This is a genomic window from uncultured Mucilaginibacter sp., from assembly GCF_937859865.1.
GTDB lineage: Bacteria > Bacteroidota > Bacteroidia > Sphingobacteriales > Sphingobacteriaceae > Mucilaginibacter_A.
In genome coordinates this window covers 5627-50176 of record NZ_CALMAT010000005.1, presented here as the reverse complement: position 1 = coordinate 50176, position 44550 = coordinate 5627, and the positions used below count along the sequence as shown (strand labels likewise).

Below are 44550 nucleotides of genomic sequence, written 5' to 3'. Positions count from 1 at the left end.
ATTAGCCCGTGCCGCCTGATTTGGCTAAAGTCCAGCTAAGAAGCTGTTTAAATTTATAGCATAAAATTTTGCGATGCTTCTTTTATGCCTATAAAATTGGTGCGCCCGGATATCCTACTGTTACAAAAACTACAAAAAGGCAATGATTTTTATGTGCTAAAAGAAGCATTGCCAATAACTTAAACAAAATTTAAACAGCTTCTTAGCCAGTTTAAATTTTAATGCAAGAAATATCTAATGCTTCTTTTACCCTGTAAAATTGGTGTTTGCATCAATTTAAATAAACCAAAATTAAATACTTGCCAATTTTTAGGTGGTAAAAGAAGTATTGAACTGTCATCCTAACTTGATGCAGGATTTCTCAGGACAAAACAACAGGCCAATCATCAGGATGCCGGAACAAGCCCGGCATGATAAAAACATAACGCTTTAATTTTTAGGTGGTAAAAGAAGCATGGAAAATAAATCAAGCAAAATTTAAACAGGCTTAATTAAGAGACGTTAATATTTTCAGTTGAAATTGAAGGGCAAATTGAATTAACCTTACCCCAACAAACGATTGGTAAAACGCACCCTGATCCCCAACTGAAAATTCTTAATAATCTTGAAAATTTCTTTTAAAGTTGCTTCTTCAATGGTGGTTAAATTGCTGATCTGGATGTAATTGTTGGGTTCCGATTTTTGGTGGATGATTTGGTTGGCCTGGTTTTTCAACCGCATGCTCATCAAAAAATAGTAGGATTGCAACAGCTCGTTCAATTCGGTTTCTGTGAAAACGCCTTTTTCGTGCAAGGCTTTTAAACGTTCGCCGGTGTTGACATCAAAAATGCGGTTTTTTAAAGCGTAGATCCGAACCAAATCTACAATCGGTGTCATGGCTTTTTTAATGTCAAAAACTTCCAAATTGTCGCGCGTAATCGTCCGGATATTACGAAAAAAAGTAAGCGGCGGCTCGTATTGCAATGCGTTGTTGGCCATGTGGAAGAATACTTTTTCCATCGGTTTTTTCAGGGCTTCGTCCAAAAACGATTGCAGGTCGTTCATGATTGTGATATCACCGTAAATAAAACGGCAATCAAAAAAAGTAGAAAAATTGATGATCGTTTCCGGAACGGATTCTTCCATCCACTCGGTGTAATTTCGTTTCCAGTGCGATAAAGAATGTGTCCATTTCGGGTTCTTCGCCATAAAACCACCGGTGCAAAAACTAAAACCGATGCTGTTTAAACGCTCGGAAACAATATCGGCAAACATTAAAAAATATTCGCGCACCAGTTCGCGGTGTTCGTTGGCTTTGTCTTCGTAAACGATGGCGTTGTCCTGGTCGGTTTTTAAAGTTTGTTCTTTTCGGCCTTCGCTTCCCAAAGCCATAAAAACAAATTTTGCCGGCGGTTCTCCCAATTCGGATATGACCGATTCGATCACTTTTAGCGCAATCGTATCAGCAATCGTGGTGATTACCTGGTTTACAATTTCTGCGTTTACGCCGCGGTCCAACAATTGCGTTACAAACATGGGCACGCGCTGCCATTTTTGCTTTAACTCCTTAACCGATACGGCAGATTTTACCGACTGGATAAAAACCAGGGGCGATTGCGCCTGGTCGCTCAGCAATTTGTTCCGGCTTAAAAAACCGATGTATTTTCCGTTTTCCTCCGTCAGCAAATAACGCGTTTGGGTACGGAACATCATCAAAATAGCTTCGTAAACAAAAGCATGTGCATTGATAGACAGGATTGGGGCATCCATTACTTCCCCAATCGGCGTTGCGGCATTCACCTGTTTGGCCACTACATTGTCGCGGATGGTGATATCGGTAACATAACCAACAATTTTTTCCTGATCGGTAACAAAAAGACAGCTTACTTTGGCATGCGCCATTTGCGCTGCTGCCAAATAAACCGGCGTATCGGCGGGGCAGGAAACAATGGCGCGTTGCTCAATATCAATGATTTTTTTAGAATAGATTTGATCAGAAGCGAGATGCGTTTCGGCAAAAGCAGCCGGGTTTTTAAAAAAGTTGGCAAATTCTTCGTTCATCATCCTTCGGCCAAAATCAATGGTAAAGAATTGGAAAAAATCATCAAAAGTTTGGCAAAGCGCTTTAAAGGTTTTGCGCGGAAGAAAGTAAACCACCGTTCCTTCTTTTGCAATTACGGTGCGTAAAGAACGGTTTCGGTTGAGCAAGATGGATTGACCGCCAAAGCAAAAACCCTGGCTGTGGTTTTCAACCAGCCGCCGGTTGTGGGTATTATCGTAAAAAAAGGATTCGTACCCGCCGGAAACAATCAAATCCACGCCTTTCATCTTGGTGATTTCCTGCTGGTAAACCACCATTTCTTTATCGTAAGTTACCTTTTGCAGTTGCGGCGCGGTACTGGCCAAAGTTTCGGCAGACAGTAAATTAAAAGGTGCGGTTTTTTGCAAAAATTCAAGTGGTTCCACGGTAGGTAATTAAAATGATGAGTATTAAAACGATCAAAATTACCAAAGCCCAGCCAATAAAATGGTTTAAAGGTGGCTCGTCATGTTTAAGCGATTGCTGTTTTAAAATGTATTCGTCGTCTATTTCGCCCCTTTTTGTCAGTTCAAAAAAGCATTCGGAGGTGGCTTTGGCATCCACCAATGCATTGTGTTGGTGCATTAAAGGTTGGTTAAACAACCACTCGTACAGATCGCCCAAACGCAGGTATTTGCTTTGCGGGTTGCGCGCCAACTGCTTCGTTGCCAGCATGGTACAAAACATTTTGGCATTAACGGCCGGGTTTTCTACGCCCGAACGAAAAAAATCGGCACTGATAACGTGGTAATCCAATTCCATAAAATGGCCAACGAGCAAAGGCTGGTAACTTAAAATATCATTAGCCAGCAACTGCATCACCTGGTAGCGCGGCTGCCCGTGTTGGTTCAAAAACTCGCGCGTAATGCCATGGATGTTGAGGGCAGCAGGCGTGATTTTAAAATCGTCGTCTTTGATGTAATGGTCTTCCTGCTTGATCAAACCGCCTTGCGGGTTATAAACCAGCCACGAAATTTGGACGGAAAACGGCCAGTTATTGACTTTAGAATAAGGTGCGTTCCATTTTTTAGGCAGGCCGGAAGCTTCGGTATCAATAAAAAGCAGGTTATCTGTCACAACAAAAAATCAATCTCATCAGGTAATTCTAATTGGCGTTTTAAAATTACGAGGATTTATCAAAATAGAAAATATACCGGTAAAAACAGTATGTGCGTTTGCGGCCAGACCGGGGCAAAACACAAAAGCAGCTTCGGCAGAAAAAACTTCTGCAAAAAAGCTGCTTTTTGATCGGCTTGAAATTGCTCCTGCCGCTAAAATTTGCAGGATAAAAACAGTATGGGCTTGTTGTTTTATCAGGCCGTTTTTGCGCTGCTTTGTTTAGCTGGCGTTGGCCTGTTTAAGCTCTTCATCAAAAAAAGACAAGTCCTTATCGAAGTACGATTCTTCCGTGTTCAAGTAATAGCTTGTCCTGGTTTCGGTTTTATAAAAATCAATCGGTTGTTCTTGGTACAGTTCGTCTGTAACCGTGTTTGTAACACGGGTTTTTACTAAAAAAACCATAAAACTAAACAAGCTTGAAGCAACGATAAAGGCTGTCATAATCCAGAAATAAGTTAAAAGTAAATAAGCATAAGTGGCAGCAACTACTAAGATGGCAAACAAGTAGAAATAGCTAAATCTTTTCATTGGTTTTGTTGGTTGGTGAAGTGTTATACGTGTACATTTTCAGTTAGTTACGTTGGTTTTTCAAAAAAATTAAGCCTGTTTTCAAATTACTTTACGTTAAAAAACTTACTGTTTTTACCGGCATAAAAACAGTAAATTTGGTATGGATTAACAAGTTTATACCGGATGGATGAAAAGCTTGCTTTTATTGAAACCTGCCTGTTTGTTTCTGAAAAAAAATTAATAATTTCCGTTCCTAAAATCGAGTTACATGAAAACAAAATCTTTACATTTATTGGGCTTGCTGCTTTTTTGCCTGCTAAAAACAGTATGCCTTGCCAGCGACCCGCATTTGCCCGAAAATTATTACTGGAAAAAATTGCCCAATGGTTTGCAGGTTGTGGTGATTGAAAACCGAAAAGTTCCGCTAACCACCATTGAGATTGCCGTAAAAAACGGCGCTTACACGGAAGGACCAGAATACAGCGGGCTTTCGCACTTGTTCGAGCACATGTTTTTTAAGGCGAACAAAGATTATCCGACGCAGGAAAAATTTTTGAAACGTACGCAGGAACTGGGCGCAATCTGGAACGGGACGACTGATGTAGAACGTGTGAATTATTTTTTTACGTTTGATAAAGACAGCCTGAATGCCGGTTTAAGGTTTATGAATGCCGCCATCCGTTTTCCGATTTACCGGGAAGAAGATATGAAAAAGGAACGGCCGGTGGTTGACGGCGAGTTTCAGCGGGCAGAAAGCGATCCGGATTTTCAGTTATGGCACGAATCGCAAAAGTATTTGTGGGGAGACCAGATCACGCGGAAAAACCCAATTGGCATCCACGAAATTATCAACACGGCAACGCCGGCCAAAATGATGATCATCAAGGATAAATATTACGTGCCGAACAACAGTTTGCTGACGATTTGCGGCGATGTAAACCATGATGACGCTTTTAAAATGGCCGAAACTATTTTCGGTAGCTGGACTCCGGCAGCAGAAGACCCGCAGAAAAAGTATCCGATCCCGCCTTTTAAACCATTAAGCAAGCCTGCTTTTTTTGTGAAAGAATCTTCTATCGCCGAAACGCCTTATATGATGTTTTCGTGGCAAGGCCCTTCTGCCGGAACGGATTCTGCCGCTACTTTGGCTGCCGATGTTTTTTCAACGATTGTTGGTTTAAATTCATCCAAACTGCAACAAGCTTTGGTTGATAAAGGGCTGGCTACCAATGCAGGACTGAATTATTCTACGGCGCGCTATACCGGCCCGATAGAAATGGACATCGTGCCAAACCCTACTAAACTAAAAGAATGTTTTGATGAAGTGAACCACCAGATTGCGCTTTTTGCCAGCCCGGATTATTATACCGACCAGCAATTGGAAGATGCGAAAGCGATTTTACTGCGAAATGATATCAGCCGGAAAGAAAAACCATCCAGTTTGCCCGGCCAGTTAAGTTACCATTGGTGCAGCACATCGTTGGATTATGCAACTGATCTGGAAAAAAATTACCAAAAAGTAACGCGTGCCGATATTAAAAAATTCCTGAGCACTTACATTATTAAAAAGCCGGTTGTGGCAGGCATTGTTTTAAACGCGGCATTGAACAAGCAGGCCAATGTTTCTTCCTTTTTTGTTGCACCTAAATAACCTCACACAAAACCTCATGAAAAAAACCCTGATCGTGCTGTTTTTAACCGGTTGGTTATTTAATCTGGCACAAGCCCAAAAACCAGCTTACGAAATGACGGTTGACGGCGTAAAAGTAATTGTACAGCCCAGCGGAAACGATATTGTAGAAGTGCAAACCGTTTTGAAAGGCGGCGTTCAAAACTATGCGGCAGATAAAACCGGGATTGAATCATTGGCCATGTCGGCCTTAACGGAATGCGGCACAAAAAACGATGATAAAAACAGCTTCAAAAACAAGCTGGACAAAGTGAGCGCGCAGGTTTACGGCTACACCAGCAAGGATTACGCCGTGTTTAGGATGAACTGCATCAAAGGCGATTTTAATACCGTTTGGCCGCTTTATGTTGATGCTTTGACCCAGCCGCGGTTTGATGAAAAAGAATTTGCGCGTGTAAAACAGGATGCCATTAATAATTTGAAAGCACAAAACTCTCGGCCGGATGCCGCCATTAATAAATTTGCAGAACAGGTTGCTTTTGCCGGACGCGATTACGCCAAAGACCCAATGGGAACGGTTGAATCTTTGCAAAGTTTCACGGCGGCTGCTACCAAAGCTTATTACCAATCTATTTTAACGCGTAGCCGGATGTTGGTTGTGGTAGTTGCCGATCTGGATAAATCCGAAATTGAAAACAAAGTAAAAGCGATGTTGGACGGCATTAAACCCGGTGCTTCTTTTACCCTTAAAAAATCATCGTTCCGCATTTATAAAAACACCTTTACCGCAACGCCAAAAGAATTGGCGACCAATTATATCGAAGGCATTACCAGTGGGCCGCAGCCCGGAACGCCTGATTTTGACGCTTTCCAGGTTGCTATGCGTATTTTTTACGACAAGCATTTTCTGGACGTGCGCACCAACAACGGTTTATCTTACGCGCCGAGTGCTTATTTTAGCGGCGGCGCTACAGCTTCTGCCCGTTTTGTGGTTTCTACAACGCAACCCGATGCTTATATTAAGGTATTTGACCAATTGGTAGAACGGATTAAAAAAGAAGGTTTTAATGCTGCCGAAGTGAAAGATATGAAAACTACCTTCCTCACCAGCTTTTACTATAAACAGGAAACCAACAGTGCACAGGCTTCATCCATCGCAGCTAACGAAGTTTTGCACGATAACTGGAAACGCTCTTTAACTTTGGCAGATGACGTGAAAAAACTAACGCCGGACGAAGTGAATACGGCTTTCCGCCGTTACGTCGGCAACATCAGTTGGGTTTACCAGGGCGACCCGAAAAAAGTTGACCAGATTTTATACATCAACGGAACCATCAAACGGCCGGACAATCCGGTTAACCATTGATGCTGTTTTTATGGCATAAAAAACGCGTTCCTGATTTTTGGGAGCGCGTTTTTTGTATGGTAAAAGAAGCATCAAGCAGCATCAACAGCATCATAAATGGTAACTTTTTCCCAAAGGTGCTGGCAGTTTTTAACAAATTCCTGGTGTACCGCATGCACCTGGTAACTTTCCTGCTCTTTTAAATTGTTGAAAATCAACAATAAAGAAAAATCATACGAAGTATCAATCACTGGCCGGTTGGTAGTTGCTTTTATGCCGATATGGATCAGGTTTTTAGGTTCGATAGCTGCTAAAGTTTGCAAGCCTTTTAACAAATCTTCCCGGTCGGCATCGCTGATTTTATTTTTTAGCCAGAAGAAAACGTGGTGTGTAAACATGGGTTTGGTTTTTATTATTTAATCATATTGCTTATTTCAACCATCGGTTCACCAGCAGTTAGTATTTGTAACGCTTGTTCTAAAGCAAGTTGCAAAATATTACACATATAGGTGTTAGAGGTATTACCGCAAGTAATCCATATAATTTGAGGAGGAACGCCAAATTGTTCGAGCAAATTTAAAAAATCAACATCTTTACTCATAATGATTGCATTTTCTGCCCTTGCTTTCATAAATATCTCTACGTCATCAGAGTTGAGCAAATTTAAAGACCGAACAGATTTCGCTTCAACACCAGTGAAATTACGGTTTACAAAAGCAGCAATTGCAGGAGAAATTTGTGCATCTATCCAAATCGTCATGAAGTGATTACCGGGTGGTTCGTTTTACTTATAGCATATTTTACAGCAGCTTCCACATCGGCTAATTCTAAATCTGGCAATTCTTCTACAATCTGGTTCTGCGTAAGTCCATTAGCAAGCAAATCCAAAATATCAATTACCCGAATCCTCATGCCACGAATACAAGGTCGTCCGCCGCATTGTTCAGGGTTTATCGTAATTCTTGCTTTCCAGTTTTCCATCAGTTTTTGCTTTTACCAAATATAACGATTGTAATTCAACCTATGCCAACACCTTTTTCCAGCTTACCAAATCGCCAATTATTTTTTCCAGATCATCAGCATTTACCCGTTCCTGCACCATGGTATCGCGATGGCGGATGGTTACGGAATTATCCTCTAAAGTCTGATGATCTACGGTGATACAAAACGGTGTTCCAATCGCATCTTGGCGGCGGTAACGTTTGCCGATCGAATCCTTTTCATCATATTGTAAATTGAAATCCAGTTTCAGCTTGTCCATAATGTCGCGTGCTTTTTCGGGCAAACCATCTTTTTTGGTTAAAGGAAGCACGGTTGCTTTGATCGGTGCCAAAGCAGGAGGAAACTTCAACACCATGCGGCTGTCTTTTTTATCGCCTTCGCTTAAATCCTGTTCTTCGTAAGCGTTGATGAGCGTGAGTAAAAACATGCGGTCTAAACCAATGGAAGTTTCGATCACATAGGGCACGTAGCTTTGTTTCTCTTTGTCGGTTTCCTGCGGATCAAAGAAACGCAGTTTTTTGCCGGAAAATTTTTCATGCTGAGATAAATCAAAATCAGTACGGCTATGGATTCCTTCTACTTCTTTAAACCCAAACGGAAACTCAAATTCAATATCCGTGGCCGCATTGGCGTAATGTGCCAATTTGGTATGGTCGTGAAAACGGTATTTTTCGGGCGAAGTACCCAAAGCCAAATGCCATTTTAAACGTGCTGCTTTCCAATGCGCAAACCATTCCATTTCGGTTCCTGGTTTGATGAAAAACTGCATTTCCATCTGTTCAAATTCGCGCATCCGTAAAATAAACTGACGGGCAATTACTTCGTTGCGGAAAGCTTTTCCAATTTGTGCAATACCAAAAGGAATTTTCATTCTTCCTGATTTCTGCACGTTTAAAAAGTTGACAAAAATCCCTTGAGCAGTTTCTGGTCGTAAATAAACCTGATCAGAACCTTCTGCCATCGCGCCAAATTGTGTGGAAAACATCAAGTTAAATTGCCGGACTTCTGTCCAATTCCGCGTTCCCGAAACCGGATCGGCAATTTCATGTTCTTCAATCAGTTCTTTTAACCGGGAAAAATCTTCAGCTTTTAAAGCGTCGTCCATGGCCAACTGCAACGTTTCTGCTTTGTCGGTTTTGCCTTCTTTATCGTATTTCGCAATCTTATCTTCCAGCAACTGGTCGGCCCGGTAACGCTTTTTAGAATCCTTGTTATCAATCATCGGGTCGTTAAAACCTGCCACGTGTCCGCTGGCTTCCCAAATTTTTGGGTGCATAAAAATAGCAGAATCAATGCCTACAATATTTTCGTTTAACTGCACCATCGCTTTCCACCAATAGGTTTTGATGTTGTTTTTCAATTCGGCACCGTACTGGCCGTAATCATAAACTGCACTCAAACCATCATAAATTTCGCTGGACTGGAACACAAAGCCATACTCTTTGGCATGGGCGATCACGTTTTTGAAAAGCTCGTCGTTGTTTTTGCTCATAACGGGGGCAAAGATGTGAAAGATGTGTGAATATCTAGTAAGTAGTTTGAGCAAATCATGGTAACTTATGAGAAATAAATATGTAAAAAGTGTGTAATTTCGTGAAGCAATATTCAAAGAAGAGAACATGAACGAAAAAGAGCTGTTAAGCAGAATTACCATCAATCCAGAAATCTGTCATGGTAAACCAACGATCCGTAATAGAAGGTACATGGTAGAAGTAATTTTAGATTTGTTATCCTCCGGAATGACTAATCAGGAGATTTTAGAAGATTTTCCAGAATTGCAAGAAGAAGATATTTTAGCTTGCTTGGCTTTTGCAGCGAAATTGCTTCGGGTAAAATTTGTTTCTGCAGTTCTTGCATGAAGTTTCTGATTGATGCACACATTTCGCCATTATTATGTGAAATATTGAAGCAAAAAGGTTATAATACTAAACACGTCGGAGAATTATTGATCGGAACACTTACTCCAGACAATATTATTATAGATTTTGCTGATGAAGAAAGTCGCATAATGATCACTAAAGATTATGACTTTTATTACGCTCATGTAATGTACAAAAAACCTTCGAAACTTTTACTGATAACCACAGGTAATACCAGAAATCGGATTTTATTCGATTTGATTAGAAACAATTTGGCTTTGATAGAATCACTTTTTGAAAGTTATGATTTTCTTGAACTTAGTGCTGACGGAGTTATCATTCGGTGAAGCTGATAGCCGAAAGCTTAAAGCTAATAGCCATTTATGAGCATCCAAGTCCAAAACCTCTCTAAAACCTACGGCACACAAAAAGCTATTGATGCCATTTCTTTCTCCGCAGAACCAGGAAAAGTGCTTGGCTTTCTCGGCCCAAACGGTGCCGGGAAATCGACCACGATGAAAATTTTGACTTGCTTTATCCCGCAAACTTCCGGTACGGCAACGGTCAACGGTTTTGATACGGTAAAAGAAGCATTGCAGGTGCGGCGGCAAATTGGTTACCTGCCCGAGAGTAATGCCTTGTACCAGGATTTGTATGTAAAAGAAGCATTGCATTTTGTGGCTTCCATCCATCAAATCCACGAGCCGGAAAAACGGATCGCCGAAGTGATTGAGCAAACCGGTTTAGGGCCGGAACAGCGAAAAAAGATCGGACAGCTTTCTAAAGGCTACAAACAGCGCGTTGGCCTGGCGCAGGCCATTTTGCACAACCCGCAGGTTTTGATTTTGGATGAACCAACTTCCGGCCTGGACCCAAACCAATTGATCGGCATCCGCAGTTTGATCAAAGATCTGGGCAAAAACAAAACTGTGATTTTATCAACCCATATTATGCAGGAAGTAGAGGCAATTTGCGACCAGGTCATCATCATCAACAAAGGAAAAATTGTGGCCGATGATGCACTTTCCAATTTGTACCAGCAGCACCAAAACCAATCGTTGGAAAAAATCTTCATTAAATTAACCAACTGACAATTAGTATTTAAAGGCGGGAAACAAATTTTAGGCAAACAAAAAAAGCATCCAATCCATTTTGTAAGCCGTACTAAATTTAACCCGGTAAAAACAGCATCGAAAAAGAAGGCACAAAAAAGGTATGCTTTTTGGGTTTGTTTTCCATTTAAAATCCAGTTTATGAAAATGAAAAAATTATTTTTAATGTTCACCATTGTTGCCGTAACAGCTTCTGCCGTTTCAGCGCAACGTACCACAACCAAAAGAAAAAAAGCAGCAATGCCAACAAAATTTAGTGTCGGTTTAGAATTGGGCGCACCAACCGGCGATGCAAAAAACCTGTACAATGTAGGGTTCGGTGGTTCCGGTAAGATCGAAATCCCGGCTACGCCACAATTTGCCATTACCGCAACGGCCGGTTACACCAGTTTTTATTTAAAGGATAATGTAAAAAACGCATTAAATGCCTTTGGTATAAAAGCAAAACCTGCTGGTTATATTCCTCTAAAAGCCGGTGGTAAATATTACGTGAGTCCGGTATTTTATGTTGGAGGTGAGATCGGTGCAGCAATAGGTATACAACAATCAACAGTTGGTTATGGTACTTTAAGCGGGCATGGTACTGCTTTTGCTTATGCACCGGGTATTGGTGTTTCCATTCCGTTGATTGGTAAATCTGCAATTGATGCGGGAATACGTTACGAAGGCTGGTCGCAAAACGGACAGTTAGATCAGCTTGCACTCCGTGTTGCTTACAAATTTTAAGCTTCTTTATTATCAAAAAATAAAGGTTCTGAGTTTAGGTTCAGAACTTTTTTGTTTTATTAAATAATGCAAAGTTGTAAAGCACTATTTTAAGAGCCTGTTTAAATTTTGTTAAACTCATTTTCAATGCTTCTTTTACCACCTAAAAATCATTGTCTTTTTGTGGTTTTTGTTTTGGTAAAATATCTAAGCACACCAAATTTATAGGCATAAAAGAAGCATTGCAAAATTTTATGATTTAAATTTAAACAGGCTCTAAATAACTCTTAACAAAAACTTAACAAAAACTTAACAAAAACTTAATTTTTAATAAACCTTATAAAATTAACTTTTTTCTAAATTTGGATGACTATAAATATTATTCACTAAAATTTAAATTAAAAATGAAAAAATCTACTCTATTATCAATTTTCGTTTGTGTTTGTCTTTTTCTTGTACAATCTTGTAAAAAAGATTTAACTTCAAAAAGCAGTATTTCTGAAAACGCTATTTCTGGTAACTCTGAAGTAAACAAATTACAAATCACCTTTGCAAATATTTTGGCTAAGGCTGTTAAAAACGATGCTCCTTTACGATCATTCTTAAAAGAAGAGAGCTTGAAACAATTTGATAATGACCATGATATTTTATATCAAATGGTAAAAGACAAAAAAATAAATAATTTGGAAACACTTCATGAAAAATTAATTCGTTTTGCCTCATCAAAAGCAGAATTGGAAACAATTGAACAAAAGCTTCCCTTGTTAACAATATTTGTTCCAACGTTAGTTAATTTTTCTCCTGAAAGTTGGAACGCAGATACAGAAGTTCCTGTGGTAGCCGCTACAAACGCTTTGAATAAAGGTTTTTCATTTTATGATAACCAAGGTAAAGAAGTAGCAATTGCGCCAAATGAGATTCCTGCTTTTCCTTTAGTCTTAATAAAGCTGAACGAAAGAGTAGTTGTGGGTTCAAATACAACTTCAACAAGCAAAGCTTCAAGTTCAACAAATTCAAAATCACCTATAGTGTATAACGACGGTAGTTTAGTTTTAAGTTTTGCTGATGAAGCTTTCGATAACATTAATTCAAAAGTAATTACAGATAAAGTAAAACCAAGCAGAGTTACTGATGCAAGTGGTATTGACGCAGTTAATATCAACGCATATAATTCTGGAACAGATTGGCAAAGAGATTATGTGTATTATGGTATAACCCCCAGTCAACCTGTTGGTCAATTCAAAAACAATTATAGTGAATTTATTACATCGATGAAATTTTCGACTAATGCAATATCAAAAATGTCAGATCAAGATGGTGATCCAAGATCAACAGATGGTCAAATGATTGGAAGACCTAGCAGCAATGGTTATTTTTGGACAGAGGGAAATTATGAATTTACAATAACTGTCTTGATAAATTCGAAAAATGGTATCGGAAATGATTTAAGTAAAGTGATAAGTGTTAAGCCTACTGATTTATATGATGTACAAGGTAAATTAAGGCAAGAATTCGCTTACTATTTTTATCAAGTTACTTCAATTACTCCAAAAGAATATCACCCAAATGTTGAATTAGTGCCTTGGGATTTACAAAATTATGGTACAGCTTGGAAATTTGTTGTATATGAAAATGATAACGCTCAAGAAGTTACTCAATCATATGAGAATACTACCACATATGCAACCAATTTTGAATTAACTGCCCCATTTAACAAAGTAGGTACAAAATTTGGTGCTAGTGCTACTACAACTGAGAAACGTACTTACAGTGTTAAAACTACTTTAAATTCCGATTTCATTGGTGAAGCAACTTTGTCTTTCGATCAACCTATAATTATTTCTAATAATAATGGTAGCTACACAACCAGAGAAATAACAACTGGAAACTTACTAAGTATGAGTATCGAACCTAAAAAAGTTTTTTAGTTTCTGAAATTATCAGACAATTGATCTTACTGAATGAATAGGTGTTAATATATACCACCTAAAAAAAGGTTCTGTGCTTGCGTGCAGAACCTTTTTGCTTTGCCGGTTTTTGTATAATTTTGGCTTTCACACAAAAGTCTGGTGCTTACAATCCTTCAAAAAGAAATTACTGCTTACCTCAGCTCGCTGGTTGCCTACATAACCATCGGTTTGTTTTTGTTGGTGCTGGGATTGTTTCTGTGGATTTTCCCAGATAGCAGCATTTTAGATTATGGCTATGCCGATCTGGGCAGCCTTTTCAACACCACGCCTTATTTGTTTATGTTCCTGATCCCGGCCATCACCATGCGTTCTTTGGCCGAAGAAAGAAAAGAAGGCACTTTTGAACTGCTGGCCACACGGCCCATTACCGATTGGCAGATTGTATTGGGCAAATACTTAGCCTGTTTGCTGCTGGTTTTGCTGGCACTGATTCCGACTTTGGTTTATGTTTATTCTATTTACCAGTTAGGAAACCCGGTTGGAAACTTAGATACTGGTGCCGTGATCGGTTCTTACAGCGGTTTGTTTTTGCTGGGCGCAATTTTTGTGGCCATCGGTATTTTCGCCTCTTCCATCACCAAAAACCAGATTATTGCTTTTGCCATTGCTGTTTTTATGTGCTTTTTTATGTTCAGTGGTTTTGATTCGCTCAGTGGTTTGCTGTCTTTTCAAAATGCCGAAATCCAGAATTTTGGTATCAACGAACATTATCAGGCCATCAGTCGCGGCGTTTTGGATACGCGCGATCTGGTTTACTTTTTAAGCATGATCGGCCTGTTTTTACTGTTAACCAAAACGGTTTTGGGAGGAAGAAAATGGTAAGCTTCCGCAAGAAAAAAGATTTGCTGCAAGTCGGCCTGGTGTTGGTGATACTTCTTTTACTCAACATTTTTTCGAATTATTTTTTTACACGATTTGATTTTACTTCCGAAAAACGTTTTACACTTTCGCCCATTACACGCAATTTGATGGACAGTTTGCAAAAGCCGGTGGAGGTTACCGTTTTTTTGCAGGGCGATTTTCCTTCTGGGTTTAAACGTTTGCAACGCGCCACTCGGGATTTGCTGGACGATTACAACGCTTTCGGACACAACCGTTTAAAAGTAACTTTTGTTGACCCGCTTGCCGGCGCAAATACAGAACAGCAAACACAAATTTTGCAGGATTTGCAAAACCAGGGCATTGAACCTACCAACCTCAGCGTAAAAACTGAAAGCGGTTTAACCCAAAAAATTATATTTCCGGCAGCGATAGTAAAAAGCGGCGAAAGGCAAATTCCGGTGAAACTGCTGCAAACGCGCATTGGTTTATCGCCGGAAGAAGTGCTGAACAATTCTATCCAAAACCTGGAATATGCTTTTACTTCGGCGATAAAAAAAGTAAACAGCGGCGGCAAACCACGCATTGGTTTTACCGAAGGCCACCACGAATTGAGCGATCTGCAACTGAACGATGCCATGCGTTCGCTTTCCGATGGTTTTGAAGTTGGGCGCGTTGACCTCAAAACCATTCCGTTTTCGGGTTTGGAAAAGTTGAAGTTGTTAGTTGTTCCAAAACCCGACCAGCCTTTTACCGAATTGGAGAAATTCAGAATTGATCAATTCCTGATGCACGGCGGAAGAATTTTATGGACCATTGACCCAGTTACGGCCGAACTGGACAGTATGCGCGGACACGGCGGCGAGCAACTGGCTTTTAACAAACAACTGAACCTGGACGACCAACTTTTTAGCTACGGCATCCGCTTAAATTTTGATTTGGTTGCCGATATGAGTAGTGCACAAATTCCGATAAACGTGGGCAATGTGGCCGGGCAAGGGCAAATCCAAATGCTGCCTTGGCTTTTTTATCCAATCCTGATGCCGGTTTCCAAGCATCCTTTGGTTAAAAATTTGGATGGCATCCGGACGGAATTTATCAGCACGATTGATACGATTGCGGTTCCGGGCGTTAAAAAAACAGTGTTATTGGCTTCTTCCCCGTTCAACGAAAAACTGAACACGCCACATTTGATTTCGCTGCAAATGGTGGAGCAGGACATTGACCCGAAAACTTTTCAAAGCCCGCCAAAAACAGTTGGCGTTTTGCTGGAAGGAAGTTTTAAATCGGATTTCAAAAACCGGCCAATCCCCGAAGGATTTACAGAAAAAATTGATGTGCTGCAACAAAGCAAACCCACTAAAATGATCGTCATTAGCGACGGCGATATTTTTAAAAACCAAATCAACGAGGCCGATGGTTCCCCGTTTCCTTTGGGTTTTGACCGGTACACACAGCAAACTTACGGCAACAAAAACTTTTTGCTGAATATTGCCGATTACATGACGGACGATTCCGGCTTGATCAACCTTAGAAACAAGGAAATCAAGATCCGATTGTTAAACCGTGCGCAAATCAAATCCCGAAAACTGTACTGGCAAATCCTTAACAACGCGCTGCCGCTAGGCATACTTCTTTTATTCGGTATTTTTCAACAATATTTCCGCAGAAGAAAGTATGCGGCTTAAATTTTCTACTTTTGGTACAAGATTTAGATTTATATGAGATTTATTGTTTCTACTTCAACCTTACTTAAACAGTTGCAGGCCGTAAGCGGTGCGCTGAGCAGTAGTACGGTTTTACCGATATTAGAAAACTTTTTGTTCCAGATTAAAGACGGAAATTTGACCATTTCGGCAACCGATTTGCAAACTAGCATGACCACTTCTTTATCTGTTGAAACCAACGAAGATGGAAGGATTTGCATTCCGTCGCGTATTTTGCTGGACACTTTAAAATCGCTGCCAGAACAGCCGGTTACGTTTTTGGTGGATGATAAAAGCTTTGCGGTAGAAATTAAAGCAGGCGACGGCAGTTATAAATTAAGTGGGGAAAACGGGGAAGATTTCCCGAAAATCCCGGTGGTTGAAAACGCTTCTTCGGTTAGTTTGCCAGCTTCGGTTTTGGCAGAAGCCATCAATAAAACCATTTTCGCGGTAAGTAATGATGAGTTGCGGCCAGCCATGACGGGCGTTTACTGTCAGCTTACGCCGCAGCATTTTACTTTTGTGGCCACGGATGCGCATAAATTAGTCCGTTACCGAAGGAAAGATGCATATTCGGCAACGAGTACTTCTTTTATCATGCCAAAAAAAGCATTGAATTTGTTGAAGTCTTCGCTGCCATCAGAAGATGTAGCTGTTTCGGTAGAATACAACAGCACGAGCGCTTTCTTTAAATTTGGCAACATCAATCTGGTTTGCCGTTTGATTGACGAACGTTATCCGGATTACGATGCGGTTATCCCAACCAACAACCCAAATAAACTAACGATTGACCGTTTGTCTTTCCTCGGTTCGTTAAGTCGTGTAGCCATTTACGCCAACAAAACCACGCACCAAGTGAGGCTGAAAGTGGAAGGAAACGAGTTGAATATTTCTTCGGAAGATTTGGATTTCTCCAACGAAGCCCACGAAAAACTGGCCTGCCAGTACGAAGGCGAAAATTTGGAAATTGGTTTTAACGCCCGTTTTTTGATCGAAATGCTGAGAAATTTAAACTGCGAAGAAGTTTCTTTAGAAATGTCAACCCCAAACCGCGCCGGTTTATTATTGCCGCAAGGCGGAGACGAAAACGAAGATGTTTTGATGCTGGTGATGCCGGTAATGCTGAACAGCTATGCCTAAAATTGTTGAAAACTGATGTAACTAAAGCCTGGCCTTGCCGTATTTAACAAGGCCAAACTTTAGTTTATGAAAGCTCCAAAACCGTATCTTAAAGCAACTGCCTTCGTTTTGATCAGTGCATTTTTGCTGGTCTTTTCTTCCTGCACCAAAGAAGACACTTCAACCGACACCGATCTTGGTAATGCGCATCTGATCGTGATCAACAGCACAAAAACCACTCCGGCCATTGATTTTTACTGGACGGGAAACAAACTCAATGTTATTCCGCTGGCTTTTGGCACCACTACCGGTTATCAAACGGTTACTTCCGGCACGCGGAACATCCAAATCAAAGCCAACCTGACCAACACGCTTTTGGCAACCAACACGATAAAAGTAGTCCGCGATTCGAGCTATACTTTTTTTGTGTTTGATGCAAACGGCGTTGCCACCACGGCCATTGCGGAAGATGATTTGAGCATGCCATCTTTTGGAAACGCCAAAATCAAATTTGCCAATATGTCTTCCGGTCTGTCTGCCGCAGATTTGGCCATCATAAACGGGCCGGTAATTGCCTCCAGTGTAAGTTTTGGTATGATTGGCAATTATACCGAATTGAAAGCCGGGACGTACAACTTGGTTTTGCGCGAACACGGTACCAATAAAACAATGCTCAACATCCCAAATGTTCGGGTAGACAACAGTAAAATCTACACCATTTGGAGCGCCGGAACGGTAAACGGAACAGGTTCTTTAGCTTTGTCCACACAAACTTTTGCCCGGTAAAAGAAGCATACTAAACCGCGGCAGTACAACGTTGCATCGTATTAAAACGTAATTTTGCAGCATGTGTGATTTGAAATTTTTGTTAAAAGGCCTGATGCTCCTTGTATTTTGCCTTTTTATTTTTTCGTGCAGCAATACGGCGGTCAGCCCAACCAATTATTCCCGTTTGCAGGTTGTCAACGCTATCCCGGGCAGTTTATCTTTTGATTGTAGGCTAAACGGAACCAAAATCAACACGACAACAATTGCTTTTCCCAATGCAAGTGGTTACATCAGCACGGTGCCCGGTACAAAAAACGTTTCTATCGTGCCAACCGCCACGCCAACTGCGCTGGCAACAGATACGGTAAACGTACTTTTAGAAAATAACCAAAGCTACACCTTGTTTTTTTCTTCAAAAGCAGACACCATCAAAACCATTTTTATTGATGATACGCTAAGCAAGCTTCCGGCTGCCGGCAGGGCAAGGATCAGGTTTGTAAATGCTTCCGGCAGCAGCCCGATGCTGGACATCCAACTAAACGGAACCGATGCTTTTACCAAAATCAAATACACCAAAGTTGGTTCGTTTATCGAAGTGCCGGTCGGGATTTACGAATTCCGGGCTTTCATGTCCGGTGTGCGCAGCAGCAGTTTGGGTGCTTTATCCAACCAAATGCTGGCCGACGGCAAAATTTATACACTTTATGCCAGCGGCACCAGCGGCAATACCACCACAACTTCTGCTTTCGCGCTAAGTTTGCTTAACAATTTGCCACCGGCAACAAAGTAAATTTGCAACCCTGCTTCTTTTATCCAAATATTTTTACTTTTGAAAATACAAAACCGCGCACTTTGGAACTGATTAAAAACCTGATTGATTTTATCCTTCACATTGATAAACACCTGATTGATATTACCCAACAGTACCAGGGCTGGACTTATTTGATCCTTTTCTTTATCATTTTTGCCGAAACCGGTTTTGTGGTTACACCTTTTTTGCCCGGCGATTCGTTGCTTTTTGCTGCCGGTGCTTTGGTTGCGCACGGCAATTCGGGCTTAAATTTATTTTTATTGTTGCTGATTTTGATTGCCGCAGCCGTTGCCGGAAACACAACCAATTACGAGCTGGGGAAATATTTTGGGGTAAAGGTTTTTAAGCCGGAAAACAAGATATTGAAGTTGGATTATTACCTCAAAACCAAAGCCTTTTTTGATACGCACGGCGGCAAAGCGGTAATTTTCAGCCGTTTTTTACCGATTTTTAGAACGGTTGCGCCTTTTGTGGCAGGCGTTGGGAAAATGCCGCTGGGCAAGTACACTTTGTACAATTTTATTGGCGGCGCTTCCTGGATTGCTTTATTTTTGTTTCTCGGCTATTTCTTTGGAGGGATTCCGGTGGTGAAAAGGAACTTTACGATTGTTGTAGTGCTGATCATTTTGGTTTCTATTATCCCGCCTATTTTTGCAGCCATCAAAAGCCGGACTTCAAGCGCAGCCAAAAATAGTTGATGATTTTTAGGTGGTAAAAGAAGTATTGATGAAGTTGGGAAGTCGGTAAAGTCCGAAAGTTTAGGAAGGCCGAAAGACACATTAGCTTTACAAATCCTGAGTTTATTTTAAAGGATGTTTTATGCGAAGGTAAAATCTGTGTATTGCATCGCACAATGAATTTTACCTCATAAAAACAGCATCAATCAAAACCAAAAATTTGTTGTTAACCATCCAGAAAAGCAGGTAAAACAGCTTGTCATTTGCAGATCAAATTTCAATCGCTTACCTTTCCAAACTTTGCTTTTTAAATTTGCATGTATCTTTGTTTTTCTTCGTTATTCTTCAAAAAATACTATGGATCAATCAGGAAATATTTCTGAAAATACAGATGTCATTTTAATCGGTGCCGGTATCATGAGTGCCACACTTGGCGTAATGCTGAAAGAACTGGAGCCAAAATTAACCATCAAAATATTTGAACGTTTGGATGGCGCCGCCGCCGAAAGTTCGGATGCCTGGAACAATGCCGGAACTGGTCATTCGGCCTTTTGCGAACTGAACTACACGCCGGAATTGCCTGACGGATCAATCGAAACGGTAAAAGCGGTAAAAATTGCCGAATCTTTTGAGGAATCCAAACAGTTTTGGAGCTTCTTGCTGCAACAGCAATTCCTGTCGGATGCGCCAAATTTTATCAAAAGCATCCCGCACATGAGCTTTGTTTGGGGCGAAAAACACGTAGAATACCTGCGCAAACGGTACGAAGCCTTAAAAAAACACCACTTGTTTAAGGAGATGGTGTATTCGGAAGACAAAAAGCAGTTGGCCGAATGGATGCCTTTAGTGATGGACGGCCGCGACCCGAACGAAAAAGTGGCCGCTACGCGGATGGAACTGGGCACGGATGTTAATTTCGGTGCTTTGACCAAAGCCATGTTTGCCAAACTAAAAACTATGGAGGGCGTTGATTTGGAATATGGCCACGAAATACGCGACTTGGAACAAAACAAAGACGCTTCCTGGACGGTGAAAGTAAAAAACCTGGGCACCGGCGAAAGCCGAAAACTGACGGCTAAATTTGTGTTTATCGGTGCTGGCGGCGGTTCTTTGCCTTTGCTGGAAAAATCAAATATCAAAGAAGGAAAAGGTTTTGGCGGATTTCCGGTGAGCGGGCAATGGCTGCGTTGCATCAACCCGGCGGTCATCAAACGCCACCAGGCCAAAGTTTACGGCAAAGCTGCGGTTGGTTCGCCGCCGATGTCTGTCCCGCATTTGGATACACGAATGATCGAAGGCAAGCGCGAACTGCTTTTTGGCCCGTATGCAGGCTTTTCCACCAAATTCCTCAAAAACGGTTCTTATTTGGATTTGCCTTTGTCCATCAAACCAGACAATATTTTCCCGATGATGTCGGCCGGGATTAAAAATATCCCGCTCACCAAATATTTGATTGACCAGGTGCGACAATCGCCGGAAGACCGTTTGGAAGCTTTAAAAGAATATTTGCCGACTGCCCGAATGGAAGACTGGGAACTGGAAACGGCAGGCCAGCGTGTGCAAGTGATCAAAAAAGACCCGGTAAAAGGAGGCGTTTTAGAATTTGGCACCGAAGTGGTAAGCGCAGCCGATGGCAGTATTGCTGCTTTGCTGGGCGCATCGCCGGGCGCATCAACTGCCGTTTCGATTATGGTAGATTTGATTGGAAGATGTTTTAAAACACAAATGCAATCCGAAGCCTGGCAAAGCAAAATGAAAGAAATGATGCCTTCTTACGGAAAAAAGTTAGGCAAAGAGCCTGAACTGGCCGGAAAAATCCGCGAAGAAACCAGCAAAGTTTTAGGCCTAACCATACCGGAAACGGTTTAACCCGGCGCACCAATTTTATAGGCATAAAAGAAGCATGGCAGCCATATCAAGCTGTTGTGCTTTTTTTTATGGGCAATTTTTTTGACTTCGATCCTAACATTTCTTCCGATTATAAGCTTATTGCTAATTGCCGGATTCTGTTTGAAATAGCCGAAACCGCTAACTTTACGATCAAAGCTACCGTTTAATATAATTTTTGATGCTTCAACCTGCACTTCCTTCTGCCGAAACGCTTAAAGCACTGGAAACGGTGCCCAATATGTACCTCATCCTTTCGCCGGATTTGTACATTTTGACAGCCAGCAATATTTATTTAGCAGCCATAGAAACCAGTAGGGAAAAAATTGTTGGCAAACATATTTTTGAAGCTTTTCCGGATAACCCCGATTTGCCCGATGCAGATGGTATGCAAAACATCAATGCTTCTTTGCAAGAGGTGTTGCGGACCAAGAAACCGCATTATATGCAAATCCAGCGGTACGATGTGCCCAATGTAAACAACCTCGGCCAGTTTATTCAGCGTTATTGGGACCCGAGCCATACACCGGTTTTGGATGAAGCAGGAGAAATCCAGTACATCATCCAACTGGCCAATGACGTTACCGAAAAAGTACTGACAAAAGAAGCATTGGCAGCAAGTTCGGGGCAGTTGCACTGGTTGAACGATCAATTGGACGACGCAAACCGGAAAGTCGTATCGGCCAATCAGGAACTGAACAGAGCGGTGGATACCTTAAAATTTTCCAACCAAAACCTGGAGGCACTGGTAAACGATCGTACGGCAGAACTGGCAGCTACCGTCGAAGAATTGGCGGCTTCAAACGAAGAACTGGCGGCAACCAATGAAGAACTTTTGGCCATACAGGAGGATTTGTACAACCTGAACACCAATTTGTACGAAAGTGAACAAAGGTTTCGCTCGCTGATTGAATATGCGCCTTTGCCTATCCTGGTTTGTAAAGGGGAAGACATGGTATTTGAGATGGTAAACGAAGCAATGCTGCAAATGCTTGGTAAAAGTACGGCTGTTATCGGGCAGCCGCTTATTGCCGCATTGCCGGAACTAAGGGGCCAGCCGATTGTTGATGTTTTATACCAAGTTTATCATACAGGCGAACCTTATAGTACAACGGCAGCACAAGTTACCTTAAAAAGGAACGGCAAAGACGAAATTTGTTACTTTAATTTGAATTACAGGGCACTTTACGAAGGAAGTAAGGTTGTGGGTATTATACAAGCCGCAGTGGAAGTAACAGGGCAGGTAAAGGCACATCAGACTATAGTGGAAAGCGAAGAGCGCTTTCGTACAATGGCCGAAAGTACGCATGTTTTGATTGCTGTAAGCGATGAAGCAAGCAACTCCACTTATTTTAATAAGGCCTGGACAGATTTGACGGGCAGGCCAACCTCAGAATTGCTGAAACATGGCTGGTTTGATTTGGTCCACCCGGAAGATAAGGAGCATTATCTTAACACTTATTTAACGGCTTTTAAAGAAAAACTACCTTTTACAGCAGAATTCAGGATTTTGGGCCCGCAAGGAGCCTATCGCTGGCTGCTGGCCAAAGGCTCGCCGCGTTTCCATCCCAACGGAACTTTTGCCGGCTACACCAGCTCGTCTATTGATGTTACCGAGCAAAAATTAGACGAGCAGCGCAAAAACGATTTTATCGGGATCGTAAGCCACGAACTAAAAACCCCGGTAACCACAATTTATGCTTATCTACAAGTATTGCAAGGCAAAGCAAGGAAAACTCAAGACCCGTTTATCCTGACTGCCCTGGACAAATCTGTAACCCAGGTTAAAAAGATGACCACCATCATCAACGGGTTTTTAAACGTTTCGCGTTTAGAATCGGGCAAAATTTATATTGATAAACAACGGTTTGACATGGCCAACCTGGTTAAAGAAACCGAGGCAGAAACCGCAACCATGATTTCTTCCCACCAAATTATATTTGCCCCCGTCGAACCAACTTTTGTAGTTGCCGATAGGGACAAAATTGGCCAGGTGATCAACAATTTCATCAGCAATGCGGTTAAATATTCTGCCCCGGGAAGCACAATCAATATAGCTTGCATTTCTTTTGACGGGCAGACACAGGTAAGCGTAAAAGACGAAGGCATAGGCATTGATGAAACAGATATTCAACAACTTTTTAACCGTTATTACCGGGTAGAAGGAACACATACCCAAACCATTTCGGGTTTTGGGATCGGTTTATATTTATGCTCGGAAATTGTCCATCGCCATAGTGGCAAAATTTGGGTAGAAAGCGAAGTGGGAAAAGGCTCTGCCTTTTATTTCAGCCTGCCGTTGGCAGATTAAGGGCTTGTTTAAGTTTTGTCCAGCTTATTTCCCATGCTTCTTTTACCATATAAAAATCATTGTTTTTTTTGCAGTTTCTGAACCCATACCATATCCAACACCAATTTTATAGGCATAAAAGAAGCATTGGTATTTTTTCTTGTCTAAATTTAAAAAGCGCTTTCGTTTGGTACCAAAATTTATAGGGTAAAAGAAGCATCAAACCAAAACTTCTTGATGCTTCTTTTACCGGTATATTTTCAGGATCGACTTTTTAGGGTTTGCTTTTCGTTACCAAAACCCAATCTACCAGGGTTTTTGCTTTTCGGGCTTTAATCAGGTCAACACTATGTTGCGAAAGGCCAAAGTATGGGAAAGTGATTTTATTGACACCATTTGGATAACCGCCGCCCAAAGCAAAATTTACGATAATGAACTTCGGGTTGTCAAAAGCCCAGCGGCCATATTTTTCTGCCATTTCCTTGGTTACCGTGTACGTAACTTTATCATCTACCTTAAAAACAAGCGAGTTGGGCGTCCAGTCAACAGCATAAACATGCCATTGGGAAACATCCGTTCCTTTATCAAAAAAAGCGCGGTAAGCCAACGGCGTGTTGCCGAAATAGCCCGGGCCGTGCAGCGCGTGGCTCACCCAGGAAGAATCGCCCACGGTTTCCATCACGTCAATTTCGCCGCAATCCGGCCATTTCCCTTCGCCCAAAGCCCAAAAAGCAGGCCATAAACCTGCACCGGATGACATTTTCATGCGGACAGAAGCAGTGCCGTAAGTAAACTCAAATTTGGCCCTGGTATTGATCCGTGCGGACAAAAAATCATAATGTTTTTGCTCTTTGCTGGTATAGCCCGGCTGGTAAAGCGGTTTGATCACCAAAGCACCTTTTTTGGCACCTTCCGCTTTTTTGTTGTGCACTAAATAAAGCGTTGAAGCGGCATCTACATAAGCCTGTTGCTCATTGTTTGCCGTGTTTCCGGTTATTTCTATGTTCCAGCGGCTGCGGTCGAGCGTTTTGCCGTTAAAATCTTCAAAAAACAAAGTATCTATTTTGGCCGGTTTTGTTTGTGCCGATGCGTTTGCAATGGCCAAACAGGATGTTAAAAATAAGGTATAAATTTTCATGTTGGTTTTATTGGTTTTGGCGGATACAAGTATAATTAAATGTGCCTAAAAGAAGCATCAACAACAATGCTGTTTTTATAGCGGTTTTTTGATCAAAGTTTACCCATCAAATCTCAAACGAGGGCTTGAAAATCTCGACATTAAATTAGGTTTTGTTATTTATTTAAGTATGTTTACATCTGTAACATTAGCCGCTGATTAATATTAATAACCGAAGCCTTATTTGTTTTATTTTCAAGAAGAAAAGAAGTTAACCTTTCTTTTTTTAAGCAAAAAAACGTTTCGTGATAGCCGTTTCCCTTGTTTTTAAAACCTATAAAACCCAAATAATTTTTGGATTAAGCCTGAATACTATGGATAAAACTTTACCTAAACTCATTGTTGTTTTATTGTTTTTGTTGCTTGGAAGGTTTACCGGCCAGGCACAAACCTGGAAGCCGGTTGGGCCGGATGATAACAACGAAGCTTTTTCGGGCCTTATCAAGTACAATAATATTGTTACCTCTCCGGATGGTGTTCCTTATGTTGTTTCTTCGGATGCCAATAACTCTAGCAAACTCACGGTCAAAAAGTTTGACGGCAGTAACTGGATAATGGTAGGGGCAGCAGGCTTTTCGGGCGGTACTACCGGTTTAATTTCTTTGGCTATCAACGGAGTTACACCTTATGTAGCATTTTCTGATGCCGCCAACAGTGGTAAAGCTACGGTAATGAAATTTGATGGCAATAGCTGGGTAACGGTAGGTGCGGCAGGTTTTTCTACGGGTAGTGCAGGTAATATTTCGATTTCTTTTAATGGTAATACACCTTATGTTGCTTACGGAGGAACAGTGCAACGGTTTGATGGCAACAATTGGGTGATGGTAGGTGCAACAGGTTTTTCAACATCAGCATCAAGTACGGTCATGTCGTTTGATAGTAATAATATTCCTTACGTCGCTTATTTAGATTACGGAACCAGTGCTGCTCCTAAAGCTACCGTGAAAAAGTTTGTGGGCAGCAGTTGGGTAACTGTGGGTACACCTTCAACTTTAGCAGGGCAGGTTAGTTTTTTTGCTTTCGTTTTTTATGGTAATATACCTTTTGTGGCTTACACCGATGCTAACAATAATTATAAACTCTCTGTCAAAAGATTTGATGGCAGTAACTGGGTGCAAGTAGGCAATACAAATGTTTCGACCAATACTGCCGCTTATATCTCGATTGCCTCAAACGGTACGCCTTATGTAGCTTACGAAGATGGCGGCTTAAACGGCAAAGCAACCGTAAAAAAGTATAACGGACAAAGCTGGGTAACGGTAGGTGTAGAAGGCTTTTCGGCAGGTTATGCAGAAAATACCTCCATTGCTTTGGCTGGAAGCATACCTTTTGTAACCTTCAAAAATGCCGATACTAAAAAAGGTACGGCCATGTTGTTTGATGGCAGCAACTGGGTTGTGGCCGGTTCGACGGGAAGTATTTCTATCGGGGCTGCTACTTTTACTTCCCTTGCATTTAATAACGATGTACCCTACCTGGCTTATTCTGATGGCAGCAACAGCAATAAAGCAACCGTTAAAAAATATGACGGGGGCAATTGGACAACAGTAGGTGCAGCAGGGTTTTCAACAGGCCAAACTCTCAAAAATTCATTGGTTTTTAATGGAGGTACGCCATACTTATCATACAGTGATAACGCAAATAGTAGTAAAGCTACCGTGATGAAGTTTGACGGCAGTAATTGGGTTGCTGTAGGTGTAGCCGGCTTTTCATCCGGTGCAGCTCCTTACATTTCGCTTGCTTTTAACGGCACTACCCCTTATGTAGCTTATGGAGATTATGGTAATTCCGGCAAAGTCACGGTCAAAAAATTTGATGGCAGCAGTTGGCAAACAGTAGGTGCAGCAGAATTTTCGGCAGGTGCAGTCAACTCGCTTGCATTCGGGATTAATAGTACAGTTCCTTATGTGGCTTATGCCGATAACAGCAATGGTGGGAAATTAACCGTGATGAAGTTTAACGGAACAAGTTGGGTATTGGTAGGGACACCTAACTTTTCGGCAGGCGCTTATCCTCCGCTTGCTTTTGATGGTACTACTTTTTATGCTGCTTATAATGACCCAAACGCAAGTAACAAATTGACGGTCAAAAAATTCGATGGCAGTAATTGGGTAAATGTAGGTGCTGCAGGCTTATCAGCAAGCGGGGCCAGTTATGTAACGTTTGCTTTTAACGGCAACACACCTTATGTTGGTTATGCTGATGCTTCTTTTGGCAATAAAATGACGGTTAAACAATTTGATGGCAATAATTGGATAACTGTAGGAACGCCTGGCATTTCTGCTGGCGGGATAAGTGGGATAAACAGTACCTCATTATTGGTAAATAATAATAAAGTTTATTTGGCTTATGATCTAGACGGTGCCTATGTTAAATCTTTTGCTAACCCTGCATCAAGTAATGCCCAGCTTTCCAATCTTGCTTTAAGTTTGGGCACTTTAGCCCCTGCGTTTGCTGCGGGTATAAGTTCTTATACGGCTTCGGTCCCTAATACTACCAGTAGCATCACCCTAACACCAACATTGGCAGATGCAACCGCAAGCGTAACCGTAAACGGCGTAGCCGTAGCATCAGGAATTGCATCGGCTGCCACTCCGCTTATTGTTGGCAATAATACCATTGCCACGGTTGTTACCGCACAGGACGGCATCACCACCCAAACTTATACGCTAACCGTAAACCGCGCCCAAGCTGCCCAAACCATCACCTTTGCTGCGCTTCCTGCCAAAACTTATGGCGATGCGGATTTTGTGCCCGGTGCAACTGCTTCTTCGGGGCTTCCTATATCTTACACCACCAGCAATCCGGCTGTGGCTATTGTTACGGCCAATGGTTTAATTCATCTTGTTTCGGCCGGTACAGCAAATATTACGGCTTCGCAGGTAGGAAGCACCGATTATTTAGCAGCACCTGATGTGGTACAAACCCTAACGGTAGGGCAACCACAAAACCCAGGGCAGGTACTAACTTGGAAACCTTTGGGGCCGGATGACCTTCCCGGACTTTCTGCTGGGATCGCTAATTTTACAAATATTGTAACAGACCCAAGCGGTATACCATATATCGCTTTTTCTGATGTAGGTAACGGCGGTAAGGTAACGGTTAAGAAATTTCAAGGTAGTAATTGGGTAACTGTAGGTACGGCAGGTTTTTCGGCAGGTACAGCCAATTACCTATCGCTTGCCCTAAATGGAAGTATACCCTATGTTGCTTATAGGGATTTTTCCAATAGCCAAAAAATTACCGTTATGATGTTTGATGGGAGTAACTGGACAACAGTAGGTACAGCAGGGTTTTCAGATGGTCAAATTACTAATCCCACACTTACTTTTAACGGAAATATGCCATATATATCTTATGCTGAGCTTGTAAACAATACGAAAAGAGCCACAGTTATGAAATTTGATGGCACAAATTGGGCTACGTTAGGTACTGTGGGCTTTTTTTCAAGTAATTTCGACCCCTCTCTTTCACTTGCGTTTGATGGAACTATACCCTATGTGGTTTATGGCGATAACGATTATAATGGCAAAGCAACTTTAAAAAATTTCAACGGTAGTAGTTGGACAACAGTAGGAACACCCGGGTTTACAACAGGCGCGGCACTATACCTCTCACTTGCTTTTAACAGTGGTACTGCGTATGTTGCTTACGCTGATGGTGGCAATGGCCGTAAAGCAACTTTAAAAAAGCTTAATGGTAGCAATTGGGCAACAGTAGGCGCTTTAGGCTTTTCCACGGGGCCAGCCAATTATGCTTCCCTTACTTTTAGTGGAAATACACCATACATCGCTTATCAAGACGGAGACGCAGGTAAAGCTACTGTTAAGAAGTTTGATGGCAATAGTTGGGTAACGGTAGGCACAGTGAGTTTTTCAACAGGCGTTGCAACTTACACATCTCTTGCGTTTAGCGGCAATATACCATATTTAATTTACAGGGATGATGGCAATAGTAGCAAAGCAATCGTAAAGAAATTTGACGGTAGTAGTTGGGTTACGGTAGGTTCAGGTATCTCCGGAGGCCCGACTGGTTCACCTTCCTTAGCTTTTAGTGGTATTACGGCTTATATTGCTTATTCTGATAATAACAATGGCGGTAAAGTTACAGTGAAGAAATTTGATGGCAGTAATTGGGTAGCAGTTGGGATGGAAGGTTTTACTACACGTTACGTAGATCAGGTTTCTCTCACCGTAAGCAATGGGACACCTTATATTTTTTACGGGGATTTAGGAGGCAATTTTGGTACGGGTGCAGTAATGAAATTTGATGGCAGCAATTGGGTAATTGTAGGTGCATCAGGCTTCAAACAAACTACGGTTACTTATCCCTCCATAAAAATTAATAATGGTGTACCTTATGTTGTTTATCAAACAGGTATTGTAAACGGAGGGACAATTGTTGTGCAAAAGTTTAATGGCACAGATTGGATTACCGTCGGCTCCAGTATTGCATTTAACAGTAATTATCCTTCGCTTGCTTTTAATGGCGACACACCTTATGTAATTTACTCGGATGGGCCTCCCAGTGCCAATTTTGCCAGTCAGGCCAGGGCAACAGTCAAAAAATTTGATGGTACAAATTGGGTAACGGTAGGAGGTGCAAGGTTTTCATCAGATCGAATCGTGTATCCCTCTATTGTTTTCAATGGTAACACGCCTTACGTATCTTATACTAACTATCTTGATGGGGTAGAAACCATTCAGAAATTTGACGGCATTAAATGGGTAACCGTCAGTACCTCTGGGTTTGTTTCAACGGCGCCTGTTTCATTTGCTTTGGTAGGAGATACGCCTTATGCAGCATACGGTAGTAGGGCTACCGTTAGCAGGTTTGATGGTAGTAACTGGATTACAGTTGGCCAACCTTTTGTTAGTGCTGGTGCAGTCAATTCTACCAGTCTTTTGGTTAATAACAATAAACTGTACCTGGCTTATTCCTCCGATGGGGTTTATGTTAAATATTATGATCTTCCGGTATCAACCAATGCCCAGCTTTCCAACCTTGCTTTAAGTTCGGGCAGCTTAACTCCTGCGTTTGCTGCCGGCACAATTGCTTATACGGCTTCGGTTTCTAATTCTACTACCAGCATCACCTTAACCCCAACATTGGCAGATGCAACCGCAAGCGTAAAAGTCAATGGTGTAGCCGTAATAGCAGGAAGTGCCTCTGCTGCGATCCCTCTAAATATCGGCAGCAATACCATTAAAACTGTTGTTACCGCCCAAGATAGCACCACCACCCAAACTTATACTTTAACCGTAAACCGTGCCCAGGCTGCCCAAACCATCACCTTTGCTGCGTTTCCCACAAAAACTTATGGTGATGCAGATTTCGCGCCCAGTGCAACTTCCACCAACAACGCTATTGCTGCGCTTACTTATACCAGCAGTAGCCCTGCCGTTGCAACCATTGTGGATGGTAAAATACACATTGTAGGTGCCGGAACAGCAACCATTACGGCAAACCAAGCAGCAGATTCAACCCACAATGCAGCTACACCAGTTAGTCAGAATTTTATAGTGGTAAAAACAGTATTGACGATTACCGCCGAAAACAAAAGCAAAACGTATAATGAAGCTAATCCTGAGTTAACCCTTACTTACAGTGGTTTTGTAAATGGTGATACCAAGGAAACTGCTTTAACCGCCTTGCCAACTGCCGCTACCACAGCTACTGCAACTTCGCCTGCCGGCGATTATCCGATAACCGCTACTGGCGCGGCAGGCAACAATTATACCTTTACTTACTTACCCGGAACTTTAACCATAAAGAAAGCTTCTCAAGTTATCACTTTTGCTTCGATTCCGGATAAAACTTATGGCGATACCGATTTTACGCTCGGTGCTACAGCTTCTTCCGGCCTTGCCGTTGCTTATTCCAGCAGTGATCCTTCGGTTGCAAGTGTTGATGCTAACGGAAATGTTCATCTTCTTTCCGCAGGAACGGTAACCATAACCGCACAACAAGTCGGAGACAACAATTACAACGCAGCTACTCCGGTTGCCCAAACTTTAATGGTAAAACAAGCAAGCCAGACGATCACTTTTGCTTCGCTTCCAACTAATACTTATTATGGCGATGCCGATTTTAATTTGAATGCAACCTCGTCTTCCGGCCTGTTATTTACTTATGCCAGCAGCAATACGGCTGTTGCAACGGTAACTACTGATGGTAAGGTGCATGTACTGATGGCCGGTACAACCACCATCACCGCTTCGCAAGCTGGTAATGCAAACTTTGCAGCAACCAATGCGACACAAAATTTAACCGTGCTAAAAGCAGCATTGACCATTAAAGCAGATGACCAGACACGCGCTTTCGGATCGGCTAACCCGGCCTTGACCATTACATACAGCGGTTTTGTGAATGCTGAAACCCAAACAAATTTAAACGCTTTACCAAAGGCAAGTACGACCGCAACCTCCACATCTGCTGCCGGTACTTACCCAATTGCCATAAGCGGTGCTGCAAGTGATAACTACGCCATTACCTATATTCCCGGAACTTTAACGGTAACACAAGCTGCCCAAACCATTACGTTTGGCACTTTGGCCGCCAAGGCTTTTGGCAATCCCGATTTTACGCCTGCTGCAACAGCATCTTCAGGTTTGCCGGTTAGTTTTGCCAGCAGCAACCCGGCAGTTGTAACAATCGTAAACGGACAATTACACTTGGTTGCGCCCGGAACCGCAACTATAACGGCCACACAAAGCGGAAATACCAATTACCTTGCTGCCGAATCCGTTAGCCAGACTTTAGCAATTGTTTTTTCGCTTCCGGCAAAGAATTTTACAGTTAGTGCAACCGGCGAAAGCTGCAAAAACAGCAAAAACGGGGAAATCAATATTACGGCCGCCAGCAGCCAAAACTATACAGCAACCATTGTGGTGGCAGGTACAAGCACTGCTTATCCTTTTACCAATCAACTGTCCGTTAAAAACCTGCCTGCCGGTATTTACCCGGTTTGCATCACGGTTGCGGGTTATCCTGATTATAGCCAGTGTTTTAATGTTACCGTAACTCAACCTCAAGACCTTGCGGTTTCCGCTGTCATCAACCCAACATCAAGTACATTAAGTTTGAGTTTGGCAGGCGCCAGTTCTTACAACATCAGCCTGAACGGTGCAACTTACACCACTACGCAAAGTTCTGTTTCCCTTCCGCTTGCGGCCGGAAAAAATAGTTTACAGGTAAGCACAAGCAGTATTTGCCAAGGGGTTTATGCTAAAACGATTGAACTGCCAGCCGGAATTGTAGTTTATCCGAACCCGGTTGAACAAACTTTATCTTTAAATATCGGTAACAACAAATCTGTAGCGGCAACAGCCGAAGTTTATAACATGCAGGGCAAAATGGTTTACCGTGGCAAAACAGGTGTAAACCAGGGAAATTGTGCTTTTGATGTACCCGGACTTTTACCGGGAAATTACGTACTAAAACTTGTGTTAGACCATACTGAAACACGTATTAAGATCATCAAAAAATGAGCAAGCATCGGTTAAAAAAGTTTAATTTCACCCTATTGGGTTTGTTGGCAACGCTGGTTTTGGGTTGCATCAAAGGCAAAGAACCCGCACTGCCACCAGCCAAACCCATACTAACGTTTCCTTTTAAAAATGAAGTTTGTGCGGCAGGTGAAAACCCAACGCCAACAGAAAACACCATTCATTTTGATTGGGCCGATGCTGCCAATGCTGATGGTTATCTGTTATCGCTTAAAAATCTAAAAACTGGCGCCATAACAGAAGCAACCAGTAAAACATCCGACGTTAAACTAACGCTTCCGCGGGCAACGCCTTTTTCGTGGACGGTAACTTCGGTGTCTTCCAAAACTACGGTTACTGCCGTTAGCGATACCTGGAAATTCTACAATTCCGGCGTTGGGCAGCTTTCTTATGCACCATTTCCGGCAACACTTACATTCCCGGCTATGGGCCAGGCGGTTGATTTAACAGGAAACACAATTGCCCTGACCTGGAATGGAAGTGATGTGGATGGCGATATTGCCGGTTATGAAATTTACATCGGTAAAAACAGTACGCTTGCTTTGGCCGGAACTACCAAACCCTACAATCAAAGCCTCTCGGTTGCGGTAACATCAAATACCATTTACTATTGGAAAGTAGTTACCAAAGATGCGCAAGGCAATTCTTCCGAATCGGAAGTTTATCAGTTTAAGGTGAATTGAGATTGTAAAGTATTTTAAAGCCTGTTTAAAATTTACCAAATAAAATAGCAATGCTTCTTTTATCCCATAAAAATTGGTGTTCGCATCAATTTAAATAAAATCAAAAACCAAATGTTTACCAATTTTTATGGGGTAAAAGAAGCATGGCATTTTTTCTTGTATAAAAATTAAAACAGCTTTCAATATTTAACAAAAGAAATTATCCTGCTTAAATGTAGCATTGATTACCTTTTGTTCGTAATCATTATTAAACATTTGATCATGAAAAAGTTGTTACTGATTGCGGTGCTATTGTTGTTGCTTGTCTCTTGTAAAAAAGATAACACTACGGCCAATCAAAATATAGATCCGTTTATTGCCGATAATTATACTGAAGATGCCCGCCAATTACTTTTCAGGATGTTGCAAAACGGCAGCGTTGTTGCCGATAAAAACAAACCCGAATTTAACCAAACCGAATTGGATAAAATTTTACACAGCCTGCAAGCCGTTTACAATTTAAAAACAAGGCAAACAGACAGTATTTTCTTCATTTCTAAAGTTCATGTTTTTCCTTATGTAAGTTTACAATCTGTTATCTTGCAAGTAAACCAATCAACTTTAGAAGGGAAAAGATTAATGAATTATCAGACAAGCGGAAATACTGCTTTTGATAACCTGATGTCGCAGTATAGTTTTACTTTTTATGGAAACACAGTTAACCTGCCCAATTATGGTTTTGTTGCGATAAAAACTCCTCGTTCTTATAACCTGGTTCCTTTGTTGGAAGCCTTTAAAAAGTTTTCATTTGTTATTGATGCACAAAACAATAATACTCTTGGAGACGGTAACGATATAACTTACACCATAAATACCACAAACAGTTCAGTTGCACATATTGATTTTGCCGTTAAATCTGGTGATTGCCCGGCTGGCTGTACCCTCAAGCATGGCTGGCGATATGATGTTTTTTATCAAAATAATTCCTACAAAGCTTTGTATCTCGGCAGTTATTGATTGGATTTTGAAAACTTCCTCACGCTTCTTTCCCTTTCAAACTATCCAGGTTCCAAATCTTTTCCGCTTTTCTTCCGATCAGCCAAAACGATAATCCCAAAATGGCAAAGAACAAGGTTTTGTTGATATTATCCCACAAGTATTCGGTGTAGCGGGTGTAAATATTGATGAGCAAAAAAGTGATGCCAAACTCGCGGGCCACTTCGTCTTTCTTTTTCAAACCATAAAACATAAAAGCGACGGAAGCCGCAATCGAAATTAAGGCCCAATAAAACAGTGTGATTTGCTTTACGCGAAGCCAATCGTTTATCGTGCCAAAATTGCCGAAAATGGAAAGCAACCACAACGAGCAAAAAAGGTAAGCCATGCCCACAATGTAAGTGAACTCTCGGAAATATTCTAACCATTTTTTCTTCCGCAGCACAAAACAAAATGCAACCAAGATCGCCCCAAAAACCACAAAACGCAACGGATAGTTCATGCCCAAAAAGTAGTGTCGCCAATCAGTTTGGTAACCGGTTTCGGTGCCAAACCAGCTTCCCAAAGAAATGAGCGCGAAAAGCCAGATCAAATGCGAATTGAGTTTGTAGGCAATAAAACCATACACAAAAACCGATAGTAAAAACAGTATTGAATAATGGCCGGAACCGTTGTCGAAAGTTTTGCCGAGGTAAGCAATGCAGTTGGCGGTAAACAAAATTCCAAGGAAAATAACGGCTTCATTGCTGAACACTTTTTGCGGCGCGATTTTTTTGAGCCTTCGTCCGCGCAGAAAAAGAAAGGCAGCCAATATCCCAGAGAATGCACTGATCAAAATATCTGGCGTGTTGTACAATTGCTTCAGCCAGTTCAATACTTTGTCATCAATAATGAGGGAAGCAATGGCAATCAAACCGCAAAATAAAGCCACCCAAAAAGAGTATTGCGCCAGGCGTTTCCAATCGAACCCTTTTACCGCATAACTGTTTTGCAGGTTTTTGGCGGTTGGTTCGTCGAGCAAACCTTGTTTTTGCCAAAAACCGATGGTTTCGTCCAGAAATTCGCTTTCGTTTTTATCGAGGTCTAATTTTTCCAAAGCCGAAATTTGAACGGAAAGGTAAAGGTTTTTCAGGAAGAAAAGTAGGCCAGCACGCTTTCTTTATCGCGGCCTAATTGTTCGGTCAGTTCTTCCAGGCCAGCAAATTTAATGTCGTGGCGGATGAAGCTGTGGAAACTCATCTGCAACGTTTGGTTGTAAATATCCTGGTTAAAATCAAAAATGTTCACTTCAATATTCCGCGTCATGCCGTTGATGGTTGGGCGATGACCGATGTAAGCCATGCCTTTTAGGTGTGAGGTGTGAGGAGCGGGGAGCGGGGAATTAGGATTAGGAAGCGTCCTGTCTCCTTTTTGATTTTCCGCTCCTCGCTCTTCGCTCACCGCTCTTATTTCTACCGCATAAATCCCATCGGCAGGAATTAATTTATAGCTTTCTTCGATGAACAAATTGGCGGTTGGATAACCCAAAGTGCGGCCGATTTGATCGCCGCGGATTACTTTTCCGGTGATAAAAAAAGCATAGCCCAGATATTGGTTGGCCAAACCAACTTCGCCATTTAATACGGCTTTACGGATCCGGCTGGAACTTACCGCAACTTCGTTTACGTCCTGTTCTGTAATTTCTTCGACCTGGTAATTATAAATCGGTGCAAACTGCAGCAGTTCGGCCAATCCGCCGCTGCGGTCTTTGCCAAAACGGTGGTCGTAGCCAATCACAATTTTTTTGGTGCCGATGCGGTTTACCAATATTTCCCGGATATATTCTTCGGCAGAAAGATTGGAGAAATCGCGGGAAAAAGGCGTGATAATGAGATGGTCAATGCCCAAACCCGCCAACAGTTCCGCTTTTTCCTCGATGGTAGTAATCAGTTTCAGGTTCTGGTCTTCCGGATGCAAAATCATCCGCGGGTGCGGAAAAAATGTTAAAATAACGGTTTCGCCGCCTATCTGCCTGGCCACTTCCTGCAATCGGGCAATAATTTTACGATGGCCAAGATGTACGCCATCAAAAGTGCCGATGGTAACAACAGCGTTTTGCAGCGGCTTAAATTCCTGGATGTTGTGGTAAACTTGCATGCTGTTTTTAGCACTGGTTTTTGGGTGATAAAAGAAGTATTAACCAACAGTGGCAATTTCAGTTTTGAGTGAACGGATATGGTTCACCAGTTCCATCACCTCGTACGCATCGGTTAAGTTAAAGTTGCCGCTGCGGGTGCGGGTAAGTTTGGAAAGATAAGCGCCGTTGTTTAAAGCCGCACCAAAATCATGTACCAAAGAACGGATGTACGTGCCTTTGCTGCAAACTACGCGGAAATCAATTTCGGGCAGTTCGGTTCTGGTGATTTCAAATTCGTTGACGGTTACTTTTCGTGTCCGGCGTTCTACTTCTTCGCCGCGGCGCGCTTTTTCATACAAACGTTCGCCGTTAATTTTGATGGCCGAATGTGCTGGCGGAAATTGGTTGATTTCGCCCAAAAAAGTTTCACAGTTTGCCCGGATTTGATCTTCCGTAATTCCATCTAAAGGAAAACTTTGATCAACCGCAGTTTCCAGATCGTAAGAAGGCGTAGTGGCACCGAGAACCATCGTTCCGGTGTATTCTTTTTCTTCAGCCTGGAAAGTGTCAATTTGTTTGGTTAGTTTTCCGGTGCAAATAATTAACAGGCCGGTTGCCAGCGGATCTAAAGTTCCGGCATGGCCAACTTTCAGCTTCAATGGTTTGAAAGCATTGCGGATTTTGCCGACGACATCAAAACTTGTCCAATTGTACGGTTTGTTGATTAAAAGGAGTTCTCCTTCAGAGAAGTTGAACTCTTTGTGGATGCTGTTTTTATCGGGCAAAATTTGGAAAATTAAGTACTTAGTATGATTTTTGGTAAAGGGTTTCTATCAAAATGACAAAATACGGCTTCCTCAATTTCTGATCTGAGTTCATCCAATGTTTCTGCTTCTGTAAAAATGGCTTCACTTAAAGCATGTGCGGTATAACCGCCTTCTACTGCTTCCTTAATCAAAAAAAATATTTCGTTCATGTTCTAAAGATACTTCTTTTACCACCTATTTTTTAGTCTCATGCAGATAAATGCCCTGCAAAATATAAAGCGATCAATACAATTCCAACAATAATACGGTACCAGCCAAAAAGTTTAAAACCGTGTTTTTCTAAGTAGGTGATAAAAGTTTTAATGGCGAGCAAGGCACCCACACAAGCAATAACATTGCCAATCGGCAGGAACTTGATCTGATCGCCGTCGAACATTTGCGCATGGTGTTTATGGTAATCCCACAATTCTTTTACCGTTGCGCCAAACATAGTTGGAACGGCCAGGAAAAAAGAAAATTCGGCTGCTGCTTTGCGCGAAAGTTTTTGGCTCATCCCGCCGACAATGGTTGCAGCCGAACGGGAAACGCCCGGAATGACAGCCAGACATTGAAACAAACCCACTTTAAAAGCAGTTCGATAATCAATTTCCTTTTCTTTATCCACAACAGGTTTGTTAAACCAGTCGTCCACAAAAAGCAAAACAATACCGCCAATCAGCAGCATGGCAGCTACCACAAGCGGACTTTCGAGCAGCACATCAATCTTCTTTTTAAATAAAACACCAACGATAACAGCCGGGATAACGCCAACAACCAACTTTAAATAAAAATCAATGGAGCGAAAAAAGCGTTTGTAATAAAGCACCACCACCGAAAGTATGGCGCCCAATTGGATGCAAACCTCAAACAACTTTACAAAATCGTTTTTCCCGATGCCCATAAAAGCGCTGGCAATAACCATGTGGCCGGTAGAAGAGATGGGCAAAAATTCGGTTATGCCTTCAATAATGGCCAGAATAATAACGTGGATCAAATTCATGCTTTTGTTTCAGGTTTTTTTAAAATCGCATAAAAACCTAAACCAAAACCAGCTAATACAAGTACCGGCGCCAATACAATTTTGCGGAAATCGTAAATGTCGGTATCGCCGGTCATCAATAGAAAACCAACAACAACGATGGCCATGCTGATGAGCATCCAGCGGTAATTGCTTTGGTTAAATACAAAAGGTATTGGTTTTACCTCTTTTTCGGTGTGTTTAAGTGCCATTTTTATCTATATAAATCGTAAAGTTTTAAACGGAGGAATTTGTTGACGGCCAGGAAAGTGCTGAAGCCGGAAATGAACATGCCGAGGCCAATGATTGCCAGGAAGATAATGCCGAACTCGTAGTAGTTTTTCAATAAAACCAAATCCGGGATTTCGCTGTAACCTAAATACAATAGGCCAACCAGCAGGATAATTGCAATAAAGCCGCCCAACAAGCCGTGCAACAAAGCAAAACCGACAAAAGGCCAGCGGATAAAGCCTTTGGTTGCGCCTACCAATTGCATGGATTTGATGAGAAAGCGTTGCGAATAAATGGCCAGGCTGATGGTATTGTTGATCAAAGCGATGGAAACGATCAGGAAAATGCCGGCAAAAGCCAGGATCACCAAACTGATGGAATAAATTTTTTGGTTCATCAAATCAACCAACGATTGCTGGTAGATTACTTCTTTTACCAATGGGTTTTTAGTGAGTTCAGCTTTAAATTTGGTGATGTTGGCGTTGTTGGCATAATCGGCCTTGAGGTAAACATCAATGGACGAAAGCAGCGGGTTGTAGCCCAAAAACTTGATAAAATCTTCGCCCATGTCTTTTTGCAGGTTGCGTGCGGCCAGTTCTTTGGTAATGTATTGCGTTTGTTTTACCTGCGGGTTTACGTCTAACTGTTTTTGCAACTGTAAAATGTCGGTTTCGCGGGCGGCATCGTCCACAATTATGTTCAGCACGATGTTTTCTTTTACATAACGCGATAAATTGTGTGCATGTACCAAAATCAAACCCAACAAACCCACCATCAACAAAACTATAGCAATGCTGATGACGGTAGAAATATAGATTGTTTTTGTTTTTTTTGCCGAAGCGCTTGCTTCAAATTCTTCTAACATAGCCCAAACCTTTTTGCGAAAATAGAAAAAGCCTGTTCAAAGGTAAAACAATATTGACTTTAATTTTAGCATACTGAAATTGATGCCTAAAAGTTTAACAAATATTAACAGCTTGCTTTAGGCCAAATTTTTTGCAGAACTATTTGCCGCCATAACAGTTTTAGGTAGATAAAAACAGCATCATGGAAAAAGCAAACGACCACAACAAGCCTTCCCCTTCGGACGATAAAACTTTTGAAAAAGTAGATGAAGGCCACCAAAGCAAGCTGCGCAAAGAAGATGAAACTTACCACGACGATGATGCCAAAGCCAAAACCGAAAACCCGGCCGAGTATTACCAAAACGAGGAACAGCCGGTGCAATCGGTTACGGATGCGCCGAAGGAGGATTAGGGCGATGCTTCTTTTACCGGTATAAATTTGGTGTTGAACAATTTTTAATGAATTATAAATTTTGTCCTGTGTTGCGTTTTCAAAAATTAGTTAAGGAAGCAAATTATTTTTAAAGGTTAAAATAAGGGATCTTTTGGTCATTGCCGGCGATATTAACAATAATAAAACCGGCTACTTTTAATGGCACTGTACCATGCAAACCAGCAGTGGCATTTTCGGCCAAGCCTTTAGCTTTAAGCAGGGTTTCATTCGTAACCGTTATGGTGTTTACTGTTAAATTGCCTTCTATAAAAGTTTGTAAACCGCCAAATGCAATTGGCGAACCATTGCCAACATAAGAATTTCCAATTACGGCGCCACGTGTAACCGCACCGCCATCCATTCCATTTTTAACAACATTTCCGATAACTTTTGAATTTGTGCCCGATAGCCCAAACGCATTTGCTGTTGTGCTGTTTATTGTTTTTGTTAACGTACAATTCATTACGGCAGCATCATCAAAATTTGGAGTTGTGCCAACCGCCAAAAAATTATTTGCCGTATCAGATGCAATCCATGTATTTGCTATTTTTAAATCCTGCCCGTTGCTGCAGTATACGCCATACGTTAAACAGAAATCAAAGATTGAATTTGTGATGGATAGAAAGGTTACAAAATCAAAATTGCAGGCGGCTGCAGCATAAACAACAATAACATTGGCAATGAGCACCCCTTCGTTTTTATAACCAAAAGTAGGATGGGCAGAACTTGAACCGTAAAAAGCTTTGTTGCAATAACCAATCATTGAATCAGAAAATGTGTTGTTTACACAATGTTCTAATTTAAAAATATTGCCGGTATGGTTAGCAATATCCAAGTCAACCCTGATGTTTCTAAAGTGCGATTCTTTTAGATTTTGTGCCAGAAAGAAGTTTTCAAACTTTTGGTCTCTTGAAGAAATATTGTTGAATACATTTTCCAGTCCGGTAACAAATATTGCCGTAGTAGCCTTGACATTTTTTTGTTTAACAAAGCTCAGGTTTCTGATTTCACATTTTGAACTATTGATATTTAATATAGAAGCAGCATCAGCGGTCAAATTTAGCGTAGCATTTGCACCGTCAAAAAGGATTGATTTATTAATGATATGGATAGGTTTAGACAGGTTATAAACTTTTCCGCCCTTTAAAGAAACATAACCAGAACCAGCATTGGCAATTGAATCTATTGCAGCTTGCAAAGCTAAACTATCATCAGTGATGCCATCGCCCAATGCGCCAAAGTGCTCCGGATAAACTGCCCCTGTATTTGCCAATGGCAATAGATAAGCTGTTTCTCTGAAATTTTTTTCTTCCATTGCCGAAGCTAAGTTAAAAAATGGGCTTTAGTTTATTGAAATTGGTGTAAACACTAATTTTTATAGGGTAAAAGAAGCATTATGATCAATCCTGGCAAATCAATGTGCCTGATATTAATTTAAACATACGCTTAGAAGCTGTTTAGGAATTTATTTTTTATGCTTCTTTTATCACCTAAAAAATAGGAAGTACCTATTTTTTGATTGGTTTGGGTTGATGCATACACCAATTTTTATAGGGTAAAAGAAGCATGGGCATTTTTGGTGTATGAATTTAAACAGCTTCTTAGGCTTTTGCTTTTACCATTTACTAAAATGGGTTACAGTAAGCCCAATAATTTCTCCGTTTTTATAGCGGTATAAAATATTGTCTTCGCCTAACTCACTGTCATCTGCAGGAACCGGAGGGCCGAAACTGACATACATTACATCGGCTTCTTTATCAAAACGGATATGCAAATTATCTGCATTGCTGTGGCTTACCGCTTTAAGTGCCTGCATAATGTCGTTAATAATTACTTCTGCCATAAAATCTTTCTTTTTAAAAGTTTGTTGGTTTTTAAGGTAAAATAAGCTGTTAAAATAAAGCCATCCGTTTCATATTCCTTATAAACTACGACCAGCCATTTGTTTTTATATGTAGAAACAGTTGCAAGCAGTTCATCCGTTCCTCCTTGCAAAATCATTTCCGGTGCTGCTACTGCCAATAAAACGTCGTTTAAATGTCCGGCCATTTCAGGATGACCTTCTACAATATGCAACCAACGTTCATCGGTTAGTCTGATTGTTTTATCGGTAATACTTTTAACTGTAAACACTAACAAAACTACAAAAAGTAATTAACCAATAAACCTTGGCTTTCAGTCTTTCCAAACTTCTTCCGTACTTCTTTTACCACCCTAAAATTGATACTTCCGAATAATCAATTTTTAACCACCCAATTTTTTTATTTTCGCGGTTCAATTCTCCTGGACAAGCGAAAATGGATTATCAGTTTAAAAAAATAGAAAGCGAATGGCAAAAGTTTTGGGCCGAAAAAAATACTTTTGAAGCTCATAATAACTCTCCAAAACCTAAATATTATGTGATGGACATGTTTCCGTATCCTTCGGGCGCGGGTTTGCATGTTGGCCATCCGCTGGGTTATATCGCTTCAGATATTTTTGCGCGATACAAACGCTTAAAAGGTTTTAACGTGCTGCATCCGATGGGTTATGATTCTTTCGGTTTGCCGGCAGAACAATATGCGATACAAACCGGACAACATCCGGCCATCACCACCGAACAAAATATTGCCACATATCGTCGTCAGTTAGACCAAATTGGTTTTTCTTTTGATTGGAGCCGCGAAGTACGAACCAGCTCGCCGGATTATTATAAATGGACGCAGTGGATTTTTATGCAACTGTTCAATTCCTGGTACAACCTGGAAACGGATAAAGCAGAATCCATTTCTACCTTAATTCAAAAGTTTGAGGCTGAAGGAAATACATCGGTAAAAGCAGTATCGGATGAAGATGTGCGCAGTTTTTCTGCAGAAGAATGGGCTGTCTTTTCCGAAATCGAAAAACAGGAAGAACTACTGAAATACCGTTTGACTTATCTCCGCGAAAGCACCGTAAACTGGTGCGCAGCATTAGGGACCGTTTTGGCCAATGATGAAGTGAAAGACGGTTTTTCTGAACGCGGCGGTTATCCTGTGGAACAGAAAAAAATGATGCAGTGGAGCATGCGCATCACCGCTTACGCCGAACGTTTGCTGAAAGGTTTGGATACGATTGACTGGCCGGAACCGCTGAAAGAAATGCAGCGCAATTGGATTGGCAAAAGTGTTGGGGCAATGGTCGAATTTGAAGTGGAACCGGTTGTGGGCAACTTTAAATTATCGCAGGATAGTCCGCTGGAACCGGCAAAAATTGCTGTTTTTACCACACGCGTTGATACGATTTTTGGCGTAACTTTCGTGGTTTTGGCACCAGAACATGAACTGGTGAAAGATTTAACCACGCCAGACCAGCAGGCCGATATTGATGCTTACATTGATCAGGCGAAAAAGAAATCGGAGCTGGACCGCATGGCCAATACCAAAACTGTTTCGGGCGCTTTTACACGCAGTTATGTAATTAACCCGCTGAACGATGAGAAAATTCCGGTTTGGATTGCCGATTATGTTTTGGCCGGATACGGAACCGGCGCGGTGATGGGCGTTCCTTCCGGCGATGCGCGCGATCATCGTTTTGCAACGCATTTTAATTTGCCGATTGTTGCCATTTTAGATACCCAAAAAGAGGTGCTAAAAGAAGCAGATGCAACCAAAGAAGGCCGTTACATCAATTCCGATTTCATTAACGGCATGACTTACAAGGAAGCAACTGCCGCCGTGATTGCCAAACTGGAAGAACTCGGTGCTGGAAAAGCTAAAGTTAACTTTCGGATGCGCGATGCTATTTTTGGCCGGCAGCGTTACTGGGGCGAACCTGTTCCGGTTTATTTTAAAGATGGTTTGCCGCAATTAGTTAGCAAAAATAGACTACCGCTAATTTTACCTGCAGTTAATAAATATTTGCCAACTGAAAGTGGTGAACCTCCATTAGCCAGGGCTGAGAATTGGAAATATGTTGAAAGAACAGATTTTGAAATACGTCTTGCACGGTTTAATGAAGATGGAACTATTCAAGAGGGGAGTTTTAAAGAAGGTAATGTTAATTCTTACCCTTACGAATTAAGCACCATGCCAGGTTGGGCGGGAAGCAGCTGGTACTGGTATCGTTATATGGATTCGCAGAATGACCAAGAGTTTGCCTCAAAAGAAGCGATAGAATACTGGAAAGATGTGGATTTGTACATCGGTGGAAGTGAACATGCAACGGGACATTTATTATACAGCCGTTTCTGGAACAAGTTTTTGAAAGATTTGGGTTTAGTGGAAGCCGAAGAGCCTTTTAAAAAATTGATTAATCAGGGAATGATTCAAGGAGTTTCGGAAAAAACTCATGTTACTATAAACAAATGGCATTATTTTGATATCCGTGGTGTGAAAATTGAGGCTAAAGAAGGCGCAAAATTAGTTATCAGTAATAATGTAAGGATATACTTAGATAAAAAGGAAAGTGAACGAGAGGAAGATGGTTTTAATAATTTGTATTATAGTTATGAAATCAATGTAAATATAAATTGTGTAGATACGAAAACCAATCAATTAAATATTCAAAAATTTATCGAGGATAATTCTGGCTCAGAATACAAAAGTGCCATTTTTCTTTGCGAAGCTGGATGTTGGCACAAAGGCCTGTTTCATCCATTTGATAATAATGATGGTGAAGATAAATTTTTCTATACTAAACCAGAAGTAGAAAAAATGTCCAAATCCAAGTTTAACGTAGTCAATCCTGATGAAATGATTGAACGTTATGGCGCGGATACATTGCGGATGTACGAAATGTTTTTAGGTCCGCTGGAACAATCCAAACCCTGGAACACCAACGGCATTGAAGGCGTTTTTAAATTTCTGCGGAAGTTTTGGAAATTGTTTCATGATGATGCTTTCAATTTTAGGGTGATAAACGAAGCACCAACAAAAGCCGAACTGAAAGCCTTACATAAAATCATTAAAAAAGTGGAAGACGATGTAGAGCGTTTCTCCTTCAATACTTCCGTTTCCAGCTTTATGATCGCAGTGAATGAACTAACCGAACTCAAGTGTGCTAAAAGAAGCATTCTGCAGGATATGGTAATTATTTTATCGCCTTATGCACCGCACATTTGCGAAGAATTATGGAAGCTGTTGGGCAACCAGGCCGGAACTTTATCTTATGCAACTTATCCGAAATTTAATCCTGAATATTTGGTAGAAGATGCTTTTTCGTACCCTATTTCTATCAACGGAAAAACAAAAACTAACTTGAATATTCCGCTTAGTTTAGACCAGAAAGAAGTGGAAGAAATGGTTCTGGCCGATGAAAGCGTACAAAAATACCTGGCCGGGCAAAAACCTAAAAAAGTGATCGTCGTAAAAGGCCGCATTGTAAATATGGTTGTTTGAGAAAGGTTAAAGG

Annotated in this window: 38 protein-coding genes; 20 read left to right on the top strand and 18 right to left on the bottom strand. The window is 41.4% G+C overall.

All coding sequences use genetic code 11. The features are described 5' to 3' along the window. Positions 1–543: 543 nt before the first annotated feature. The 3 genes from Q0192_RS00675 to Q0192_RS00665 all read right to left on the bottom strand — a co-directional run bounded on the left by Q0192_RS00675 (position 544) and on the right by Q0192_RS00665 (position 3706). The gene (locus Q0192_RS00675) at positions 544–2445 is read right to left on the bottom strand and encodes a DUF294 nucleotidyltransferase-like domain-containing protein (protein ID WP_299284547.1); all 1902 of its coding nucleotides are present in this window, start codon (positions 2443–2445) and stop codon (positions 544–546) included. After that, positions 2432–3136 carry a 3'-5' exonuclease gene (locus Q0192_RS00670; RefSeq protein ID WP_299284545.1) on the bottom strand — a complete coding sequence of 235 codons (705 nt, stop codon included), beginning with the start codon at positions 3134–3136 and terminating at the stop codon, positions 2432–2434. The genes Q0192_RS00675 and Q0192_RS00670 overlap by 14 nt, the downstream gene beginning before the upstream one ends. Positions 3137–3397: 261 nt before the next feature. Then, complete coding sequence (locus Q0192_RS00665; RefSeq protein WP_299284542.1) at positions 3398–3706, bottom strand: hypothetical protein; 309 nt, start codon at positions 3704–3706, stop codon at positions 3398–3400. Between the two features lie 250 nt (positions 3707–3956). Between Q0192_RS00665 and Q0192_RS00660 the strand changes: the two genes are divergently transcribed. Together Q0192_RS00660 and Q0192_RS00655 are read left to right on the top strand one after the other, a co-directional pair. Next, positions 3957–5339 (top strand): pitrilysin family protein, encoded by a 1383-nt coding sequence (locus tag Q0192_RS00660; RefSeq protein WP_299284539.1) that lies wholly within the window; start codon positions 3957–3959, stop codon positions 5337–5339. Positions 5340–5355: 16 nt separating this feature from the next. Further along, positions 5356–6684 (top strand): pitrilysin family protein, encoded by a 1329-nt coding sequence (locus Q0192_RS00655; protein ID WP_299284536.1) that lies wholly within the window; start codon positions 5356–5358, stop codon positions 6682–6684. Positions 6685–6755: 71 nt separating this feature from the next. Here Q0192_RS00655 and Q0192_RS00650 read toward each other — a convergent pair whose 3' ends face one another. Genes Q0192_RS00650 through Q0192_RS00635 form a run of 4 tightly spaced genes read right to left on the bottom strand, consistent with a single transcriptional unit; the run spans position 6756 to position 9157 of the window. After that, positions 6756–7061: a Dabb family protein gene (locus Q0192_RS00650; protein WP_299284532.1), complete on the bottom strand. Its 306-nt coding sequence runs from the start codon at positions 7059–7061 to the stop codon at positions 6756–6758. Between the two features lie 14 nt (positions 7062–7075). After that, entirely contained in the window at positions 7076–7423 is a 348-nt protein-coding gene (locus tag Q0192_RS00645; protein WP_299284529.1) for a DUF5615 family PIN-like protein, read from the bottom strand. Further along, positions 7420–7644: a DUF433 domain-containing protein gene (locus Q0192_RS00640; RefSeq protein WP_299284527.1), complete on the bottom strand. Its 225-nt coding sequence runs from the start codon at positions 7642–7644 to the stop codon at positions 7420–7422. Before Q0192_RS00640 ends, Q0192_RS00645 begins: the two co-directional genes overlap by 4 nt. A 40-nt stretch (positions 7645–7684) precedes the next feature. Then, entirely contained in the window at positions 7685–9157 is a 1473-nt protein-coding gene (locus Q0192_RS00635) for a glycine--tRNA ligase (RefSeq protein ID WP_299284524.1), read from the bottom strand. A 127-nt stretch (positions 9158–9284) separates the two neighbouring features. On the opposite strand from Q0192_RS00635, the gene Q0192_RS00630 reads away from it, so the two are divergent. The 13 genes from Q0192_RS00630 to Q0192_RS00575 all read left to right on the top strand — a co-directional run bounded on the left by Q0192_RS00630 (position 9285) and on the right by Q0192_RS00575 (position 23409). Continuing rightward, a complete protein-coding gene (locus tag Q0192_RS00630; protein WP_299284521.1) occupies positions 9285–9524 on the top strand; it encodes a DUF433 domain-containing protein in 240 nt (79 codons plus the stop codon). Then, a complete protein-coding gene (locus tag Q0192_RS18695) occupies positions 9521–9871 on the top strand; it encodes a DUF5615 family PIN-like protein (protein WP_366518124.1) in 351 nt (116 codons plus the stop codon). The genes Q0192_RS00630 and Q0192_RS18695 overlap by 4 nt, the downstream gene beginning before the upstream one ends. Positions 9872–9907: 36 nt before the next feature. Then, entirely contained in the window at positions 9908–10615 is a 708-nt protein-coding gene (locus Q0192_RS00625; protein WP_299284519.1) for an ATP-binding cassette domain-containing protein, read from the top strand. A 168-nt stretch (positions 10616–10783) separates the two neighbouring features. Further along, positions 10784–11362 (top strand): outer membrane beta-barrel protein, encoded by a 579-nt coding sequence (locus Q0192_RS00620; RefSeq protein ID WP_299284516.1) that lies wholly within the window; start codon positions 10784–10786, stop codon positions 11360–11362. 383 nt (positions 11363–11745) lie between these two features. After that, positions 11746–13269: a hypothetical protein gene (locus tag Q0192_RS00615; RefSeq protein WP_299284513.1), complete on the top strand. Its 1524-nt coding sequence runs from the start codon at positions 11746–11748 to the stop codon at positions 13267–13269. A 141-nt stretch (positions 13270–13410) separates the two neighbouring features. Then, positions 13411–14133, top strand: a complete 723-nt coding sequence (gene gldF / locus Q0192_RS00610; RefSeq protein WP_299284510.1) for a gliding motility-associated ABC transporter permease subunit GldF — start codon at positions 13411–13413, stop codon at positions 14131–14133. After that, entirely contained in the window at positions 14127–15818 is a 1692-nt protein-coding gene (gldG, locus tag Q0192_RS00605; RefSeq protein ID WP_299284507.1) for a gliding motility-associated ABC transporter substrate-binding protein GldG, read from the top strand. Before gldF ends, gldG begins: the two co-directional genes overlap by 7 nt. 33 nt (positions 15819–15851) lie before the next feature. Next, a complete protein-coding gene (gene dnaN, locus Q0192_RS00600) occupies positions 15852–16976 on the top strand; it encodes a DNA polymerase III subunit beta (RefSeq protein WP_299284505.1) in 1125 nt (374 codons plus the stop codon). 66 nt (positions 16977–17042) lie between these two features. Further along, the gene (locus Q0192_RS00595) at positions 17043–17741 is read left to right on the top strand and encodes a DUF4397 domain-containing protein (protein ID WP_299284503.1); all 699 of its coding nucleotides are present in this window, start codon (positions 17043–17045) and stop codon (positions 17739–17741) included. A gap of 94 nt (positions 17742–17835) precedes the next feature. After that, positions 17836–18513 carry a DUF4397 domain-containing protein gene (locus Q0192_RS00590; RefSeq protein WP_299284501.1) on the top strand — a complete coding sequence of 226 codons (678 nt, stop codon included), beginning with the start codon at positions 17836–17838 and terminating at the stop codon, positions 18511–18513. 62 nt (positions 18514–18575) lie between these two features. Beyond that, a complete protein-coding gene (locus Q0192_RS00585) occupies positions 18576–19232 on the top strand; it encodes a DedA family protein (RefSeq protein WP_299284499.1) in 657 nt (218 codons plus the stop codon). A 336-nt stretch (positions 19233–19568) separates the two neighbouring features. Continuing rightward, entirely contained in the window at positions 19569–21080 is a 1512-nt protein-coding gene (locus Q0192_RS00580) for a malate:quinone oxidoreductase (protein WP_299284497.1), read from the top strand. A 199-nt stretch (positions 21081–21279) separates the two neighbouring features. Then, positions 21280–23409: a PAS domain S-box protein gene (locus Q0192_RS00575; RefSeq protein ID WP_299284494.1), complete on the top strand. Its 2130-nt coding sequence runs from the start codon at positions 21280–21282 to the stop codon at positions 23407–23409. Between the two features lie 253 nt (positions 23410–23662). Here Q0192_RS00575 and Q0192_RS00570 read toward each other — a convergent pair whose 3' ends face one another. After that, the gene (locus Q0192_RS00570) at positions 23663–24526 is read right to left on the bottom strand and encodes a glycoside hydrolase family 16 protein (protein ID WP_299284491.1); all 864 of its coding nucleotides are present in this window, start codon (positions 24524–24526) and stop codon (positions 23663–23665) included. A 353-nt stretch (positions 24527–24879) separates the two neighbouring features. Between Q0192_RS00570 and Q0192_RS00565 the strand changes: the two genes are divergently transcribed. The 3 genes from Q0192_RS00565 (at position 24880) to Q0192_RS00555 (ending at position 33752) form a co-directional block, all read left to right on the top strand. After that, positions 24880–32055 (top strand): MBG domain-containing protein, encoded by a 7176-nt coding sequence (locus Q0192_RS00565; RefSeq protein WP_299284488.1) that lies wholly within the window; start codon positions 24880–24882, stop codon positions 32053–32055. Beyond that, a complete protein-coding gene (locus tag Q0192_RS00560; RefSeq protein WP_299284486.1) occupies positions 32052–32756 on the top strand; it encodes a hypothetical protein in 705 nt (234 codons plus the stop codon). Before Q0192_RS00565 ends, Q0192_RS00560 begins: the two co-directional genes overlap by 4 nt. A gap of 261 nt (positions 32757–33017) precedes the next feature. Beyond that, complete coding sequence (locus Q0192_RS00555) at positions 33018–33752, top strand: hypothetical protein (RefSeq protein WP_299284483.1); 735 nt, start codon at positions 33018–33020, stop codon at positions 33750–33752. A gap of 19 nt (positions 33753–33771) precedes the next feature. Here Q0192_RS00555 and Q0192_RS00550 read toward each other — a convergent pair whose 3' ends face one another. Genes Q0192_RS00550 through Q0192_RS00520 form a run of 7 tightly spaced genes read right to left on the bottom strand, consistent with a single transcriptional unit; the run spans position 33772 to position 38767 of the window. Further along, entirely contained in the window at positions 33772–34827 is a 1056-nt protein-coding gene (locus Q0192_RS00550; protein WP_299284480.1) for a DUF2157 domain-containing protein, read from the bottom strand. 32 nt (positions 34828–34859) lie between these two features. Then, positions 34860–35867 (bottom strand): bifunctional riboflavin kinase/FAD synthetase, encoded by a 1008-nt coding sequence (locus Q0192_RS00545; RefSeq protein ID WP_299284477.1) that lies wholly within the window; start codon positions 35865–35867, stop codon positions 34860–34862. Between the two features lie 39 nt (positions 35868–35906). Beyond that, positions 35907–36632 carry a tRNA pseudouridine(55) synthase TruB gene (gene truB, locus Q0192_RS00540; RefSeq protein WP_299284474.1) on the bottom strand — a complete coding sequence of 242 codons (726 nt, stop codon included), beginning with the start codon at positions 36630–36632 and terminating at the stop codon, positions 35907–35909. An 11-nt stretch (positions 36633–36643) separates the two neighbouring features. Continuing rightward, positions 36644–36823: a 2-oxoisovalerate dehydrogenase gene (locus Q0192_RS00535; RefSeq protein WP_299284471.1), complete on the bottom strand. Its 180-nt coding sequence runs from the start codon at positions 36821–36823 to the stop codon at positions 36644–36646. Between the two features lie 38 nt (positions 36824–36861). Next, a complete protein-coding gene (locus Q0192_RS00530; RefSeq protein WP_299284468.1) occupies positions 36862–37653 on the bottom strand; it encodes an undecaprenyl-diphosphate phosphatase in 792 nt (263 codons plus the stop codon). Then, complete coding sequence (locus Q0192_RS00525) at positions 37650–37883, bottom strand: DUF3098 domain-containing protein (RefSeq protein WP_299284466.1); 234 nt, start codon at positions 37881–37883, stop codon at positions 37650–37652. The genes Q0192_RS00530 and Q0192_RS00525 overlap by 4 nt, the downstream gene beginning before the upstream one ends. 2 nt (positions 37884–37885) lie before the next feature. Further along, positions 37886–38767, bottom strand: a complete 882-nt coding sequence (locus Q0192_RS00520) for a permease-like cell division protein FtsX (RefSeq protein ID WP_299284464.1) — start codon at positions 38765–38767, stop codon at positions 37886–37888. Between the two features lie 182 nt (positions 38768–38949). Here Q0192_RS00520 and Q0192_RS00515 point away from each other — a divergent pair, with 182 nt between their 5' ends. After that, the gene (locus tag Q0192_RS00515; protein WP_299284462.1) at positions 38950–39159 is read left to right on the top strand and encodes a hypothetical protein; all 210 of its coding nucleotides are present in this window, start codon (positions 38950–38952) and stop codon (positions 39157–39159) included. Positions 39160–39268: 109 nt separating this feature from the next. Here Q0192_RS00515 and Q0192_RS00510 read toward each other — a convergent pair whose 3' ends face one another. From Q0192_RS00510 to Q0192_RS00500, 3 genes are all read right to left on the bottom strand, one after another. Continuing rightward, a complete protein-coding gene (locus Q0192_RS00510; protein ID WP_299284460.1) occupies positions 39269–40453 on the bottom strand; it encodes a glycosyl hydrolase family 28-related protein in 1185 nt (394 codons plus the stop codon). A 342-nt stretch (positions 40454–40795) separates the two neighbouring features. Next, on the bottom strand, positions 40796–41023 hold the full coding sequence (locus Q0192_RS00505) for a DUF2283 domain-containing protein (RefSeq protein WP_299284457.1): 228 nt from the start codon (positions 41021–41023) through the stop codon (positions 40796–40798). Then, on the bottom strand, positions 41011–41319 hold the full coding sequence (locus Q0192_RS00500) for a hypothetical protein (protein WP_299284455.1): 309 nt from the start codon (positions 41317–41319) through the stop codon (positions 41011–41013). The genes Q0192_RS00505 and Q0192_RS00500 overlap by 13 nt, the downstream gene beginning before the upstream one ends. A gap of 158 nt (positions 41320–41477) precedes the next feature. On the opposite strand from Q0192_RS00500, the gene Q0192_RS00495 reads away from it, so the two are divergent. Further along, complete coding sequence (locus Q0192_RS00495) at positions 41478–44537, top strand: class I tRNA ligase family protein (protein WP_299284452.1); 3060 nt, start codon at positions 41478–41480, stop codon at positions 44535–44537. Positions 44538–44550 lie beyond the last annotated feature (13 nt).

Excerpts from the sequence above, each read along its gene's own strand:
- dnaN (WP_299284505.1), top strand. The coding sequence starts at position 15,852 with ATGAGATTTATTGTTTCTACTTCAACCTTACTTAAACAGTTGCAGGCC.
- Q0192_RS00555 (WP_299284483.1), top strand. The coding sequence starts at position 33,018 with ATGAAAAAGTTGTTACTGATTGCGGTGCTATTGTTGTTGCTTGTCTCT.
- Q0192_RS00575 (WP_299284494.1), top strand. The coding sequence starts at position 21,280 with ATGCTTCAACCTGCACTTCCTTCTGCCGAAACGCTTAAAGCACTGGAA.
- Q0192_RS00535 (WP_299284471.1), bottom strand. The coding sequence starts at position 36,823 with ATGAACGAAATATTTTTTTTGATTAAGGAAGCAGTAGAAGGCGGTTAT.
- Q0192_RS00645 (WP_299284529.1), bottom strand. The coding sequence starts at position 7,423 with ATGACGATTTGGATAGATGCACAAATTTCTCCTGCAATTGCTGCTTTT.
- Q0192_RS18695 (WP_366518124.1), top strand. The coding sequence starts at position 9,521 with ATGAAGTTTCTGATTGATGCACACATTTCGCCATTATTATGTGAAATA.
- Q0192_RS00640 (WP_299284527.1), bottom strand. The coding sequence starts at position 7,644 with ATGGAAAACTGGAAAGCAAGAATTACGATAAACCCTGAACAATGCGGC.
- Q0192_RS00530 (WP_299284468.1), bottom strand. The coding sequence starts at position 37,653 with ATGAATTTGATCCACGTTATTATTCTGGCCATTATTGAAGGCATAACC.
- Q0192_RS00520 (WP_299284464.1), bottom strand. The coding sequence starts at position 38,767 with ATGTTAGAAGAATTTGAAGCAAGCGCTTCGGCAAAAAAAACAAAAACA.
- Q0192_RS00590 (WP_299284501.1), top strand. The coding sequence starts at position 17,836 with ATGCTCCTTGTATTTTGCCTTTTTATTTTTTCGTGCAGCAATACGGCG.
- Q0192_RS00625 (WP_299284519.1), top strand. The coding sequence starts at position 9,908 with ATGAGCATCCAAGTCCAAAACCTCTCTAAAACCTACGGCACACAAAAA.
- Q0192_RS00660 (WP_299284539.1), top strand. The coding sequence starts at position 3,957 with ATGAAAACAAAATCTTTACATTTATTGGGCTTGCTGCTTTTTTGCCTG.
- Q0192_RS00495 (WP_299284452.1), top strand. The coding sequence starts at position 41,478 with ATGGATTATCAGTTTAAAAAAATAGAAAGCGAATGGCAAAAGTTTTGG.
- Q0192_RS00565 (WP_299284488.1), top strand. The coding sequence starts at position 24,880 with ATGGATAAAACTTTACCTAAACTCATTGTTGTTTTATTGTTTTTGTTG.
- Q0192_RS00665 (WP_299284542.1), bottom strand. The coding sequence starts at position 3,706 with ATGAAAAGATTTAGCTATTTCTACTTGTTTGCCATCTTAGTAGTTGCT.
- Q0192_RS00650 (WP_299284532.1), bottom strand. The coding sequence starts at position 7,061 with ATGTTTACACACCACGTTTTCTTCTGGCTAAAAAATAAAATCAGCGAT.
- Q0192_RS00595 (WP_299284503.1), top strand. The coding sequence starts at position 17,043 with ATGAAAGCTCCAAAACCGTATCTTAAAGCAACTGCCTTCGTTTTGATC.
- Q0192_RS00505 (WP_299284457.1), bottom strand. The coding sequence starts at position 41,023 with ATGGCAGAAGTAATTATTAACGACATTATGCAGGCACTTAAAGCGGTA.
- Q0192_RS00545 (WP_299284477.1), bottom strand. The coding sequence starts at position 35,867 with ATGCAAGTTTACCACAACATCCAGGAATTTAAGCCGCTGCAAAACGCT.
- Q0192_RS00570 (WP_299284491.1), bottom strand. The coding sequence starts at position 24,526 with ATGAAAATTTATACCTTATTTTTAACATCCTGTTTGGCCATTGCAAAC.
- gldG (WP_299284507.1), top strand. The coding sequence starts at position 14,127 with ATGGTAAGCTTCCGCAAGAAAAAAGATTTGCTGCAAGTCGGCCTGGTG.
- Q0192_RS00560 (WP_299284486.1), top strand. The coding sequence starts at position 32,052 with ATGAGCAAGCATCGGTTAAAAAAGTTTAATTTCACCCTATTGGGTTTG.
- Q0192_RS00615 (WP_299284513.1), top strand. The coding sequence starts at position 11,746 with ATGAAAAAATCTACTCTATTATCAATTTTCGTTTGTGTTTGTCTTTTT.
- Q0192_RS00630 (WP_299284521.1), top strand. The coding sequence starts at position 9,285 with ATGAACGAAAAAGAGCTGTTAAGCAGAATTACCATCAATCCAGAAATC.
- Q0192_RS00580 (WP_299284497.1), top strand. The coding sequence starts at position 19,569 with ATGGATCAATCAGGAAATATTTCTGAAAATACAGATGTCATTTTAATC.
- Q0192_RS00620 (WP_299284516.1), top strand. The coding sequence starts at position 10,784 with ATGAAAAAATTATTTTTAATGTTCACCATTGTTGCCGTAACAGCTTCT.
- Q0192_RS00655 (WP_299284536.1), top strand. The coding sequence starts at position 5,356 with ATGAAAAAAACCCTGATCGTGCTGTTTTTAACCGGTTGGTTATTTAAT.
- Q0192_RS00635 (WP_299284524.1), bottom strand. The coding sequence starts at position 9,157 with ATGAGCAAAAACAACGACGAGCTTTTCAAAAACGTGATCGCCCATGCC.
- Q0192_RS00525 (WP_299284466.1), bottom strand. The coding sequence starts at position 37,883 with ATGGCACTTAAACACACCGAAAAAGAGGTAAAACCAATACCTTTTGTA.
- Q0192_RS00515 (WP_299284462.1), top strand. The coding sequence starts at position 38,950 with ATGGAAAAAGCAAACGACCACAACAAGCCTTCCCCTTCGGACGATAAA.